We start from the raw sequence: 55,050 nt of genomic DNA on the forward strand, positions 1-55,050 counted from the left end.
CGTCGCCATCGAAAAGCCGTTCGGCACCGATCTCGCCTCGGCCAAGGCGCTCAATGCTGAAATTCTCGCCCAGATCGCGGAAAGCCAAGTCTATCGGCTCGACCATTTCCTCGGCAAGGAGACGGTGCAGAACCTGATGACTGCGCGTTTTGCCAATATGATCATCGAGTCTTTGTGGAACAGCCGCTACATCGACCATGTGCAGATCACCGCGGCCGAGATCGTCGATGTCGGCAGCCGCGGCAAATTCTACGATGCGACCGGCGCTTTGCGCGATATGGTGCCGAACCATCTCTTTCAGTTGCTGGCGATGATCGCCATGGAACCGCCGAACAGCTTCGATGCCGAAGCGATCCGCAACGAGAAGAGCAAGGTGCTGAAGGCGCTGCGGATCTATACGCCTGAGGAGGCGAAGACACATGGCGTGCGCGGCGCCTACACGGCCGGCCCGCTCAACGGCGCCGATCTTCCAGCCTATCGCGACACCAAGGATGTTTCGCCAGACAGCCGAACCGAGACCTATGTGGCGCTGAAGCTCTATGCCGATACTTGGCGCTGGGCGAGCGTGCCCTTCTACCTCAGGACCGGCAAGGCGCTGACGGCGCGCGACACCGAGATCGTCATCACCTTCCAACCGGTGCCCTTCGCGCAGTTCCGCGAGACAGAGGTCAATCGCCGCCTGCCGCCGAACCGGTTGGTGATCCAGGTGCAGCCGGACGAGGGCATGAGCATGGAAATCTCGATCAAGTCGCCGGGGCTTTCGGTCGAGACCACGCCGGTTTCACTCGACTTCCGCTATGCCGACAAGTTCGATATCGGCAAGACCACCGGCTATGAATCGCTGCTCTACGATCTCTTCATCGGCGATCAGACGCTGTTTCAGCGCGCCGACGGCATTGAGGCCGGCTGGGCGGCAGTGCAACCCTTCCTCGATATCTGGGGCAAGGATGCGAGCCTGCCCGATACCTACGCGCCAGGCAGCATGGGACCGGCCTCAGCCGACGAGCTTGTCCAGCGGGACGGGCGGCGGTGGCATGAGCTCGGTGTCGTCCTTAACCCCAAGAAGGACGGCAAATAGCGCCCTTCCCTCGTCCTGTCAGTTTCCGCGATCACGGCATGCCGGGCTGACGGAAGCGCCGCTGTTGCCGCCTTCGGTGGCAAGCGCGCCGCGGGCCTTGCGCGGCGGGCAGCGCGCCCAATCGACGCGGCCGCTCGGGGCGCCGTTGTCGACGCTGCCGGTTTCGATCGAGTCGAGCGGGATGACCAGCCCGCTTTCCGGCTCGTTGCCCGGCGAGGTGCCGAGCGGCGGCGTGCCGTCGAACCGGCCGCTGGCGTCCATGCCCATATTCGACTGGGCGAGAACCGGGGTGGAGAGGCTGAGGAGAGCGATCGAGGCTGCTGCAATAAACCTGCGCATGATGCTATTCCTTCTGATTTCAGCGATGCTGATAGAAACAGCAGATACGACCTCGTTGTTCCTTCGTTACCGTCACTGACGATCAAAGTTTGGCGATCGGCATATAGGCCTTGCACCGGCGGCGTTTCCAGCTCAATCGCGCCACCGTGACAGCAGTCTGTCGAGGCCTGTCGGATAGAGATCGATGCCGGCGTCACGCAGCATATCACGGCCGAACCAGCGCGCCGTCGCCGCGGTCTCGTCGAGTTCGGAATAGCGGATTTCGTCGCGCGCATAGAGCGATGCATCCGCCAGTTCGATATCGGCGGCGAAGATGAATTCGTGTCCGGTCTCCCCATGATGCTCATAGATATTTTCAAGGAGATGCCAGGGACCGACGATGCGGATCGCCGTCTCAAGTTCCTCCCCGAATTCGCGGTGCAGCGCTTGTTCGCGGCTTTCGCCGAATTCAATCGCGCCGCCGAGCGGGCGAACACCCTTGATGCGGCCGCTATCTTCCTCCACCTCCGCGGCGAGCAGTCGGTCTTCCCGCCAGGCGAGGCCGATCACCTTCACCCTGATCTGCTGCGACGGGCGCCAGACGGTCATGCGGCTCTCCTTCCATTCGAGGCGACGCTGCACTTCACCCCGGTTTTTCGGGGACGAGAGCAATGAGCCCCGCAACGAAGCGAGGCTCCTGTCGATCTCTGGTCTCAGACGAACTGACTGAGGCCCGGGACGGAGGCGACGACTTCGTCGACGACCTCTTCGCCGGCATATTGCTTGGCGATGGCGATGGTTTCTTTGGCGAGCGAGGTGATCTCGCCCATGCCGAGGCCTTCGCTCATCAGCTGCTGGCCGAGGCCCATGATGCCGCCGCCGCCGAGCGAACTCATCAGCCCGCCGAGCAGACCGCCGCCGCCGGCACTTGCGCCATTGTACTGGGCGACGAGATCGGCGCCGCCGGGGATTGCTTCGATCATCCGGGCGACGGGACCGTCAGCCGCCTCGCGCTGCAGGAAGCCGAGCATCATGCCGAGCGCCTTTTCGGCCAGATCAGGCGCAATGCCCACGCGATCGGCGATCTGGGTCACAATTTCATTCATCGTCAGCCTCCTGTTATTTTGACGTTAACGTCAACGTTATTCGAGATTCGAGCGCAACTCAAGCCGGGCGCGCACGGCGGCACATTGTCCAGTTTTGCTTTCGATGCAAACAGTTGTCCGCATCCGCCTGCCTGCTTATAACAGGGAAACGATGGTTCGATGAAGGCGGCGGGAGCCAAGCCTTCTCAACAAAGAACGGCAGAGCCGAAGGGAGCATTTGCGGATGATCGAGGATGGCAAGATTTTCATCGGCGCGAGCCGCAATCCCGACGACAGCATCAACAAGCCGGAATATCTCGACCTGAAGTTTGGCAACCGCCACGGCCTTGTCACCGGCGCTACCGGCACCGGCAAGACGGTGACGCTGCAGGTGCTGGCCGAGGGCTTCTCACGGGCCGGCGTGCCGGTCTTTGCCGCCGATATCAAGGGCGACCTTTCCGGCATTGCCGCCAAGGGCGAGCCCAAGGATTTCCTCACCAAGCGGGCCGAGCAGATCGGGTTCACCGACTATGAATTCGATCAGTTTCCGGTGATTTTCTGGGATCTGTTCGGTGAGAAGGGCCACCGGGTGCGCACCACGATCGCCGAGATGGGGCCGCTGCTGCTCGCCCGGCTGATGGATGCCTCCGAACCGCAGGAAGGCGTCATCAACATCGCCTTCAAGATCGCCGACCAGGGCGGGCTGCCGCTGCTCGACCTCAAGGATTTCACCTCGCTGCTGAATTATATGGGCGAGAATGCCACCGAGCTTTCCAACCAGTATGGGCTGATCTCCAAGGCCTCGGTCGGCTCGATCCAGCGGGCGCTGCTCGTTCTCGAACAGCAGGGCGCCGAGCACTTCTTCGGCGAACCGGCGCTGAAGATTTCCGACATCATGCGCACCAGCAATAACGGCTACGGCCAGATCTCGGTGCTGGCCGCCGACAAGCTGATGATGAACCCGCGGCTCTACGCCACCTTCCTGCTGTGGCTGCTGTCGGAGCTGTTCGAGGAACTGCCTGAAGTGGGCGACCCGGACAAGCCGAAGCTGGTGTTCTTTTTCGACGAAGCGCATCTACTCTTCAACGACGCGCCGAAGGTGCTGACCGAACGGGTCGAGCAGGTGGTGCGGCTGATCCGCTCCAAGGGCGTCGGCGTTTATTTCGTCACGCAGAACCCGCTCGACGTGCCGGAAACGGTGCTCGCCCAGCTTGGCAACCGCGCCCAGCATGCATTGCGCGCCTATTCGCCGCGCGAGCAGAAGGCGGTGAGGACGGCGGCCGATACGTTCCGCCCGAACCCGGCCTTCGATTGCGCCACCGTCATCACCAATCTCGGCACCGGCGAGGCGCTGGTCTCGACGCTGGAGGCCAAGGGCGCGCCGTCGATCGTCGAGCGCACGCTGATCCGCCCGCCATCCGGCCGCGTCGGGCCGGTGACGGATGCCGAGCGCCAGCAGATCATGGACAGGAGCCCGGTCCTCGGCGTCTACGACGAGGACATCGACCGCGAATCCGCCTTCGAACTGCTGGCCACGCGCGCAAAGAAGGCAGCCGATGCCGATGCCGCCAAGCGGGCGCAGGACGAAGCAGCCCACGAGCAGCCGGGCACCACCACCTCCGGCTGGAGCTTGCCGGGCTTCGGCGGCAGCAATGACGACGACAAGGACCGCGGCCAATCGCGCGGCAGAGCCTCCGGCTACCAACGCGAAACGGTGGTGGAAGCGGCGATGAAGAGCGTCGCCCGCACGGTGGCGACGCAGGTCGGCCGGGCGCTGGTGCGCGGGATCTTAGGGAGCTTGAAGCGGTAGGGTTTTCACCGGTGGCGCGCCCCTCATCCGCCTGCCGGCACCTTCTCCCCGTAACCGGGGCGGAGGGGATATGCAGCAACCTCTCCGTCCCTCGCTAAGGTCTCGCAGGGCACGTCCCCTCGCCCCGTTTACGGGGAGAGGGTTAGGGTGAGGGGCGGCTTTCTGGAAGAAAGCGTGATCGTTCTCCGGCTTGAACCGAAAGCCTTTATTCCCTAAATTACCTGCCATCGACCATTTCAACAGGATGTGTGCCGCAATGGATTTCAACCCGATCGCAATGCCAGTTCGCCTTGCCAACGGGGAAATCCATATCCATGCCTGCATCCATCACTCTCTCCAAAATTTCATGGGCCACGCCTGACGGGCAGCCGCTTTTTCCGGTCTCGATCTGAGTTTCGGGGCGGAGCGCATCGGTCTCGTCGGGCGCAACGGCGTCGGCAAGACGACGCTGCTGAAGCTCGTCTCCGGTGAGATCAAACCGCACTCTGGAACAGTATCGGTCGGCGGCAGCCTCGGCATCCTGTGCCAAAGCGTGCAGGTGGCCGCCGATGAATCCATAGCCGATCTCTTCGGCGTGACGGATGCGCTTGGCGTTCTCCAGCGCGCCGAAGCCGGTGAGGCAACGGCCGACGAGCTTGTATCGGCGGACTGGACGCTCCCAGCGCGCATTGCCGCAGCACTCAATCGCACCGGGCTCGACGCAGAGCCGCAGACGTTGCTTGCCTCGCTTTCCGGCGGGCAGCGCACGCGGGCCGGGCTTGCCGCGCTGGTTTTCACCGAACCGGATTTTCTGCTGCTCGACGAGCCGACAAACAATCTCGACCGCGATGGCCGCGAGGCGGTGATCGCGCTGATTTCGAGCTGGCGGGCCGGCGCGATCATCGTCAGCCATGACCGAGAACTGCTCGAAAGCGTCGATGCGATCGTCGAATTGACGTCGCTCAGTGCCACGCGCTACGGCGGCAATTGGAGCCATTATCGCCAGCGCAAGGCGCTTGAGTTTGCGGCGGCAGAGCATGATCTCGCCGATGCCGAAAAACGCATGACCGAGGTCGCGAAGAAGGCGCAAGCAACGGTGGAGCGTCAGGCGCATCGAGACAGCGCCGGGCGGAAGATGGCCGCAAAGGGCGGTATCCCGCGCATCATGCTCGGCGGCATGAAGGAGCGCAGCGAAACGACGGGCGGCGACAACGCCCGTCTCGCCGATCGCCGTCGCGCCCAGGCGCTGGAAGAGGCAACCACCGCGCGCGAAAAAATCGAGATCCTGCAGCCCTTGTCGGTGAGCCTGCCGCCGACCGGACTGGCGGCCGGCAAGATCGTGCTGAGGGTGGATCGTGTGACATCCGGCTATCGGCCGGGCGACCCCGTCATCCGCGATCTCTCTTTCGACGTGACGGGGCCGGAACGGATCGCCGTCACCGGCCGCAACGGCTCGGGCAAGACAACGCTGCTTTCGCTTATCACCGGCGAACTCAAGCCCTGGGCCGGTACGGTCGCCGTCATGACCAGATTTGCGATACTCGATCAGAAGGTCAGCCTTCTCGATCCCTCAGTCTCGATCCGCGACAATTTCCGCCGGATCAATCCGCTTTCCGATGAGAACACCTGCCGGGCAGCCCTTGCCCGCTTCATGTTCCGGGCCGATGCAGCGCTGCAGCCCGTCTCGACGCTGAGCGGCGGGCAATTGCTGCGCGCCGGCCTTGCTTGTGTTCTCGGCTCCGCACCGCCGCTGCTGCTGATCCTCGACGAGCCGACCAACCATCTCGACATCGGCTCGATATCAGCGGTCGAGGCGGGCCTTAGCGCCTATGACGGCGCGCTGCTGGTCGTCAGCCACGACGAGACGTTTCTGGAAAACATCGGGATAGAGCGGCGGCTGGAATTGGTCGCAGGCTCGGCCGGATAATTGCCGACTCGGGTCGCAGCTGCCATCCATCTCCGGGATGTAGAGTGGCGGCCGCATATCAAAAGCTTGTAGCCAGTCATACCGCTGCCTGTTATCGCCATCGCGGCTATTTCGTAAGAACGACTTCGGCCCAGGCTGCGAATTCCTCCAGACGTTCGAGGGCGCGTAATGCGTCATCGCGCGTCTTCGCTCTCGAACCGTACTGCACCTCGTCCTTTTGCTCCAGAAGGGCCTTGAGATTCGCCTCCTGTCTATTCGGCAGTTCGTTGCCCAATGCCCCGCGAAGGAGCTTGACGACCGTCTGATGATCTCCTTGGTTGATCTCGCCCTTTGTCTTGGCGGTGATCGCGTCGGCATAAGCGATCGCACAGTTGATCACGGTGGATATCGAGGGGTTACCAATGTCCCCCGGATCGGCAACTGCATTGCTGTTACGAGCATCCTTGAGAAAACCACGGGCGACGGCGAGCCGTCCAGTAACGTAGGTGCCGTCCTTTTTCTTCGTGGATCCCGTCCTAACCATCCCCGCGCTCCCTGACCTGCGCCGCAATATCCTCCGGGCGTCGTCCCTGCAGGACGATGGCGTCCGCGAGCATCGAGTTCCACCAGGGATCCCTATCGCGGTCGAGGCGACTGACGTCATCGAGATCCAAGCCGACGACCGAAGGGGTAAAGCCTAACGACCTTGACGATTCCCGCAGATTCTCCCTGACCTTTTCAACGATTCCCGCAAGGGTCTCCTTGCCGGCGACAAGGCCGATGTCCAGGTCGCTGCCGAGGCGATCCTCACCCCTTGCGACACTTCCGTAGACAAAGAGGCTCGAAAGATCCGGCGTCCGTTCACCTGCGCTGAGACGTACGGCGTCCAGCACCGTCTCGAACCTCACGGATTCGGCGGCAAACAGCGCCTCGATCTGCGGCGCCAGATAATAATCCCGATTGAACCTGTGCAAGCGGCTGTAACCCGAGCCTTCTGTGACGATAGCGCCACATTCTTCGAGGGATATCAGACCCTGTCGTGTGCCGGTCTTCGAGAGCGTCGCTCGCCGTGCGATGTCCGAACTGGAGAGCGGCCCACCATGGGTGACGAGAACGCGCAAGACGCGAATGTTGGAATCGACGCCAAACACGGTGTCGAGCGGCACCCGCATTGCACTTAAAGGTGCCGACCTTGCCACATCATTCTCCGGACGGATATAAAGCCAATCGATCCGATATGCGATCAATATGATTTATATCGAACAAATCGATCCGATATTAAATCAAATCGACACAGATGGCAATGTGGTTGCCATGGGGCGTCGATAGATGCGGATCGCCTGAGATCGACCAGCAGCGGCCCTCCTGCGGTTCTCTTGCCTCTTTTTGCGCGCAGTGTTATTTCAATCCTGCAACCCTTTAGAGAAAGGAGGATCACGTAATGCAATATTATTTCCGGTTTCATCGCCAGCGTGGTCCCGTCAACGCCCTGCAAATGCGTTTGCAGGGCTGACCAGAGACCGTTTCCCGACATCTCCTCGTGGTCTGCCCTTCGTGGCCAATGCGGCGCCGTATCCTAAGGTTCGAGCGCGCATTCCTGTAATTTCCCGGGCCAATTACCCGCAATTCCGTGATGGCTGAACGCCCCGGATCGCGCCCCCCGGTCAAGACCAGAGAATAATCATGACCCTCATCAATATCCGCAATCTCGGCGTGACGCTGGGCAATCCGTTGTTTTCCAAACTCAATCTCGTCGTCAACTCAGGCGACCGCATCGGCCTTGTCGCCGCCAATGGGCGGGGAAAGTCGACGCTGCTTGCCTGTATCACCGGCGCGCTCGAACCAAGCGAGGGCGAGATCACCAAAGCGCGAGGGCTGACCATCGGCCATGTCGCGCAGAATGTGCCGCCTGCACTGTTCGACACGCCGTTTTACGACGCGGTGCTGCAGGCACTGCCGGCCGATCAGGCCGAAAGCGAAAGCTGGCGTGTCGACGTGGTGCTGGAATCGCTCGAGGTGCCGGAGGTGATGCGCCGGCCGCCGCTGAAGCAGTTGAGCGGCGGCTGGCAGCGGCTCGCCATGCTTGCCCGCAGCTGGGTCAGCGAACCCGACGTCCTGCTGCTCGACGAGCCGACCAACCATCTCGACCTCGAAAAGATCGCGCAGCTGGAGGGTTGGCTGAATGCACTGCCGCGCGACGTGCCGGTTATCCTCTCCAGTCACGACCGCGCCTTCCTCGATGCGACGACCAACCGGACGCTGTTCCTGCGGCCGGAGCAATCGCAGGTCTTCGCCCTGCCCTATACCCGGGCGCGCGCCGCCCTCGACGAGGCCGACGCCTCCGAAGCCCGGCGCTATGAGCGGGACATCAAGGTGGCGGAGCAATTGCGCAAGCAGGCGGCCAAGCTCAACAATATCGGCATCAACTCCGGCAGCGATCTGCTCGTCGTCAAGACCAAGCAGCTGAAACAGCGGGCGGAGAAACTGGAGGATGCGGCAAAACCGGCGCATCTCGAGCGCTCGGCCGGCGCCATCCGGCTTACCAACCGCGGCACGCATGCCAAGGTGCTGGTGACGCTGGAGGATGCGGCGGTGACGACGCCGGATGGAACGCTGCTGTTCAAGACCGGCCGGCAATTCATCTGCCAGGGCGACCGGATCGTGCTGCTCGGCCTCAACGGCGCCGGCAAGTCGCGGCTGGTCTTGATGCTGAAGCAGGCGATCGAAAGGCCGGAGACCTCGCGGGATAGCATCAAGGCGACGCCGTCGCTGGTTCTCGGCTATGGCGACCAGGCGCTTGCCGATCTCGCCGACACCGACACGCCGATCGGCACGATTATCCGCCGCTTCGATGTCGGCGATCAGCGGGCACGCGCGCTGCTTGCCGGTGCCGGCATGACGATCGACATGCAGGCAAAACCGGTCGGCCAGCTTTCCGGCGGCCAGAAGGCGCGGCTCGGCATGCTGGTGTTGAGGCTGACCGAGCCGAATTTTTATCTGCTGGACGAGCCTACCAACCACCTCGACATCGAGGGACAGGAAGCGCTGGAGAGCGAGCTCATGACGCAGGAAGCCAGCTGCCTGCTGGTCTCGCACGACCGCAGCTTCGTGCGGGCGGTGGGAAACCGGTTCTGGCTGATCGAGAGGAAACGGCTGGTGGAGGTGGAGAGCCCGGATGGGTTTTTTGCTGCGGTTACGGGATGATGGATGGTGAGGGTGTGCCGTGTAACCAGCAAGGTGTCAGGCGCTGCCCCTCATCCGTGGAACGGAGAGGTTGCAGCATGTCCCTTCTCCCCGTCAGAACGGGGAGAAGGTGGAGGGCCGGCCACACGACGCGGCGAAAAACCTACCGCTTCGGTGCGACCAGACAGAAGAAGGCGCCTTGCGGGTCCATGGCCTGGATGATCCAGCTGCCGCCGGGGACTTCCATCGGGCCGTGGACGATCTTGCCGCCGCCGGAGGTGACGCGTTCAATCGCGGCATCGAGGGTCGGCACGATGAAATAATAGCTCCAGAACGACATCGGGATGTTTTCCGGCTTGGTCATCATGCCGCCGATCTGCTTGCCGTTGTGGGAGAAGAGGTAGTAGACGCCCATTGGACCCATGTCCATTTCGCTGTCCTTCGTCCAGCCGAACAGCTTGGAATAGAAGGAGACAGCGTCTTTACCGTTGCCGGCATAGAGTTCATGCCAGCCGATATTGCCTGGAGCATCGGGGGCCAGTTCCGGAAAGGCTTTGTCCATCGGCGCGGGCGTCATGATGCAGAGCACTGCCCCATGCGGATCGGCGACGACGGCGAAGCGGCCGACACTCGGGATGTCGTCCGGCGGACGGCGGACCGAACCGCCATTGGCGGCGAAATCCCTGGCCGACTGGTCGACGTCATCAACGCCGACATAACCCGTCCAGTTCGGCGGGATGCCCTTGCCCTCGAGTTCGGCCGGAAATTCCATCAGGCCGGCGACGCCGATGCCGTTCGCCTCGAAGATCGTATAGGGCGGCATGCCCTCCACTTTCATTTCGGAAGTGGTCCAGCCGACGACCGAGCTGTAGAATTTCGCGGCAGCCGATGTGTCGGGGGTCATCAACTCGCACCAGATGAACTTTCCATGCGTCGCAGACATCATACTCTCCCTTTTTAGGCTTGAGCGCCGTGATTGTCAGATCTTGCGGGTGTAATGCGCTTCCATGAACTGTTTCCAGGCGCCATCCGGCTGCCTGACGCTGGAGATGAAGGTGCGGTGATCGGCGTCGACGAAGGCAATCTGCTCGCGGTAATCGGCAAGCCCTTCGCTGTTGAAGTCGGGCCCTGTGGTATAGAGATCCAGCACGTTGCCCACGGTGTCGAGTTCACCCTCGTAGACCCACATATAGTCCATCATGCTGCCGATCCAGCTGCCGACATATTTGCCTTTGGCGGCGTTATAGCCGAGCGTCAGGATGCTGGTGCCTTGCTTGCCATCCGGCATGCGGCCGGTGCCTTCGGCAACCCACCAGATGCCATGCAGCGAGCGGACGGTTTCCGTCCACGGCTCGTCGCCCGACATTTCCGGTGCGGTGACGGTCCATTCGCCGATCAGCCTTTCCAGAAAGGAATGTTCCTTCAGCACTTCAGCGGTCTTCATCATCCTTCTCTCCCTTGCGTGATGTTGGCCCTATCTCAGTGACAGCAGGATGGCGTCTCGGCAGCCTCCTCATATTCGTCGTGGCGGCGCACGAAATTCATCGTGCTGTCCTCGTTGCGGCCCTTCGACGCCCGGTCGAGGATCATCAGGGTGCCGATCAATTCCTCCGGGCCGCGGGCATAACTCGAATAGGTATGGAAGATCTCGCCTTTGTCGTTGCGGTAGAAGGCGCTGAGACCCGGCAGTTCGTCATTGGCATCAGCCGGCTGCATGGGAGTGAAATTGTAAAAGATCTTGTCCTTGGCAAGATCCTCCGGGCTGAAAGAGACGTGATAATCGAAATTGAAATCGCTGCCGAAGGACGAGACCCAGGGGAATTTCCAGCCCATGCGGCTTTTGTAGGCAGCGATCTTGTCAAGCGACGCGCGTGAGACGGCGACCCAGGTGACATCGTGATGGTTCAGATGCGGCAGGGCGCCGTCGACATGATCCGACAGGAAGGAGCAGCCGGGGCAGCCGGCATCCCAATTCGGGCCGAGCATGAAATGGTAGATCAGCAACTGGCTGCGGCCGTCGAAGAGATCGGCTAGCGACTGCCTGCCCTCAGGCGTTTCGAAGACATAATCCTTGTCGACCTTCACCCAGGGCAGCGCCAGGCGCGCGGCGTTGACGCTGTCGCGCAGCCTTGTCGCCTCTTTTTCTTTTGCCAGCAGGGCACGACGGGCTTCGAGCCATTGCTCGCGGGAAACAACCTCATTCTGCATGAAATGCGCCCTCCTCCGGCGCCTGCCGGTGAAGCCGGCTCATCTCCTTCTCCTTGACTAATTACATTGATATCAATAGAAATGAAGCATGTCAAATTCGATCGAGATTCCCTTTTCCACGACGCTGCTGGTGCGCGACACCTGCCTCTGCCTGCATGTGCAGCGGGCGGCGCGGGCGCTTGCCCGGCTGTTCGACGATGCACTGAGGCCGGCCGGGCTGACCAACGGGCAGTTTTCATTGCTAATGTCGCTGAACCGGCCGGAGCCGCCGCCGATGGGACCGGTCGCCGCGCTGCTTGCCATGGACCAAACGACGCTGACGGCGGCGCTGAAGCCGCTGCAGCGCAAGGGCTGGGTGACGGTGGTGGAGAATCCGAGGGACAGACGTGGCCGGCTGCTGGTCCTCACCGGTGACGGCAAGGCGGTGCTGGCAAAGGCGCTGCCGATCTGGCAAGCGACACACGCGGCGATGGACGCTAAACTGCCGAAAGGAAGCTCGGCACAGCTGCGACAGGACCTGCAGACGGTGTCAGGGATGACGGGTGAGACGGTGAAAGCCTCCCCTCGCCGGCCGCGTCGCAGCGGGCGGGCGATGGCCGGGTAGAGCGGACCGAACTCGCCTTGGATTCTCAAGAAATCGCGTCGTTTCCGTCACGCAACCACAGTTGCCAGGCGTGGGTGCTCGGGTCAAGCCCGAGCACGACGGAGATTGAGGGGTTCGCTTGGCTAGAGGCGAGAGGTCACCCCTTGCTCCGTCGTGCTCGGGCTTGCCCCGAGGACCCATGTGACGAGCACGACGTTCGCGTCAGCAGCAAGAAAAGCGACGGCCGACCGAAACCGGAAGCCGTCACCCGCATTTTTAATGGTAGCGCTTAAATCAGACAACCGTGACCGGAACTTCGGTCGACGTGCGCATGGCGTGGCTGTAGGGGCAGACGATGTGGGCGGCGGCGGCGAGCTTTTCGGCGGTTTCGCGGTCGAGACCGGGGATATTGACCGTCAGCGCCACTTCGATGCCGAAGCCGGTTCCATCTTCACGCGGGCCGATGCCGACCTTGGCGGAGACCGTCGTGTCTTCCGGAATCTTGACCTTCTGCTGTCCCGCGACAAATTTCAAAGCACCGAGGAAGCAGGCGGAGTAGCCGGCAGCGAAGAGCTGCTCGGGATTGGTGCCGGTCGCGCCATCGCCGCCGAGTTCTTTCGGAACGGTCAGCGTCACGTCCAGAACACCGTTTTCGGAAACGGCGCGGCCTGCGCGGCCGCCGGTGGCAGAGGCTTTGGTCGTATAGAGAATAGGCATGACGATCTCCTTTGATTGGCCCTTCGTTGGGGTTGGACTTTTAATATTGCGCAATTAAATTGTACGCAAGTGAATTTTGCAAATTGCATTTCGAATTCGAAAAGAGGAAAATCGGACCACTAGCGCATCGAGCTTTCCGAAAGTCGAAATCGATTTTCGGAAAGCTCGATGCGTAGATTCAAAGTGTTACAGCGTCCTCCGCGCGCCTGAAAAGACGCGCGGCGCTGTAGGGATGATGGATATGAAAGCGCACACGATAAAGACGATGGAGATACCGGAGGAGGAAAAGCGGCTGGAAAAGCAGTTGTGCTTTGCGGTCTACGCGACGGCGCATGCTTTCACCCGCGCCTACAAGCCGATTCTCGACAGGGTCGGCCTGACCTATCCGCAATATCTGGTGATGCTGGTGCTGTGGGAACGCGGCGAGTTGCCGGTGAAGACGATCGGCGAGCAGTTGGATCTCGATTCCGGCACGCTGTCGCCACTGTTGAAACGGCTGGAACAGAACGGGCTGATCAAGCGTAACCGCGACCTGCGCGACGAGCGGCAGGTGATTGTGTCGCTGACCTCGAAAGGCGAGTCAATGAAAGGGGAGATCGATACGATCATGACGGCGATCGGACAAGCCGCCGGCTGCACGCTCGAGGAAATGGCCGCGATGCGCGACATGCTGCATCGGCTGCGAGGCAATCTCGGCCGAGCCGGCGCAGGCGGCGGCTGACCGCATCCACCCGGTTCGTCTAAGAGGCGTAGCCTAACGGATCTGCGGCCGAGGATCAGGGCCGCTTCACAGCCGCCTTGGCCGGCGACCGGCGCTTCTTTGCAGGCGCTGCTTCAGGTCCGGCCTCAGCCTCCTGCTGCAGACGCAGGGCTTTCAACTTTTCCGTCTTCTTGTCACGGGCCGAAGCCTCGGCCGCGATAATGGCGCGCGCCGTGTGATCGGTCGCCTCAGCCTTGTCGCGAGACGAAAGCTTGGCGGGATTGAAGAATTCTCCCTTGGTGGCTGTCATGTGCCCCTTTCTCAGGTGATGACGGCAGATTTAGGCGCGATTCACGGCTGAACCATGGTTCCACGGTTGGCCGCAATTCTGCGGCCGGGCCGTGATTCGCCAGTCAGTCGTGATTCCGCACCAGCCGGCGATTCCGCGGACGGACCGTGCTTTCACGTTGGCCGATTCCACGGCCGGGCCGTGATTCCACATTGGCCGCGGTGCCGCGTCCGGGCCGTGATTCCACGGCCGGGTTAGCGGGCGCGGAGAACCTTCTTCGGTGCCGGCAGCAGGCCTTCGCGCTGCAGCTTCTTGCGGGCAAGCTTGCGCTGGCGGCGAATGGCCTCGGCCTTTTCGCGGGCGCGCTTCTCGGACGGCTTTTCAAAAGCGCTGCGCGCCTTCATTTCCCGAAAAAGGCCTTCCCGCTGCATCTTCTTCTTGAGCACGCGGAGCGCCTGATCGACGTTGTTATCCCTGACGAGTACCTGCAAAGTGATATCCTTCCTGTCACGGCGGCGAGGCCGCACTGTCAATAATGAAACGGCGAAACTACTTGCCCGTTCTGATGCTCGAAAACTTCAGCCAGGGCTCGGCGCCGTCGGACTTGGCCGCTATCTCCAGGGGAGCCCTGGATGGGGATTCCCCGGTATCGATATCGGCCTCAGTAATGCGGCGTTCGAAATTTTCCGCGTCGAAACGGACGCGATATTGCACATGCCCGTGATCGTTGGGCAGAATGCTGGCGATCCGGCAGCGCTTGTCGGCCTTCGCCGTGCGGGTAAGACCGGATTTCAGCACGATCATATCGCCGATCTTATAGTTTGGTCTGCCCATTTCAGCGTCCCTTCGACTTTCGGCTGCTCACTGGTCAATCAAAACGAGGTCGTTCAAGAACGACCGGGGTCATTCGAAAAGCCCAGCGGTCAAAGCAAAAAGGCCGGGTTGGCACCCGACCTCTTCCAGTCACTCAGCCATTTCGCTGCCAGCATCTGGTCAGCACAGGCGAATGACAAATCATGCGGCCTGAAGGTTGTCAGCCGAATTCTTGCCGGACTTCTTGTCGCGGACGAGATCGTAGCGGATCTTCTGACCTTCAACGAGTTCGCGCATACCGGCGCGTTCGACCGCTGAAATATGGACAAAAACGTCCGTAGAACCATCATCAGGCTGAATAAAGCCAAAACCCTTGGTGCCATTGAACCACTTGACGACGCCTGAATTCATAACGATCTCCTTTTCAACCGTTGGTGTTTCGCCTGCGGAATGCCCGACAAGCCGTATCGATGTTGAGAGGATATCTGACGGAGCGCTTCAGCGCGTGGACAAAGGTCGCAAGCAATTCGATACGCACCATGTAGGATATTTAGCGAATTAAGCAATGGTTTTTTGAAAAATAAATCCCCCGCGGGCGCAAAATGGGCCGTTTCACCGGGGAAAACGGAGCAATCCGAGGCGGCCGATTGACGGCCGCCTCGGTGACATTACTGCAAGACGACGATCGGCGCTTTCGTCGGAGCGCGATCGTAGAGATCGATAATATCCTGGTTCAGCAGCCGCACGCAGCCCGATGAGACGGCCTTGCCGATCGAGCGCCAGTCGGGATTGCCGTGCAGGCGATAGAGCGTGTCTTCCCCGTTCGAGAAGATGTAGAGCGCGCGGGCGCCGAGCGGGTTCTTCAGGCCCGGCTCCATGCCGCCGTTCTCGATCGAATATTTGACGAGTTCCGGCTGGCGGGCGACCATCTCGTTCGGCGGCTTCCAGCGCGGCCATCTCTGACGCCACTGGATGACACCTGAGCCCTGCCAGGCGAAACCCTCGCGACCGATGCCGACGCCATAACGCATCGCCATGCCGTCACCCTGGACGAGATAGAGGAAGCGCGACGGCGTATCGACGACGATGGTGCCGGGGGGCTGGCCGGTGGGATCGAGGACGCGCTGGCGATAATAGCGCGGATCGATCTGCTCGTAGGGAACGGCGGGAATGAGAAAGCCGCCGTCCTCGACGGGGCCATACATGACTGCAAGCTCGGCCCCGCTCGGCGCGCTCGACGCTTCCGGGGACTGGAACAGGCGCATGGGCGAACGGTAGGTGATTGTCGTATCGCCCGATGTTACCGTATTGGCCGAAGAGGCGCAGCCGGTGAGAGCGGATGCTGCTGTCAATGCCGAAAAGGAAAGAAAGCTGCGGCGGGAAAGATGTCTATCGAAGCTCATGACGCGGGACTGATTTCCTCTGATGCTGGAATCCGAGATAACAACATCAAAAGATCTATCGGCTTGCGCCAAATAAACCATAGCTTCACGCAGACGTGTCCGGCCTTGAGCAGACGATATCGGCGGCGCTGTTGCAGCGCTACATCACAACGATCTCCGCCTTGGCGGGAAGGCGGTCATAGAGATCGACGACGTCCTGGTTCAGCATGCGCACGCAGCCCGACGAGGTGGCCTTGCCGATCGACTGCCAGTCGGGCGTGCCGTGGATGCGATAGAGCGTATCCTGCCCGTCCTTGAAGATATACATGGCGCGGGCGCCGAGCGGGTTCTGCAGCCCCGGGTTCATGCCGCCGTTTTCGGCTGAAAAGGGGCGAACCTCGGGCTGGCGCGAGACCATTTCGACCGGCGGTGTCCAGCGCGGCCATTTCTGTTTCCACTGGATGACGCCGCGGCCCGACCAGGCGTAACCATCGCGGCCGAGGCCGACGCCGTAACGCATCGCCTTGCCATTCGCTTCGACGAAATAAAGATAACGCGCCTGGGTATCGACGATGACAGTCCCGGGGCGCTCGGTCGTCTGGTAATCGACCTCCTGGCGCAGGAACTGCGGCTGCACGCGGCTGACCGGAATGGCCGGCAGGGTAAAATCCTCGTCGCGAAGCGCACCATACATCGCCATGTGCACCGGATTGCTGACCGGCAGGCCGTAGGTCTGATGGAACTGGGTCTTGTAGAGTTCGCGCGTCTGCGGCACCGGCTGATCAGGGATCGGCCGCACCCGCCGCGGATCGACACCTGGCGGCTGATAGAAGACCGGCGAGGTTTCCTGGACGAAGCGGGCGGGCGAATCGGCGGCGACATCGGGAATGAGGATGTTGCAGCCGCTCAGCGACGCAACGACCACCACCAGCCCGGCAATCGGGAAGACCCGGCGCAGAAAATTCATGAAACCACCCTTATCAACGATCGGCAAGACAGCGACATCTGCCGGGACGATGGCATTCGCGGCTGGCGCGAGGCTGGTGTAGGAGTGGAAATCAAGAGACCAGCAGAACTCCGTTGCCGTAGGCGGCAGCCAGATCGCGGATCAAGCGCATCTCCCGCGCAGCCAGCCGGCCGGTATCGACGAAACGCCAATTGCGTTCATACAGCGCGAAAGCCTCGCAGGCAGGCATCGCGCGCGGGATCGCGATTCCAGACGAGCGATTTCAGCTCGGGGAAGTCGTTCGGCACGATCATGGTCTCTGCGTCCGTCGTCATACCCGGAATATAGGCCTAACGGGCCTGTATTTGAAGCGGCGGCAAAAAATCAAGCCGCAACCCCATGGAAGAAGCGGATGCTCTGTTCGATCTCGGCCGGCAGCGCCGAGGTGTGATTGCCGGCGACGGTTTCGGTTTCGATATGCACGCCGGCGGCGCGGGCGCGGCGGGCCAGCAGATCGGCGCGGTCGTTGAAATGCGGCTCCTCCGTGCCGTGGACGACACGGACCGGACATTTGAAGCTGTGGGCGTAACAGAGCGCCGAACGCACCTCGAATTCATGCGTATTGCTGTCGTCGAAGCGGATATCCTGGGGATAGCGGTTGAAGAAGCGGAAGGCGTCGGGATTGCCCGATATCGGCGCGGCGGCGCGGAATTTCTGGGTGCTCATCGCCGTCAGCATGGTCAGGGTGCCGCCGATGCTGTGGCCGGCGATGAACAGGCGTTGGGCGTCGACACCCGGCAGATGCGCCAGCCGCTCGGCGGCGGCGAGAACGTCGTCGACCTCGTCGTAGAAGCCGGAAAAATTGCCCATCTGGCCGTTTTCTCCGCGCAACGACGGCATCATCACGACATAACCGGCATCCATATAGGGTTTCATCAGCTGCCAGTGGCCGGTGCCCATGGCGTTGCCGCCGTGCAGGAAGAGCACGGCCGGCTTGGCGGTGCGCTCGCGTTTATATTTCGAGACCCAGGCGGCCAGTTCCAGCTCGCCGTAGCCGGAGCGATAGAAGATCTTGTCGGCGTCGGCAGGTGCGCTCAGCAGTTCGTATTTGTCGGGCGCCGGGCCCTTCTGCAAAAGCTTGGTGCGGAAATGGTGGCGGACCTTGGCATAATCGCGCTTGGCAAGGCGCGGTTCATCCGGAACATCGAACGCCGCCGCCATTTGCGGCAGGACGAGTGCGCCGGCAAGGCCGGCCAGCACGGCACGGCGTTGGAGGAAAAAGGAATTCCGTTCATTCGAGCTCATAACGCAGCACCCAAATCATTTCCCCGGCACAGAAGATTTGCACCGGAAGATCGTTGCCGCCAATACACATCGTGTTGAAAATATCGCCCTGCGGCATTGTTGCACAGGAAATTGACACTCACCCCGGCTTGGCGTCGATCATGGCGATCAGCGTGCGCAGCCGGTCGGCCTCGTAGGTGGGTTTGTCGGGGCGAAGGCGGGCGATGCGGGGGAAGCGCATGGCGACACCCGATTTATGCCGGGTCGAGCGATTGATGCCTTCGAAAGCCACTTCGACGACGAAACCGAAATCCTTGTCGGCGCGCACCGCTCGCACCGGGCCGAAACGTTCGGTGGTATTGTTGCGCACGAACTTGTCGAGCACTTCGAGTTCGGCATCGGTGAAACCGAAATAGGCTTTGCCGACGGGCACTAGCTGTTCGCCGTCCTCGTCATCGGCCCAAACGCCGAAGGTGAAATCGGAATAGTAGCTGGAGCGCTTGCCGTGGCCACGCTGGGCATACATCAGCACCGCATCGACATTATAGGGATTGCGCTTCCACTTGAACCAGGGCCCTTTCATGCGGCCGGCCTGGTAGACGCTGTCGCGGCGCTTGATCATCACGCCCTCGATGACCGGATCGGGCGGGTCGGCACGGAGACGGTCAAGCTCGTCCCACGACGAAAACGGCACGAGCGGCGACAGGTCGAAACGGTCGTGGGGGGCGCGGTCGATGATCTCGGTCAACCGGTCGCGACGATCGATATAGGGGCGGCCGCGCACATCCTCCTCATCATCGAAGAGCAGGTCATAGGTGCGGATGAAGGCCGGGTAGTCGGCAAGCATCTTTGCCGTCACCGTCTTGCGGTTCAGCCGCTGCTGCAGGTCGGAAAAGGTTCGGGTCGGGCTGTTGGAGCGCGCGGTGCCGCCGACCAGCAACTCGCCATCGACGACGCCGGAAAAGCTGATGGCGCCGAGAATATCGGGAAAGGCACCGGATATGTCGTCGCCGGAGCGGGAATAGATCTTGCGCCGATCGCCGGAGCGGGAGAGCTGGACACGGATGCCGTCCCATTTCCATTCGGCGGCATAACTCGCCGGATCGAGACCGGTGAGATCCCCCTCCTCCACCGGATTGGCAAGCATGACCGAATGGAAGATCGCCGGTGTGGCCAGCACCGGCTTTCCGCCGCCAGCCGCCAGCCATGCGAACAGCGTCTCATAGGGCGGCTGCAGGCCGTGCCAGAGGGTTTCGATCTCGGTCACGTCCCTATCGCCGAGGTCGGCCAGCGCCTGCTTGGCAAGCCGGGCGGAAACGCCAATGCGCATGGCGCCGGTCGCCAACTTGATGAAGGCGAAGCGGCCGGACGGATCCAGCCGGTCGAGCAGATCGCGGACGAAGCCGCGCACTTCGGTGCGGCCGAGCGCGTTCATGCCGGCGACGACTTCGCCGAGACGCGGCTGCGAAAAGGCCGAGCGGTCGATATCCCGCTCATCGTCCCAGACGAGCGAGATGGTTTCGGCGAGATCGCCGACATAATCATAGGAATAGCGGAACAGCACCTCGTCGATGCGCTCCAGCACCAGCTCGCGCAGCATGGCGGGCTTGACGTTGCGCACCTCCAAGGTGCCCGCGATGGCGGCGAGACCATAGCCGCGGTCCGGGTCCGGCGTGTCGCGGAAATAATCGGTCAGCAGCTTCAGCTTGCCGTTGCGGCTGGGGGTGAGGACGAGGCGGTCGAGGAGGTCGGCGAAGGCCTTCATCTCGGCCTCCGCGTTTGGGAAGAAGACCCCTCCCCAACCCCTCCCCACAAGGGGGAGAGACTAACTCGTGGCGCTGCCCTGCCCTCTTTCGACCGCAGCGTTTTCGGCAGTGATTTTGTGGTGGGACGGCGCGATACGTTAAGCCCCTCCCCCTTGTGGGGAGGGGTTGGGGAGGGGTTTTGGTCCAGCACACAGCTCATCTCAATCCGCCTCATCTTCATAACCCACAAGATGCAGCGGTTTGGCCTTGATGCCCTGCAGCTGGCACCAGCGCACCAGCGCCTCCTCGCGGCCATGGGTTACCCAGACCTCGGAGGGGTGCAGTTCCCGGATGGTTTCCGTCAGTTCTGGCCAGTCGCAATGATCGGAGATGACGAGCGGCAGTTCGACGCCATGCTGTTTGGCGCGCTGGCGCACCATCATCCAGCCGGAGGCGAAGGCCGGCAGCGGCTCGTTGAAGCGGCGGGCCCAACGATCGGCGAAGGCTGATGACGGACCGATAACGACGGCGCCCTTGAAAGCGGATTTGTCACGGCTTTCGACCGTGGCCGGCAGCAGCTCGCCGAGGTCGATCCCTTGTTCAACGTAATAGTCGCAGAGTTTTTCCATGGCGCCGTGGATATAGATTGGTTCGCCATAACCGGCATCGCGCAGCAGCCGGATGACGCGCTGCGCCTTGCCCAGCGCATAGGCGCCGACGAGATGGGTGCGTTCAGGAAATTGCCTGAGCGAGGCCAGCAGTTTGCCGATCTCATCCATCGGATCAGGATGATGAAAGACCGGCAGGCCGAAGGTCGCCTCGGTGATGAAGACATCGCAAGGGACCGGCTCGTAGGCGGCACAGGTCGGGTCGGGGCGGCGCTTGTAATCGCCGGAGACGACGATGCGGGTGCCGTTCTTCTCGATGGCGATCTGGGCCGAGCCGAGCACATGGCCGGCGGGATGGAAGCTCACCTTGACGCCGTTGACCAGCAGCTGCTGGCCGAAGGCGGCAGCCTGTTCGCTGGCGCAGAAGCCCTCGCCGTAACGCAGGCGCATGATGTCGAGCGTCTGGCGGGTGGCAAGCACGTTCACATGGCCCGGCCGGGCATGGTCGGAATGGCCATGGGTGACGAGCGCCTGCTCAACGGGCCGCACCGGATCGACATAAAAGCCGCCTTCCGGACAATAGAGCCCTTCGGGGGCGGGATAGAGCAGCGCATCAGGTCTCATGAAACGAGAGATAGCGGGAAATGGACGCGAGGCCAGAGGGCGGAAACAGGGATTGTCGAATGCGCCGGAAACGAGCAATGCACAAGCTCGTGTCGATCGGACGCTGGCGACATAATTCGGACAGTAACAAGGATGGCCGCCTTTCCTCAAGACGGCCATGATGATCTCTTTGGCGGCGACGCAAGCCGGTTGCTCAGACGACAGGCGTCATCAGCAGGCTCGTTCTGTCGTGGCCAACCAGCATGTCGAGCGACGTCCCGGCACGGACGTCCACCGGTTGCGGGAAGGTGTGAAGAACCTGGAGCCAGCCGCCATCATGATAGTCGTCGGGGTGATTGCTAAAAACCACGCCCTCGATCAGATCGACTTTCATCCACTGGACGACCCCGACCGCGGTGCCGTTTGCCTGAACCGGCACCGATATCTTACGCAACGCAGCAGCATGTTTGCGAGCGGTGAGATCCACTGCGGCGATCTCGAAATCGTCCGAAAGCCGGGTCCACTCGGTCATCGTGCCGTGAACCGGCATACGCAGCGGGGCGAGCGCATTGAACTGCGACATGTCGAAGCCGGAGACCTCGCCGACATGGGCGTAGTTCGAGAGCGTTTCACTAGCAACCAGGCAGCCCATGGCGGCGGCAGCGCGTGGGATGACGATAGCGTCCTCGCGGACCAAGCGGGCGTGGGCATCCTCGAAGGTTTTCAGCACGTCTTCGGCCAGGAGATCGCTCGAAAGGATTTCCGAAATCAGGATGTCGGCGCGAGCTTTCATCTCCCTGCCGACCAAAAGTTCGGTCGAGGGCTTTTCGAAGATGTCGATCTGTTCGCGATAACCATTGGCGGCGATGATTCTCTCCGCGGTCTGCGCGATGACAGCCACACTCTCGCAGGTCGCAATGTTGGTGGCCCCGGCACGCGCCGCCATCATCGACAGCAGGCCGCTGCCCGCGCCGATGTCGAGGATCTGCGCATCGGCTCCGCGCAGCTCTATGGCACGGCGGATCGCCGCTTCGAAAGCGTCGTTGCGTCTGGTGTCGTTCATCATGGCGATGTGCCAGAAGGGTACGATCGATGAGGAGATGCGCCTTATCTGATGCCAGGCGTTGATATTGTCCGGCTGCAGCCGCAGAACATGACGAAACTCGGCAAGCGCCTCCGGCTGGCGGCCGGAATCGGCGAGCGCCACGGCGAGGTTGTTGCGCACGAGAGGATTTTCCGGCGACAGGCCACGCGCCATCTCATAACAGCCGACCGCTTCCGCCGACCGGCCGAGACGGCGCAGCAGCGCACCCTTTTCCATGAGGGCGACGAGATGGCCGGGATTGAGGCCGAGCGGTTTATTCCAGTAGTAGAGAGCGGTTTCATCATCGCCTCTCTTTGCGACGACACCCGCCAGGAGCGGTAGAATATCTATCGTGCGATAGTCCTTGTGCAGGACTCTGACATAGGCTTTCTCGGCGCTTTCGAGATCGCCCGACGCCTGAAAACCCATGGCATCGCTCAGCGATTTTTGCGCGATCGAAATTCTTTCTTCCGTATTAATGCTGATCATTCCGGCTCCCTGGCCTTCTCAAGTCAAGCGGGGGAGCCGCGGATCGAGCACCGGCCATCGAGAAGCACAATCCGCTCATGCATCGGAAGTCGCATGAGTGGTGCGGCGGCTCGAAGGTTTCCGTGAACGAACGACAAACGAATCCTTCCCAGAGGACACTACGTTTGCCGTTCGAAAAAAGTTACTGAATTCTTAAGAAATTCCGCTGCCGCGGCTCAACGCCGCAAGCCTTGATTTTTTCGTGAGTCGATGCCGTCAAGGAAGGCGAGCACCGCGGCATTGAATTCCGCCGGCCGCTGCAGCGGCGCAAAATGGCTGACGCCCGTGAGATAGATCATCTCAGCGTCAGGAATGGCGCGGGCCAAATGTTCGGCATGATCCGGCTTGATGAATTCGTCATGCTCGCCGAGCACGATGACCACCGGCACCCGGATCAGGTTGAGATCGGCAGCTTGATAATCCGGCTCCGTCCGCATCATCAGGCTGACCGCCTCGACGAAGGGATTGAAATCGTCGGGTGTTGCGGAGAGTTCGGCATAATCCCTGGCATGCCGGCTGAAACAGCGGTCGATGACCGGCGTCGGAACGAATTCCAGCGTACCACTCGGATCCATGTTGCAGGCGAAGAAGAACACGCCCTCGACACGCGCCGGTGCCGTCATGGCGAGGATCAAGGCGATGCAGGCGCCGTCGCTCCAGCCGACGAAGGCCGCCTTTTCAAGAGAAAGTTCGTCCATGACGGCAAGAACATCCGCCGCCATCAGCTCATAGGTATAGGGACGGGAATCGCGGGTGCTTCTTCCATGGCCGCGGCTGTCGATCAGCACGACGCGGCGGCCGGCACGCAGCAGCGCCGGGGCCTGGTAGCCCCAATTGCCGCTATGGCCGAGGCCGCCATGCAGCAGGATGACCGGCGGGCCGGCGCCATAGGTCGCATACCAGATGCGGGCGCCGTTTCGCCCGACATGACCTTCGACGGCGGCCGGCGGCAAGAGGGCCGCGCCATGCGCTTCGAAATGGATGAGCTCGTCGTCCTGTTGATCCATGGCGATGACAATCCTTTACGGCATATAAGCCACTGGCATAGAAAAGCCGGAAAAGAGCCCAAGAACAACCAGAATCGCTTTCTAGCTGTCGAATCCTCAGATGCAATCAGGAGGGGCAACATTGGGCAGGAAGCTTTTCTATTGCGCCGGCGCGATCGCGCTGGCCGCGGCCGGCATCTACCTCAACAATACCAGCCTTCTGGCGGAGCACCGGCGGGGAAAGCCTGAACTGCTCGCCCATCGCGGCATCGCCCAGCGGTTCGACGAGACCGATCTGAAGAACGATACCTGCACGGCGAGCCGCATGCTGCCGCCGAAACATGATTACCTGGAGAATACCATCCGGTCGATGCAGGCAGGCTTTGCGGCCGGCGCCGATATCGTCGAGATCGACGTGCATCCGACGACGGACGGCGCATTCGCCGTCTTTCACGAGTGGACGCTCGACTGCCGTACCGACGGGCACGGCATCACCCGCGAGCATACGATGGCGGAGATGCGAAAGCTCGACATCGGCTACGGCTATACTGCCGATGGCGGCAAGACGTTTCCCTTTCGCGGCCGCGGCATCGGCATGATGCCGACGCTTGCCGAGGTGTTTTCGACCTTTCCGGATCGGCGCTTCCCCATCAACGTCAAGAGCCGTGACCCGTCCGAGGGTGAAAAGCTCGCAGCCGTGCTGAACGGGCTTTCCAGGGAGCGACGGGCTCAGATCATCGTCTACGGCGGCGACGAGCCGATCGATGTCCTGCGCCGGCTCGTGCCTGATCTCAAGACCGCCTCGCGCAAGAGCCTGAAGTCCTGCCTCACCGGCTACATCGGCTATGGCTGGACCGGCGTGCTGCCGGATGCCTGCAAACACGCAATGATGCTGGTGCCGATCAATATTGCGCCATGGCTCTGGGGCTGGCCGGACCGTTTTCTCAACCGGATGCGGGATGCCGGAACTGAGGTCTTCGTGCTCGGCCCCTATCGCGGCAGCGATTTTTCCACCGGCATCGACGACCCGGCGCTGCTGGCGCGGCTGCCGCCGAACTATGCGGCAGGCATCTGGACAAACGAGATCGAGGCGGTCGGCAGGCTGGAAAAATAAGCGTCAGAGGTCCCGCGCCCGCAGCAATGGGGGGATTTCTTCCGGCGAAACCGGCCTGGAGAAGCGATAGCCTTGCGCCTCCTCGCAGTGCGCGTGACGCAGGAACTCCATCTGGGCGTCGGTCTCGACGCCTTCGGCGAGAACCGAAAGCTTCAGCGTCTGCGCCAGCGAAATCACCGCCGAGGCGATGGCGACGGCTGTCTTGTCTCCCGGCAGGGCTTCGACCAGCGACCGGTCCATCTTCAGGCGGTCGAAAGGGAAGGTCTTCAGTGCTGCCAGGCTGGAATAGCCGGAACCGAAATCGTCGATCGACAGGCGCACGCCAAGCGCCCGCAGCGATTCCATCATGGCGAGCGCGCGGTCGGCATCCTGCATCACCACGCTTTCGGTGACTTCCAGCTCCAGCCAGCGCGATTGCAGGCGGTGGCGCTCCAGCGCCTCGGCGACATGAGTGGCAAAATCCGGATCGGCGAATTGTTTGGTGGAGACGTTGACGGCGATCGTCAGCGGCGTCAGGCCCATATCCTGCCATTGGCGCGCCTGGCGGCAGGCCTCGTTCAGCACCCACAGACCGAGGGGAACGATCAGACCGGTCTCTTCGGCAAGCGGGATGAAATTGACCGGCGGCACCCTGCCCTTGGCCGGATGGTTCCAGCGCACCAGCGCCTCGATCCCGGTAATGCGGCCGGTGGCGACATCGACCTGCGGCTGGTATTGCAGGAAAAGCTGGTCGCCGGTGATCGCCTGGTGCAATTCCTCCTGCTCGCCGAGCGGCATTCCCACAGGCGTACTGCCGCTGTCGTAATGCTGCAAGGTGTTGCGGCCGAGTTCCTTGGCGCGATACATGGCGCGGTCGGCATTGGCGAGAAGCTCTTCTGAGGTCGCGCCGTCAAAGGGAAAGGCGGCGACGCCGATGCTCGAGGTGACGGTGATCTCGCAGCCGTCGCTGCTGATCGGCCGGTTGATCGCCTTCTGCAACTCGCGCAGGCGGCGGGTGATGCCGGCATCGTGGCTCGACTGATGGACGAGCACGACAAGGAATTCATCGCCGCCGAGGCGCACCACCATATCGGATGCCCTGACGCTGTTGGCCATGCGGGCGGCGGTTTCCTTCAACACCTCGTCGCCGGCGGCGTGGCCGCGGCCGTCATTGATGTCCTTGAAATTGTCGAGATCGATATAGGCGACGGTGACCTTGCGGTTGTTGCGCCGAGCCTGGTCGAGAATATTCGCCAGCCGTTCCTTGAGGAAGGCACGGTTCGGCAGGCCGGTGAGATCGTCATGATGGGCCATGAAGTGGATGCGGTCATCGACACGCTTGCGCTCGATGGCAATGCCGGCAATGTGGGTGGCGAGCGCCACCAGCTTCATCTCGTGCTCTGTGGGACGGCGGACTTGTCTGGAATAGAGCGCGAAAGTGCCGAGCACGTTATTCTGCGCGGTGGCGATCGGCGTCGACCAGCAGGAGCGGAAGCCGAACGGGGCAATCAACGCGCGGAAATCCTCCCACAGCGGATCGCTCATCACGTCCTCGACGATCACGGTCTGGCCGCGCCAGGCGGCGGTGCCGCAGGAGCCGACCTTGGGACCGATGGTGACACCATCGATGAGCCGGCTGTAGCCGCCGGGCAGGTTGGGCGCCGCGCCGTGGTAAAGCCTGGTGCCCTCGCTGTCGAGCAGCAGCACCGAGCCGTCGATATCCGTCAGCTGTTCCTCGATCATCAGCACGAGCGCCTCAAGGATCATCGGCAACGGCTCGTTGCGGGCGATCATTTCGAGCAGCTTCGCCTGGCCGCGATGGAGCTCCTCCTGAAGCTTGCGTTCGGTAATATCGCGGGAGACGCCGATCAGCCCGACGATCTCGCCGCGATCGTTGCGCAGCGGTATCTTCGAGGTCAGCCGGCATATCGGCCTTTTGCCGCCGGGCAGGACGTAGCTTTCCTCCATGTCGATAGAGGCTTGCCCCGTCGCCATGATCAGCTGCTCGATATCGAAATGACGGCGAGCCGTCTCGAAATCGAACAGGTCGAAATCACGCTTGCCGGTGAGCAGATCAGCGCTCTCAAGGCCGAGGCTGCTGGCGGTGACGGCATTGGCGAAGACGAAGCGGCTGTCACGATCCTTGACATAGAGGAAATCCGGAAGTTCGTGGACGATTGTCTTGAGGCGCAGGTTCTCGATGCCTTCGGAGAGGTGATGGGCGGTCGAGGCCATCATCGCCTCCGTCGCGTCGACGATCCGCCGCGTTTCGGCCGACAGGGCATCGGTCGATTCCCATCGCCTGGCACTCGGTTCCTGCATGCCGCCATTCTCCCCGGCGGGCCGAAGGTCCGCACGCCGCATAATCACCCCGTAAAATTCCCTTCAAAGTAGTCCCCATTCCCTTCGGCTTGCTTAAATGAAAGGGTGAACAAGACGACAAAATCCGCGGCGATATTCTGCCGTTACCGATGGCCATAACCGCAAATCCGGCAGCCTGTCCCAGAAAGAAACGCGCCCCCTGGCACATTTCCTGCTATGGGCATGAATGAACACGCCATGATCAGAAAGCCCTTGATGCCTTCACGCCGTGACATGCTGCTCTTTTTCGCCGCTTCGGCGGTTGCGGGCGGGGCATCGCGTGCGCTGGCCTCGCCGCGAACGGCGGCCGCCGAGCCCGATCTGCGCGGGGCGATCGACGCGGCGGAATATCGCGCTATTCCCGAAAGCGGCGACCGCAAAACCCGCAACCTTGAGCAGATGATCAAACAGGCGGCGCGCGAAAACGTGCCGGTCTTCCTGCCGCCCGGCACCTACCGGATCTCCAATCTGACCCTGCCCGACAATACGCGCATATCGGGTGTGCCCGGCGCCTCCCGGATCGTCTATACCGGCGAAGGCCAGCTGTTTTCGGCCGAGAACGTGCGCCGCATCGAGCTTTCCAATCTCGTCATCGACGGCGGCAATCGCTCGCTCGCCGACCACGCCGGAGGTTTGTTGCAGTTTACCGGCGTCGACGAGGTGCTGATCGACAATTGCGAGATCGGCGGCAGCCGCAAACATGGGCTGCAGCTGGAGCGCTGCGGCGGGCGCATCGAGCGCAGCCGTATTTCTGGTGCGGCGCAATCCGGGCTTTATGCGGTCGATTCCGCCAATCTTTCGGTCACCGGCAACACGATCGCCGATTGCGGCAATGGCGGCATTCTGGTGCATCGCTGGAAGAAGGGGGAGGATGGCACAGTCGTTTCCGGCAACCGCATCTCCGCCATCCGCGCCAATGACGGCGGCACCGGCGAAAACGGCAACGGCATCAATATCTTCCGTGCCGATGGGGTGATGGTGGTGAATAACCACATCTCCGACTGCGCCTTCACGGCTATCCGCGCCAATTCGGCCTCGGACATCCAGATCAGCAGCAACCAGTGCCGGCGGTCCGGCGAGACGGCGATCTATGTCGAATTCGCTTTCGAGGGCGCCGTCGTTTCCGCCAACATGATCGACGGGGCGGCAAACGGCATCTCGATCGCCAATTTCGACGAAGGCGGCCGACTGGCGAGCGTCACCGGCAACGTCGTGCGCAACCTCACTCTGAAAGGCCCATACAAGCACGAGGTCGGCTTCGGCATCGGTATCGCGGCGGAGGCCGATACACTGATCTCAGGCAATGTGATCGAAGGCGCGCCGCGCTGGGGAATGCAGATCGGCTGGGGTCCTTATCTCCGCAACGTCGTCGTCAGCGGCAATGTGGTGCGCAAGGCGCCGGTGGGATGCGCCGTCTCGGTCGCCGACGGCGCCGGCACCGCCGTCATCACCGACAACATCTTCCAGGAAACCACCGAGGGCGCGGTTTTAGGCTTCGAATGGGAGAAGAAAGTGTCGGCCGAGATGGCCGGCGGCGGATCGCCCTACAAGCAGCTGACCGTCGAGCGGAATCGGGTCTCCTGAGGAGAGCATTTGCTTTCCCGAGAGACGGAAATGCGCTATCTCCTTGTTTTTGCGTCATCAAGCCAGTTTATGCCGAGGGCTGGCATTGCTTGGTTTGGCTCGCGGATAGCGTTGCTAACACGGGCGTTTGCGCCGCGCGTGGTTCCTTCGCCCGCCCCTTGCTCCGTCATGCTCCGCCTTGTGCCGAGCATCTGCACCGTATCGATCAATCGCCACGGGCATAGATCCTCGGCACAAGGCCGAGGATGACGGAGGGCGGGGGCGCGTTTCCGCCAAACTCGCACCGGCCTACAGAAGCCCCCCGACTGGGTGCTTTCAGGCACTCACCTCTCCTCCGGCCTGTGAAAACCGCCGCGCGGTTTGTACAACTGAGCACGTTTTTACCGGAATTGCTTGGCGCATCAAAAGCTTTCATCATCCCATAAGCGCCAGGGACTTCTCGCAGCCCGATCCGGCATTTACGGTCTTTGGACATATCGAGGGGATACGGCCATGCTGACAATCTACGGAGTTTATCGATCGCGCGCCTCGCGTGTCTACTGGATGGCGGAGGAGCTCGGGCTGGAATTCCGGTCGGTTCCAGTGCTGCAGGCCAGGCGGCTCGCAGACCCGCTGGCATCCGAGGCGCCACTCAACACGCACTCATCTGATTTCGCTGCGGTCAATCCGATGTCGCAGATCCCCAGTATCAGGGATGGCGAGCTCGTCATGCACGAGTCGCTGGCGATCAATCTCTACCTTGCCCGCAAACATGGCGGACCGCTTTCCGGACAAACCGTCGAAGAAGACGGATTACTGACGATGTGGTCGATCTGGGCGGCCTCGCAGGTCGAACCGGAGACGGTAAAAATCGTCCTGACCTATGATAACGGCCTGGAAAACAGCGACGATGGCAAGCAGGTGATCGCCGCCGCCTGCCGCGCGCTGCGCCGCCCGTTCGCGGCTCTCGAAAGCCACCTCGCCGGCCGGCAGTGGATCGTCGGCGACCGCTTCACTGTTGCCGATCTCAATATCGCCGAGGTGCTGCGCTACGCCCAGAGCGAGGAAGCGGTCTTCAACGCGCATCCCAATATCAAGGCGTGGATCGAGCACTGCCAGTCTCGCCCGGCCTATAAGGCGATGCAGGCGGGCCGCAGCCGGGAGCCGACCGAGGTCTGAGTTTACCGGAACAGCGCCAGGGTGCCGGTCATTTCCTCGCGGATCCAGGCTTTGAAATCCGTCACCTTTTTCGGCTCGCGCGTGCCTTCGGCGGTGACGAAATAATGGCCGAAGCCGGTGCGGGCGCGAATGCCGAAGGGGGCAGCGAGCCGGCCTTCGGCGAGCGCAAAGGCGGCAAGGGTCTGCCAGGCGAGCATGACGCCCTGCCCGGCGATCGCCGCATCGAGGCACAGCGAGGCATCGTTGAAGACGTGGCGCGTCGCGGGTGTCGCGCCTGACAGCCCCGCCTCGCGCATCCAGACCTCCCAGGTGAACATGGCGCGGCCGTCGACGACGGCAGGCAGCGCCAGGATATCGGCTGGCTCTTGCAATCTCGCCGCCATCTCAGGCGAACAGACGGGAAAGACCTCCTGCTCCAGCAGCAGTTCGGCCTTCACAGCGGGCCATTTGCCGGTGCCGACGCGAATGCCGATATCGACATCGCAAAGCGCCGGGTTGACGAGAGCGGTCGTTGCATCCAGCCGCAGCTTGATATTGGGGTGACGCTCGGCAAAACGATCGAGCCGGTAGACGAGCCAGCGGGCGGCGAAAACCGGTGCCACCGAGATGGTCAGGATCGTATCGTCCTTGCGGCTTGCGATCGATACCGCCGCCGAAAGACGAGCAAAACCCTCGTCGAGCGCGAGCAGCACCGGCCGACCGGCTTCGGTGGCGATCATTCCCCTGGCTGTGCGCTCGAACATCACCAGGCCGAGCTGCGCCTCGGCCTTGATCACCTGCTGGCTGACGGCGCCGACGGAGACGCCAAGCTCATCGGCAGCGGCCTGCAGCGAGCCGAGACGACCGACAGCCTCCAGCGCCCTGAGGCCATTGAGATGGACTGTGTTGAGGTTCTTCATATAGTTTTTCTATAGCAACGCCGCCTTAATCTCAATTGAAAATCCGTTTGGGAAAGCCGACATTACCGCCTGCGGCCATGATGCCGCACTGTTGAAGAAAGCGAGGCATGCCATGTCGTTGCTGAAGTTTTTCTTGAAGCCCGCCCTTGCCATGGGCGGCGCAGACACTGCCCAGGCATGGAAAGACGATCCGCTGCGCCACCCCGAGGTCGAGCGCATGTCGATGCGCGAGATTGCCGATCTGCCGCTCGGATCAGAGACCGGCTTTCCCGCCGAGGCCAAACCGCCGTTGGCGAAATGCGCATGACGGTGCGCGCCGCTCAGACAATCGAGCCATCCAACAAGCGTTTCAGCCGGCCCTAAAACGCATCGCATCACTTCCGACGATTTCGTCCTCCTTCACGATCATCCAGGCCGACGATGTAAACTCGGCGCCGATCTTGGTCGCGATCCTGGGCAGCATCTTCTGAACCTCCGGAGGGGCGATCACGCTATCGGGAACCAGACTCGTATCTCAGGGTGCGGCGCCATTCAGCAAGTTCGGCGATCATATTTTTTCTCGGAGTTCGGGACGTGCATCGGCTTTGGCGGATGAGGGTATTTGCGGGTCGGTCGTAGAAAAACCGTACTTGGCACCTGCATTCGCGCAACGCCACGTCAACCCGGCGTTGCGAACCTACCCATTTGAGCAAAGAGATTTTCAGTGTCAGCAATTCGAAAGATCCTATTCGGACTTATCGCAATTTTAGCGGTCGTGATTGTCGCCGGTGCCGGCTGGCTCTGGCAGGTCGCGGGTGCTTACGGTTTCAACACTGTATTGCGGCGCGGCGGGACCTATTGGATCGATGTAAAACCTGACGACGAGCGCCTTTCCGCCTCCATGCGATTGGCCTTGAACAGGGTGATCCCAGCGGTTCAGGCCGGGCCGCTGAGCTGGCAGGAGCCGGAGGCGGGTTTCGAGGTGGCGGAATTGCCGGTTCTTGCCGATGGCCGCGAAGTCGACCGCATTTTTCTCAGCAGGATTGACCCGGCCCGCTTTCGATTCGTCACCCACAATGCCGCTGCCGGCGATACCGGCATCGACGAATGGGAAAAGGCTTTGCCCAACGCGGTGCTCATCGTCAACGGCAGCTATTACGACAAGCATGGCAGGCCCGACACGCCATTCATCAGCGAGGGCGTTGCGATGGGGCCCCAACAATATGATGCCAAGGCCGGCGCCTTTATTGCCGATCAAGACGCTGCCGATATCCGTGATCTCACGCGTCAAGATTGGCAGGCCGCCTTTGCTGGCGCGTCGAACGCCATGGTCTCCTATCCCCTGCTCATCGGCGATGACGGGCAGACCCATGTGAACGTGAAAAGCCGCTGGCTCGCCAACCGTACATTTGTCGCCAAGGACGAGCTGGGGCGTATCGTCATCGGCACAACAAAGGAAGCATTCTTTTCCCTCGACCGACTGGCAGAGTTTCTGAAGACCTCGCCGCTGAACCTCAAGGTCGCGCTCAATCTCGACGGCGGTCCTATCGCCTGCCGGAGTGTTCGGCTGAATGGTTATCGGCAAAAATTCTACGCAAGATGGGAAGCCCAGGTGGACGACGACAGCGTAAACCTGCTCCGCTGGCCGGTTTCCGAGGCCAACTGGGCCATGCCGATGGTGCTGACGGTCGAGCGGAAGTGAGCGGGCTTCACGATCGCGCCGGCGGCGATGAGGCCGGCGCGGCGACTTTGCTCGGCAATCCGGAGAAAGCGGCGAGCACCAGGAACGCGACGGACAGGATCGTGACGGCCGGAGCGGTTCCCGCCAGCGATGCCGGCCGGTCTCTGATCGAGCGCGGCGAAGAGCCGACCGACCTCCACGTCTTCTGGTCGCGGCACGGCAACTGACGAAACAAAGCCTGCCGCATTCGCGTTCGATGCGGGTGCTTAAAGGGCAACAGCCTGCCAGCAGATCACCAGACCATCTTCCGGATCGATGCGCTCCTTGGTTCGGATAAATCCGTTGCGCTCGAGGACGCGCTGCGAGGCGATGTTTTCCACGCCCGTATCGGCCGAAACGAGCGTCACACGCGGGTCTTTCCGCGCCCATTCGAGCAATTGCGCGATGGCGCGGGTGACGTATCCACGCCGCTCGCGGCTCGGCGCTACCCCGTAGCCGATGTGGATTTCGCCGTTCTCAGGCATTCGGATGATGGAGCATAGTCCGACGATCTCGCCGTCCTCGACAATTATCCAGGCGCAGGGGGTGAATTCGGCGCCGACCGCGATTGCAATCTTGGCCAGCATCTCCAGCACCTCAGGCGGCGCGATGGCGCTATCTGAAACCAGGCGCGTATCTGCGGGCGCGGTGCCATTCAGCAACGCGGCGAAATCATGAGCAGTGAGTTCGATGATCATATTCTTCTCGACATTGGACGTGCGCCGGCTTTGGCGCGTCAAGGCCGAGCAGCGAGACTAAAACATTTTTTGCGCAATTCCGAAGGCAAAACTTCTGCGGACTTGCTGCAATTGCCTGGCTAGTTGAAGCCGTGTCTGTCTCGCCCGCTCCGGCCGGTGCGTTCTGACTGTTGTGCGACGGCAAACAAAGGCATTCTCCTGTTAAATATATGGTTCCGGAACCAGCCGGTGCGGGTGGATACTGAAGCGGACCTGGGTGATTGTCCAGACTGTGCAGATCGGCTGATGTGGCATTCGCGATTGCAATGGCTTGAGGGACCTGGCGATGATCGCAAGACTTGCCGAACTGAATCCAATCTGGCCCCGCGAGGATTGTCGCGAGCATCGATGTCGGAATCGCGTTTCGCCGGCCGTCTTCAAGCTGCTGCATAATTCCTTAAATCGGCATCGATCTAAGGATAAATCATATGGAGGAAGCGATGACGATCACCATTACCGCCTTTGAACGCTCGCCCGATCGCGGCCGGGGTCTGGCGCGCGACATGCGCGTTCGCTGGGTGCTCGAGGAGGCGGGTCAACCTTACCAGGTTCGTCTTGTTTCGTTCAAGGTGATGAAGGAGCCCGCGCATCTGGCACTTCATCCTTTCGGGCAGATTCCGACCTATGAAGACGGCGATCTCGCTCTGTTCGAGTCCGGGGCAATCGTGTTCCATATCGCCGAGCATCATGCGGGCCTGCTACCGGCGGATGCGAATGCCCGGGCGCGCGCGATCGCGTGGATGTTTGCCGCGCTCAACACGGTGGAGCCACCGATCTTCGAGCGCAGCCTCGCCACCATCCTCGAGCGCGACGAACCCTGGTACGAGCAGCGCCTGCGGAGCCTCGATGACAGCATCCGTAAACGGCTGGAGAGCCTTTCCGCTCGCCTTGGCGACGCCGACTGGCTCGATGGTGCGTTCAGCGCCGGTGACTTGCTGATGGTGACGGTGCTGCGCAGGGCACAAGGCGCGGGGCTATTGGAGGAATATCCGAACCTTGCCGCCTATGTCGCCCGTGGCGAAGCCCGGCCGGCCTACAAACGTGCTTTCGCCGCGCAACTGGCGGTGTTCACCGCCGCATCGGGTGGCTGACAAAAGTCGGGCTTCTGTCCGAAGTTTCATGTTTCGGATCAATATGAGTGGAAGGCAATGGCCGGCGACGTCGATGCAATATTTGAGCGCCTCAAGCGGCTGGCTGCGGAAGCAGGCTTGCTCGATGTCGAGGAAAGCACCTCTTATGGCAACCCGGCCCTGAAGGTCGCCGGAAGGAGCTTCGTCGCGGTGAAGGACGCCGAGACGATCGTGATCTCGATAGGTCTGGACGACAAGGATCATCTGCTCGAAATGGCGCCCGACATCTATTTCCAGACCGCGCATTATATCGGCTGGCCGCATCTGCCGGTGCGCGCCGCCGTGATCGGCGACGAGGAATTACGGTTGCGGCTCATCGGCGCCTGGCTGTTCCGGGCGCCGAGTAAACTTGCTGCGCGTTTCGGATATCAGCCCCGATCGTAGGCCAGCGCCCGCTGAACGGCCGGGCGCTGCAGCATGCGGGCGTGATGGTCGCTCACCTTTACGAAGCGGGCGGGATCGACGCCGTCGGACGGCAGCCAGCCTGTCATGACGAAGAGATAGGGATCGGCGAGCGAATAGGTCTCGCCCATCACCCAGGGGCCCTTGAACATCGTCTCTTCGATCAGGGTGAAACAATCGGCCATATTCTCAGGCACCTTGGCCTTCATCGCCTCGAGTGCCGCTTGATCGTCGGTCCAGCGCGAGCCGCGCGGGCGATGGGCATGGTTCACATGAACGGTCGAGCAGAGATAGCTGTTGAACGCCTGCAGCCGCGCCATGTCGAAGGCATCGCCGAGCGGCGCCAGCTTGGCGGCCGGCGCGCTTTCGGCGATAAAGCCCAGAATTGCCGGCGTTTCCGTCAGCACACCGCGCTCGGTGACAAGTGCGGGCACGCGGCCCTTCGGGTTGATTTTCAGGTAATCCGGCGAGCGCTGTTCGCCACTGGCGAAGCTGAGCTTTCTCGTTTCGAAGGCCAAGCCCGATTCTTCCAGAGCAATAAGGCTTGCGAGCGCGCAGGTTCCCGGCGCGTAATACAAAGTCAGCATGGTCATCCGCTCCCTTTCGGCACGTGATATAGCGCAGCGATGGATGCGCCGGAACTGGGGAGATTGGATTTTGTCTCTGTGCCTCGGCAGCTCTACATCGATCCGCGGTGCCGTGCCGGCCGCCCCTCATCCGCCTGCCGGCACCATCTCCCCGTTTACGGGGGTCCGAGGGACGGGCTAGGGTGAGGGGCGATCCAGGGCGCTGTCTTTGCTCAGCCGCAGCCCGGCACATCTTCCAGCCGGTGCCAGACCGGGATGCCGCGCTCCCTGGCGATGCGCACGTCGTTATCCGCCCCCTTGGAGTCGCCCGGCAGCCGCAGCACCCCCTCGCAGAGCTGCAGCAGCCGGCCGGCGACCGGGTGGAAGATCTCTTCGTAGAGCGCGTCGCCGACCGATTTGCCGCCGGCGGCGTGCCAGATCGGCAGGGCCACCCATTCGCCGATCATCGGCACATGGCCGGCGGCAAACAGCGCGTGCGAGGGCTCCTCCAGCCGCTTCAGGTTAGCAGCCATCTTTTCCGGGTCGTCGCCCGTTCCCGACCGGTAAGGGCCGGCAATCAATATCAACATCATCCACTCCATCGCTCCGCTTCTGGGCGAGCACTCCCGGCTTCATGCACGGGATCTCGTGAAAATGCACGATATTTCTTGAATGTCGAGTCTATTCGTGTAATATCGGGCGATTATGTTTAATTTCGTGCAGAGAACCCATGCTGACATCGCAACGCAAAACCCTCATCCTCGATATATTGCGCCGTGACGGCCAGGTGATCGCCAAGCGCGTCGCCGAGGATTTTTCTCTCTCTGAAGACACGATCCGCCGGGATCTCCGGGAAATGGCGGCGGAGGGGCTGTTGAAACGAGTGCATGGCGGCGCGATGCCGCTTTCGCCCGAACTGCCGGATTTCACCGCGCGGGCCAGCGTCTCCTCAGAGATCAAGGCGCGGTTGGGGGCCGCTGCGGCGGCGATGGTCAGGCCGGGACAGATGATCTTTCTCGACGGCGGCACAACGACGGCCGAGATTGCACGCCACTTGCCGCGCGACATGCCGCTGACGGTTGCGACCCACAGCCCGACGATCGCTGCCGAACTCGAGCACCACCCGACGGCAGAGGTGATCCTGACCGGCGGCCGGCTCTACAAACATTCGATGGTGGCGACGGGAGCAGCGGCGGCGGCGGCGATCTCGCAGTTGCGCCCCGACCTGTTCTTCCTTGGCGTCACCGCGGCGCACCCGGTGCACGGGCTTTCCACCGGCGATTTCGAGGAGGCGGCAATCAAACGGCATATCGCCCGCTGCTCGGCCGAAGCGCATGTGCTGCTGACGGAGGAGAAATTCGATCTCGTCTCGCCCTGTCCGGTACTTGGAATTTCCGAGGTGGCGGGATTGATCGTGCCGGCGGAGATGACCGCCGAGCGGCTGAAACCCTATCGCGACCTCAACAGCGTGATCGCCGTGGCCTGATTACTCGGCTAGGACCGACGTGCCCCTGATATCGCCGACATGGATGCCGTTCCAGTTGCGCATCGACGTTGTGGCATGGGCCACCAAGGCGGCATGCACCTCGTCTTCGGTCTCGAAAAAGCGGGCGAGTGTCGCCGCCACCATGGCTTCGGCGGCGCGGGTGGCGCCATCCTCGCATTTCAGCGCGATGGCGATGCCCTTTTCCGGGATGGCGGCGCAGAAAACGCCCTCGGCGCCGGTTTTGACGAAGATCCGGCCGGAGGCGATCTGCATCAGCGTGGTGCAGGCGCGGCCGGAGCCTGCGACATAGAAGGGCTCGGCCATGCAGGCCTCGATCAGGCGGCGGGATGCCTTGGCGCGGAGCGGTTCTAGGCCGGTGCCGGTCGCCATTTTGGCAAAGCCGTGGGCAAGGCTCTTGAGCGGCACGGCATAGGTCGGGATCGAGCAGCCGTCGGTGCCGCAGCTCTCAGTGCTAAGCACAGCGCCGGTCAGGCTTTCCATCGTTGCGCGGATTTCGACCTGCAGCGGGTGCTCGTAGCCGACATAGCCTTTCGGATCGATATCCTGGTGGCAGCAGGCGCAGATGAAGCCGGCATGTTTTCCCGAGCAATTGTTGTGCAGCGCGGTCGGCGCAGCGAGCGTGCGGGCTTGATGGATCAGGGTCTTCTGATGAAACGACCAATGGGCGCCGCATTCCAGCGCTTCGCCATCTCGGCCGGCGCGCGACAGCATCGACGCGGCAAGCGCCACATGCTCGTCCTCGCCGTTATGCGAGGCGCAGGCCAGCGCCAATTCCTTATCGCCGAAACCATAGGCGTCGGCTGCACCGCTCTCGACCAGCGGCAGCGCCTGCATCGCCTTGCAAGCCGAACGCGGGAAAACTGCGGCGTCGATATCGCCCAGCGAGAAGACAAGCTTGCCATCGCCATCGACAACAGCCACCGCGCCACGATGGCGACTTTCAACGAGCAGGCCGCGGGTAACTTCGACGGTGACGGGACTGGTCATGGGCTCTCATCCGGATGCTGGCGGGATGCGGCAGGCATAACGTGTCGGGGCGCGAAAGCCAACGGGGTTTAACCCACCCTCCGTCATGCTCGGCCTTGAGCCGAGCATCCACACCGCATCCACCAGCGGTGGCAGCATGGATCGTCGCTCAAGCCCGAAGAGGACGGAGCGTGGGGAGCAGTCCTACCTTATTCTCTTTCAACCACGATTTTTCGCAGGACACCGCCGCTGTCAGGAACCTGGACCTCGATGGCTTTGCTCCTGCCTCCGGAGTTCACCTTGTCACACACTGCGATCGCAGCCCTCATGAGGCCTCGGTCGGTCATGCGTTCTCTGTCAGTCGGTATGACTGGCTTAAAAGTTTCTGTGGCTTCTCTTGCCGATTCCCATGTCATCTGGAAACCACATCCGTTCATCACAAGATTCCGAAAGAAGTATTGAGTGATCGGCCGACCGTCAGGGGCGGTGTGCGTGCAACCTGCGACAGCGAAAGAAAGCGCGACAGCGCCGATAATGCGAAATTTCATTGTCCCCATCCAATTAAATCAACCCCGGCGGGCACTAAGAGTAGAACATCGGCTGAGTCAATCGGCCAGAGCACGGCGTTTTATCGGAAGGCGGCGAGTGTCGCCCAATTGGCCCCATCCTCCGTGGGCCTTGGGCCTGGACCCATGCCTGCTGCGGTCGGAGGCGATCTGGGTCCTCGGGTCAAGCCCGAGGAAGACAGAGCGTGGAGTGGGCATTTGGAGCAAGAACAGCGAAGCGGCGGCGCGTAGGAGTTGCGCCTCCTTGCTGGTCGAGTCCTCCCTGCCCTCCGTCAGGTGGTTGCGCCTGCTGCCGGTAGTCGCCAGTCTCCGTCATCCCAGGCCTTGATGAGCCTGGGATCCACGGTCGCAGTTGATGGAGACGGTGTGGATCCTCGGGTCAAGCCCGAGGAGGACGGAGGGTGGGGTGGGCCTTTGGAGCAAGAGCAGCGGTAGCAGCGGTGCGGTCGGGGTGGTGCCTCCTTGCCGGTCAAGCCCTCCTCGCCCTGCGTCAGGGTGGTTGCGCTTCCTGCCGGTCGAGCGCCCACTCTCCGTCATCCCAGGCCTCGAGCCTGGGATCCAGCCCAGCCCAATCCAACAAGTGCCAATCCTTCGAACAGCCATTGGAGATATCCATCACAGAAATTGACCGCGACGATCGAAAACTATCGTTTTCCTGATGTGTCCGTTCCCGCTAAAGGTGGTGCATCAGGAACCGCCTTCATGTCATCCACCTTTTCCTTGATCCTGCGCGATAACCGGATCCGCATTCCGGCCGTGACGCTCGTCGCGCTCGCCTTTACCTACGCTTCGACCGCGCCCTATCAGTCGATCATCGGGATCAACGAACTGGGCTTGAGCAACGGCACCTATTCGGCGCTGATCTTCTTCTCGGCGATCGTCAACGTCACCACAAGCCTGGCGCTCGGCATCTGGTCGGACAGGCTGAAAGAGCGGCGGCCACTGGTGCTGGGGCTTTCCGTCGCCGGCATGCTCGGCTTCGGGTCGATCGCGATCTTTCACAGCCCTGCCGTCTTCATCGTCTCGACGCTGTTGCTGGTGCCGATGAGCAACTCCACCTATTCGCTGCTGTTTGCCAGCCTGCGCGCCAGAACCAACCAGATGGATCGCGGCCAGGCGGCGGACATCACCGCAACGGTGCGGGCGCTGTTTTCCGGCTCGTGGGCGCTGGCGCCGGGGATGATCGGCCTCTATCTCGTCAATTCGCCGTCGATGACGCCGGCCTACGGGATCGCCGCCTTCGCAAGCCTTACCTGTTTCTGCCTGTATTTCTTCTTCGCGCCCGGAAACGGCACTGCCGGTCCCGCCCCCGATCAACCGAGGTTCCTGGCATCGCTGAAGCGGATCTTCATGCCCTCTGTGCTTTCACGCGTCATCGTCATGGCGCTGCTCTTCGGGCTGCAGCGGTTAAACAGCATGCTGCTGCCGCTGATCATCACCCATGCGGCAGATGGAAGCGTGGTCGATGTCGGCTTCATCGCCGGGCTGACGGCCTTTCTCGAAATGCCGTTCATGATGATGTGGGGCATGGCGCAGCGGCCGTTCCGCACCGTGCATGTGCTCGCCTTCGGCGCGCTGATCTACTGCACCTATCTGCTGCTGCTCGGATTTGCCTCGGCACCCTGGCACATCTACGCGCTGCTCCTCCTCAACGCCTGCGGGGCGGCGGCAATCCTCAGCGTGCCGATCACCTATCTGCAGGACCTGATCGCAGACCGGCCGGGGCTCGGCACCTCACTGATCTCGCTCAACACCTTCATCGGCACCGGCATTGCCGCCGGGCTCTTCGCCTTCGGCACCGCGATCACCGATTATTCCGGCACCGCCTTCGTCGGCGCTGCCGCCGGTCTCGCGTCGATCGGGGTCTTGCTCTATCTCGAAAGCGCCAGGCGCCAGGCGCGGCAGCCGGCCTGACGACCGGTTGCGAGCGGCATCTCCAATGTCCTTCAATTCAGTTCGACTATTGCTTGACGCCGTGAAAAGTAACAAACACTTCTTTGTCAAATCGCTCGAACTGGTTCTTCAACAATCCGTATCTTTCAGCCAATGTTGTGAACATTTCTTTGCCCGAGCGCTTGATCGCTATATGCATTCTGCAGTTTGCAAAAGCATCAATCACTCTCTTATCGTCGAGAACGATTGGCTCCGCGACCGTTGGCGCGTGATACTCAACTTCGATATAAAGTTTTCCCCCTCGCTTCAGAACGCGTTGCATTTCCGAGGCAACCCGTTCGAAATCATCCACGTGATCGAGTGCGTTGACTGAAATTGCTACATCAAAATATTCATCAGGATATGGAAGACGTTCACCGCCGGTTGAAATGAATTTCGCGTCATATGCAAACAGCGGCCAACCTGCTTCCAAATACATGTTGACGAGTGGATCGATACAATGACGCTCGCAGTTCTCGAATTGCAGCAATGGCGCGAGAGGGCCGCTTCCAATTTCCAGTACTCGCTTGCCAACAAATTCATCTTTCGCAAGGCGCAATTCTTCGTGGTAGCTTGGCCGTACGGAATGCATCGTCATGACGGCATTCACTTCCCAGAGATCGGAATTTTTTAACTTTTGTTGCTCGTTTGGTGGCTTAATACCCCACCAGTCTACAGAGCTGTCGCGAAACCATTGAGACAAGCGAAGCAACTCGTCTTTCCAGTGCGCGATCTCAGCTTGGTGTTTTCTCTTCACGCGGTAAGATGGGCTGACCTTGCGCAAAAAGCGGTCGGCATGAAGCTTGACATCTACCATTTTCTATCTCCCCAAAGAGGCACTATAAAAAGTGTTTCTGGAATAACCAGCCCCACGAAAGCGGTAACCAACACTGGCGAAGGGCTGTGACGAGGGGTTAAGAGCATCCACGGATGGCTTAGATAAAATGGTTCCGGCGCCGGGCGCGGCAGCCCGCTTGAAGCGTGAGTTGCTTGCGTGTGCTCCGCCTCAACGCGGCGTGATGCGATAGGCGCAGCGGCGGGCGCCGAGCAGGATGTGTTCGCTGCGCTCGACGTCGGCGCCAAGGGCGGCGCGGAAGGTTTCGAGTTCGGAGCGGCAGAAGCCGGCGCAGGCGGTGGCCGCCGCGCAGATCGGGCAGTGGTTTTCGACCAGCGTGAACGAGCCGTCCGCCTCGCCCCAACTGTCGGCCATATAGCCCTCGCGGGTGCGGATAGCGGCCAGGCCTGCGATACGCGCGGCAAGGTCGCCGGCATTTTCCAGTTCCTGCCGATAGCGCTGCAGCGTCTCGGCCTCGCGGGCGGAGATGACGGTGTCGAGGGCTGCGGGGCCAAGCTGTTCGACCAGCGTGCCGAGCAGGCCTGCGGTCAATTCGGCATGGCCGTCGGGGAATTGACGGTTGCCCGCAGCGGTCAAGTGCCAGAGCTGACGCGGCCGGCCCCTGCCCGTGGCGCCGACGGTGACCGGTTCGACCAGCCCCTGCTCCGCCAGCTTGGCGAGCTGCTGGCGGGCGGCCTCGCCCGAAATGCCGAGCGCATCGCCGATCGCGGCGCCAAGCTGCGGGCCCTCGGTCTTTATCAGGATCAGGATGCGGTTGGCGGGGGACTGGCGCATATTTTTCCAAGTTGCATCTTGTTTTAATCCAGATAGCATGTAATTTCCAATTTATAACTTGGAAAATAATCCTTCGCCAGCAAAAACTCGGGATCGTCCCATGTCCGATATCGACCAGACTACAGCCGCCCCCAATGCCAGCTCCCTCCTCCGCCTTTTCCTGGCCGAGCACCTGCCGGCAACATTGATGCTTGCCGGCGGCGTGGCGCTTTATGCGGTGGAGAGCTACATCATGGCGACGATCGCACCTTCGATCGTGCGCGACATCGGCGGGCTGGCGCTGTTTTCCTGGGTCACCAGCCTGTTCGTCGCCGCAGCCGTGCTCGGCTCGATCTTCGTCGCCATGCGGCCGCGGGGGATCGGGCTTCGCGCCATCTATGTGATCGCCGCGCTGGTCTTCGGCGTCGGCAGCCTGATTGCTTCAGCCGCACCGTCGATGCCGGTGGTGCTGGTCGGACGCGCGGTGCAGGGTCTCGGCACCGGGGCGTTGGCAGCGCTTGGTTATGCCTTCATCCGCTTCGTCTATCCCCAGCCGCTATGGACGAAGGCGACGACGCTTTATGCGGCGATCTGGGGGGTGGCGACCGTCATCGGGCCGACGCTTGGCGGCTTGTTCTCCGCCGGCAGCAGCTGGCGCTACGCCTTCATCGTGCTGGTGCCGCTCGGCCTCACGATGGCAGTGCTGGCGCCGCGGCTGTTGCCCGAAGTCGAAGACGACCGTGAGCAGGCCAAGACGCCAATTGCCCAGATCGGGCTGCTGCTCGGCGCCGTGCTGATGGTCAGCACCGCCGGCACGATCGAGACGACGGCTGCGAAAATCGCTTTGATCGCCGCCTCGATCGCCGCGGTCGGCGCCATGCTTGTCATCGAAGGGAGAAGCCCGAACCGGTTGCTGCCTTCAGGCGCCGCCAGTCTTTCCAGGCCGATTGCACGCGTTTACCTGACGATGCTCGCCATGACGGTCGTGCTCGTCAGCGACGTCTTCATTCCCTATTTCCTGCAGGTCCTGCACGGGGTGACGCCGCTTGTCTCCGGTTATCTCGTGGCGCTCGTCGCCCTCGGCTGGACGTTTTCGGCCTTCCTCAGCGGCTCGCTGACCGGCCGGCAGGCGCGTGCGGCGATCGTTGCCGGTGCACTCATCGAGGCGGCGGCGACCATTTCGCTGGCGGTTTTTCTCGCGCGCGACAATCCGCAAGCCCACATGCTCTTCATCCTACCGGCGGCGGCGGCCATGTTCATGATGGGATTCGGCGTCGGGCTCGGCTGGGCGCATCTCGTCGCCATGGTCCTGGCGCTCGTCGCCGACAACGAACAGGACAAGGCGTCCTCGGCGATCCCGACGATGAGTTCGCTCGGCGGCGCTTTCGGTGCCGCCTTTGCCGGCGTCATCGCCAATGGCGCCGGCCTCGTCGATCCGGGCGGCATATCAGGGGCGCTGTCGGCGGCGCACTGGCTCTATCTGCTGATGGCGCTGCCCGGCGTTCTCGCCATCGGCGCGTCGCTGACCTTGATGCACGTCGCCCGGAACGCCGAGAAAAACCTCAGCCGAGGCGCAGCATGATCTTGCCGATATGGCTGCCATCCTCCATCAGCCGGTGCGCCTCGACGACCTCTTCAAAGGCAAAGACCTTATGGATGAGGGGGGCGACGGTGCCGGCTGCCAAAAGCGGCCAGACCTCGGAGAGCAGGTCGTCGCGGATGGCGCGTTTTTCCTCAGCCGTGCGCGGGCGCATGGTGGAGCCGGTGACCGTCAGCCGCTTGACCATGATCGGCTGGAGATTGACCTTTTCGGCAACGGCGCCGCCGAGAAAGGCGATGATCGAAAGGCAGCCGTCCTTGGCCAGCGAAGCGAGGTTGCGCTCGAAATAGGTAGCACCGATCATGTCGAGGATGATATCGACGCCGTGGCCGGTCTCGGCCTTGATCACCTCGGCGAAATCCTCACGTCTGTAATTGATCGCCCGTTTGGCGCCGAGCTTCTCGCAGGCCTCGCATTTCTCGCTTGAACCCGCCGTCGCATAGACCTTAGCGCCGAAGGCACGGGCGAGCTGGATCGCCGTCGTGCCGATGCCGCTGGAACCGCCATGGATCAACACGGTCTCGCCTTCCGTCAGCCCGGCCATCTGGAAGAGATTGGCCCAAACGGTGAAGAAGGTTTCGGGAAGGGCGGCAGCCTTGACCGCGTCATAACCCTTGGGAAAGGGCAGGATCTGGCCGGCCGGCAGCAGGCAATATTCGGCATAGGCACCGCCATTGGCCAGACCGCAGACCTTGTCGCCGACGCGATAGCCGCTGACGCCGGCGCCGATCGCGACGATTTCGCCCGAAAGTTCGAGGCCGAGGATCGGGCTTGCGCCCTTCGGCGCAGGATAGCTGCCCTGGCGCTGCGCGACGTCGGGGCGGTTGACGCCGATTGCCTCGGCGCGCACCAGAACCTCGCCCTCACCCGGCACCGGCAGCGAGCGTTTGCCGATCGTCATCACCTCCGGCCCGCCGAAAGACGGTAGATCGACGAAACGCATTTCCCGAGGCAGTGACATCCCGCAGCCCTCCTGATCCCAAACCTTGGAAATAAGTCAGCCCTGCAGGCTTGGGAAGGCTTGATGTGGCAAAGGCGTCAATTCGCCTCGGCTGCGGGATACGTGCGACAGCGTTCTTCACGCTCTAACGAGACGCGCTCCGCTGCAGGAGATGGAAGACCAGACCTTCTTCACTCTCCTTGGCGGCCGACTTGATGACGGCGATCTCGGCGCTGACGCGGTTGATATCGTCGATGACGAGGCCTTCCGGCAGTTCGATGACGCCAATCGAGCAGCGCATCAGCGGAAACAGCGCTTCGGCGCCGGCGCGGTCGTGACCGAGGATAAGGCCGGCGGCGCGGTGCTCGTCGGAATAGAGGTCGAGCACATCGTCGTGGAAATCACCGATCAGCCGGTCGAGGATTTCCATCAGTTCCTCCTTGGCCCAGCCGACGACGCCGATGAAGAAATCGTCGCCGCCGACATGGCCGAGGAAATGGCGCTCGGCGAAAAAGTAGCGGCGCATCAGTGCGGCAAACAGCGAAATCGCGTGATCGCCGAGATGGAAACCGTAGGCATCATTGAACGGCTTGAAATTGTCGAAGTCGCAGTAGCAGAAGTGGCGGACCTCATCGCCGTCGCGGCCGGACTGGCGCATGAAATCGCGGATGGCGCGATTGCCCGGCAGGCCGGTCAGCGGGTTCTGGTCCTGGGCGGTTTTCAGCTGCTTCTCGTTGATGACCTTGATCAGCGAGGCGGCGGAGACGACGCCGGCATAACGCATATTGTCGGTCAGGATCAGGCAGTTGCTGCCTTCCATATTGGCGAAGATCGCCATCAGCTGCTCGGCGTCGCTGTCGAGGCCGACGATCGGCGCCATCTCGACGAAATGCGAGATGCTGCGCTCGTACATCTTGTTCTTCAGGAGATCGCGGCCGAAGGGCTGGTAGATATATTCCTTGAGGTGCTGCTCGTGGATGATGCCGCGCGGCTCGCTATTGGCGTTGAGCACGGGAAAGAAGGCCTGGCGCGGATTGCGGCGGAAGAGTTCGAAGACGCTGTCGATGCTGTCGTTCTCGTAGACCGCCGGCAAGAGTTCGATCTGCTTGCGGATGAGGATTTCGTCGAGCGACTGGCTGCCGCGCTTGGTTTTTCCGAGCTCCTGCAGATGCGGGAAGGACGGCGCCAGTTCCGACATATGCGTCGTCGGGCGGGAGATGAACCAGCCCTGGACGAGGTCGACGCCATATTCGCGGCAGGTGATGAATTCGGCCTCGGTCTCGATGCCTTCGGCGATGACGCGGGTGCCGAGCACATGGGCGATGTTGACGATGCTCTTCAAAAGATGGCGCTTGCGGGGGCTGCGGTCGATCTCGGCGACGAAGTGGCGGTCGATCTTCAGATAATCGACGGCATAATCGCACAGCAGCTTCATCTCGCCGTGACCGACGCCGAAATCGTCGATCGCCAGCTTGAAACCGGCCTTGCGCAGCTTGGAAACCAGGGCGGAAAATTCCGGCACACTGGTATTATCGAAACGTTCGGAGAATTCGAAGCAGACGGAGGACGGCGGAATATTGGCCTTCCGCAGGTGCTGCAGCAGGCTCTCGACCAGGCGTTCGCCATGCGGGATCAGCCGGACGTCGAGATTGAGGAACAGCGTCGAGGTGGAGAAATTCGACAGGGTGGCGAATTTGGCGAGCGCCCGGCTCGCCAGCATCTGCTCGAGCTGCAGCAGCTGGCCTGCCTGATGAGCCTCGTCGAGAATGTCGACCGGCGTGTCGAAGCCGATGCGCTCCTGGCCGCGCATCAGGGATTCGTAACCGAACACCGTGCCGGTGCCGGCCTCGACGATCGGCTGAAAGGCGTTCTCGACCACGAGCTTGGCAAGTGTGACGATCTGGTCGCTGGCATAGCGGCGCAGGACGCCGGGCTCGACGGTGGCAGCCAGGGAAGTCCCGCTCTTCATTTGGCTGATCTCCACTGTGACTTGTTCTTCTTGGTCAGGAAGATGCCCCGGAAGGATCAATGAACCCTTTCGCCAATATGAAAGTTTTGTGAAAGACGCAGGACGCGCCCACGCGTTCCGCGTTTACTTTGAATTCCAAAATACAATCAGGCGCTTAATCAGGCGGAGCGGCGGCGCTCGGCCTCGTGATCGGCGAACATGTCGGCGACACATCTGCCGCCTGATGGAGCGCCCTCGTCGTCGAGGACATCGTCGCGGAATTCGTTGAGCTTGCGGGCGGTATCCCAGAGGCGGAGCGCCTCGCGGACGACCTCGCTGCTCGAGGCATAACCGCCCGTGTCGACGGCGGCGCGGATGCCCGCTGCCTGTTGCGGAGAGATGGAAACGGTGACCATCGGCATGAACTTCCTCCCTTTTTTATTCAGGCAGAACCCTGCCTTTGGGGGACGCATGACCATTTGCGGCGATCGTACACAGGACCACCCGCTTTTGGCGAGCGGTCCCTACCCCTTAAGTCTAATCCCCTGTCATGCCCTTGTCAAAATAGGCGTGTCAAAAAGGCTTCAGCCGCGGATGCCGAGGCCGAAGGCGATCATCGTCGAGCCCTGGATGATGAGGTCGGCGGCCAGGAACAGGCCGAGGACCCAGAGGCTGTTGACCGGCCAGCCGAGCGCGATGACGAAGCCGGCAAGAGCGGTGACGACGCCGCTGGCGACGATCCAGCCCCAGCCCTTGGCCGGCTTCATGCGCCTGCCGACCCAGGTGCGGAAGACGCCGGCAATGACGAGCGCCAGCGACAGAAACAGCGTCAGCGCTGCCGAGGTCAGGATGGGATTGACGAAGGCTGAGACGCCGGCCAGCACGTAGAGCAGGCCGCTCAGCGCCCAGAACAGCACATGGTCCCAGCCGCGCACCTGGAAGGAATGGACGAGATAGATGACGCCGCCAAACAGCATGAGCATGCCGATATAATAGACCGAGACGACGGTGGCGAGCATCAGATTGCCGAGCGCGATCAGGCCGCAGACGAAGAGCAGCACCCCGAGACCGACGAACCAGAGCCATTTCGACTGCAGTGAGGATGTGGACATTCCGTTGAAGACATCGCTCATAACGCACCTCCCGGGTGATGTTGAATATGTTGCAGCAATGCTTCGGGAAAAGATCCGAACCGGCGTTGGTCGAGAAAGATTTTTGTTGATTGATCAGTCAATCAAAAATACTCTGGTCGAAACCAAGGGAGTTGGCGCTTTGCCGAAAGTCGGAATGGAGCCGGTGCGCCGCAAGGCGCTCGTGGATGCGGCGCTGCGGGTGATCGGCGACCACGGCTCGCTTGCCGTCACCATGTCCGACATCGCCCGCCAGGCCGGCGTTTCCCCCGCGCTTGCGCATCATTATTTCGGCAGCAAGGAACATCTGCTGATCGAGACGATCCGCTCGCTTCTGAGGCAATTGCGCAGCGATACGGTGGCGGCGCTGAAGGCAGCGCAGACGCCGCGTGCCCGGCTTTCGGCCATCATCCGCGTCAATTTCCATGCCGACCAGTTCGCGCCGGACACGATCGCCGCCTGGCTTGCTTTTTACGCCGAAGCGCAGCGCTCGGAGGAGACGCGGCGTTTCCTGGTAATCTATGCCCGCCGGCTGCGCTCCAATCTGCTCGCCGACCTCAAGGCGCTGCTGCCCACCGACGCCGCAGAACGCATCGCCGAAGGCGCTGCGGCGATGATCGACGGGCTCTATATCAGGCAAAGTCTGAAATCCGCGCCGATCGGCATCGAAGCCTCGATCGCGCTGACCGAGGATTATCTGAACGCGCTTCTGGCCACCACCTCCTCTTCTCCCGAGGGGGTGAAGGCCGAGACTGCCGCCCCCTCATCCGGCCCTGCGGGCCACCTTCTCCCCCAGGGGAGAAGGGACGACCACATCGAACCATCTAGGGACCAATGACATGAAAGCCCAGCCGAAAGCCTCGCACTTCATCGACGGCGAATATGTCGAGGATACCGACGGCACCGTCATCGAGAGCCTCTATCCGGCCACCGGCGAAGTGATCGCCCGGCTGCATGCGGCAACGCCTGCAATCGTCGAGAAGGCGATTGCGGCCGCCAAACGCGCTCAGCCGGAATGGGCGGCGATGAGCCCGATGGCGCGCGGGCGCATCCTCAAACGGGCCGCCGACATCATGCGCGAGAGAAACCGAGCGCTGTCGGAGCTCGAAACGCTCGATACCGGCAAGCCGATCCAGGAGACCATCGTCGCCGACCCGACCTCGGGTGCCGATGCCTTCGAATTCTTCGGCGGCGTTGCACCTGCCGGCCTCAACGGCGCCCATATCCCGCTCGGCCAGGATTTCGCCTATACCAAGCGCGTGGCGCTCGGCGTCTGCGTCGGCATCGGCGCCTGGAACTACCCGCAGCAGATCGCCTGCTGGAAAGCGGCGCCGGCGCTGATCTGCGGCAATGCCATGGTGTTCAAGCCCTCGGAAAACACCCCGCTCGGGGCCTTGAAGATCGCCGAGATCCTGCATGAGGCGGGGCTGCCGAAGGGGCTCTTCAACGTCATCCAGGGGGACCGCGATACCGGGCCGCTGCTCGTCAACCATCCCGATGTCGCCAAGGTGTCGCTGACCGGATCGGTGCCGACCGGACGCAGGGTGGCGGCAGCAGCAGCCGGCAACCTCAAGCACGTGACGATGGAACTCGGCGGCAAGTCGCCGCTGATCGTTTTCGACGATGCCGATCTCGATTCGGCGGTCGGCGGAGCGATGCTCGGCAATTTCTATTCCACAGGCCAGGTCTGCTCGAACGGCACCCGCGTCTTCGTGCAGAAGGCTGTTAAAGCCGAATTCCTGAAGCGGCTGAAGGCGCGCACCGAGGCGATGATGATCGGCGATCCGATGGATGAGGCGACGCAGGTCGGGCCGATGGTTTCCTGGGCGCAGCGCGAGAAAGTGATTTCCTACATCGAGAAGGGCAAGGCCGAGGGGGCGACACTGATTGCAGGCGGCGGCATTCCGAACAACGTCTCCGGCGAAGGCTATTACGTGCAGCCGACGGTGTTTGCCGATGTCACCGACGCGATGAGCATTGCCCGCGAGGAGATCTTCGGCCCCGTGATGTCGGTGCTCGATTTCGACGACGAGGACGAGGTGATCGCCCGCGCCAATGCCAGCGAATTCGGCCTCTCCGGCGGCGTCTTCACCGCCGACCTCACCCGCGCCCACCGCGTCGTCGACCGGCTGGAGGCCGGCACGCTGTGGATCAACACCTACAATCTCTGCCCGGTGGAAATCCCCTTCGGTGGCTCGAAACAATCCGGCTTCGGCCGCGAGAATTCGCTGGCGGCGCTGGAGCATTATTCCGAGCTGAAGACAGTTTACGTCGGCATGGGGCCGGTGCAGGCGCCTTATTGAACGCAGCGCAAGCAGCCCCCTCATCCGCCCTCCGGGCACCTTCTCCCAATGGGTAGAAGGGGGGATCGAGAGGCCGCGGCACGTCTCTTCTCCCCTCGGGGAGAAGGTGGCGGCAGCCGGATGAGGGGCGACGCGGCGCAACGCCTGAACCAAAGTGCGAGAGAAAAACCATGCAAGCAGATTTCGTCATCATCGGCTCCGGTTCGGCCGGCTCCGCCCTCGCCTACCGCCTCTCAGAAGACGGCAAGAACAGCGTCCTTGTCATCGAGGCGGGCGGCAGCGATTTCGGGCCGTTCATCCAGATGCCGGCAGCCCTTGCCTGGCCGATGAGCATGAAGCGCTACAATTGGGGCTATTTGTCCGAACCGGAGCCGAACCTCAACAACCGGCGCATCACCGCACCGCGCGGCAAGGTGATCGGCGGCTCCTCCTCGATCAACGGCATGGTCTATGTGCGCGGCCATGCCGAGGATTTCAACCGCTGGGATGAGCTCGGCGCCAGCGGCTGGGCCTATGCCGACGTTCTTCCCTATTTCAAGCGGATGGAACATTCGCATGGCGGCGAGGAAGGCTGGCGCGGCAGCGACGGGCCGCTGCACGTCCAGCGCGGCGGCTTCACCAATCCGCTGTTTCACGCCTTCATCGAGTCCGGCAAACAGGCGGGCTTCGAAACGACGGAGGATTATAACGGCAGCAAGCAAGAGGGCTTCGGGCTGATGGAGCAAACCATCTTTTCCGGCCGCCGCTGGTCTGCCGCCAACGCCTATCTGAGACCGGCGCTGAAGCGGAAGAATGTCGAGATCGTCTACGGCTTCGCGCGCAAGGTGATGATCGAGAACGGCCGGGCGACCGGCGTCGAGATCGAGCGCAACGGCAAAATAGAGGTGGTTAAGGCCAACCGCGAGGTGATCGTCTCGGCCTCCTCGTTCAATTCGCCGAAGCTCTTGATGCTGTCGGGCATCGGTCCGGCTGAGCATTTGAAGGAGATGGGCATTGAGGTGAAGGCCGACCGGCCGGGCGTCGGCGCCAACCTGCAGGACCATATGGAATTCTACTTCCAGCAGGTGAGCACCAAACCGGTATCGCTCTATTCCTGGCTGCCCTGGTTCTGGCAGGGGGTGGCGGGTGCGCAATGGCTGCTGTCGAAGGGCGGGCTCGGCGCCTCCAACCAGTTCGAGGCGTGCGCCTTCCTGCGCTCGGCGCCCGGGCTGAAGCAGCCCGACATCCAGTACCATTTCCTGCCGGTGGCGATCAGCTATGACGGCAAGGCGGCGGCCAAAAGCCACGGCTTCCAGGTGCATGTCGGCTACAACCTGTCGAAATCGCGCGGCAGCGTGGCGCTGCGCTCGGCCGATCCGAAGGCCGACCCGGTGCTGCGCTTCAACTATATGAGCCATGCCGAAGACTGGGAGAAATTCCGCCACTGCGTGCGCCTGACCCGCGAGCTCTTCGGGCAAGCGGCCTTCGACAATTATCGGGGGGCGGAGATCCAGCCCGGCGAAAATGTGCGAAGCGACGAGGAGATCGACGCCTTCCTGCGCGAGCATCTGGAAAGCGCCTATCACCCCTGCGGCACCTGCAAGATGGGCGCCAAGGACGATCCGATGGCCGTGGTCGATCCGCAGACCCGGGTGATCGGCGTCGAGGCCTTGCGCGTCGCCGACAGCTCGATCTTCCCGCATGTCACCTACGGCAACCTCAACGGCCCGTCGATCATGACCGGCGAAAAGGCCGCCGACCATATCCTCGGCAAACAGCCGCTGGCGCGCTCGAACCAGGAGCCCTGGGTCAATCCGCGGGCTGCGGTGAGCGATCGGTGATGGCTGGAGAGGGCTATCGTCGCCTGTCGGCGAAGTTCGTCGGCGGCGAATTTCGAAGAAAGAGATGGTTCTTTCCTCGCAAACCGGTTTAGGAAGGGGCTCTGTTCAACATCCGTTCCGGCATGCCCGTGTTGTATCGCAAGTCCAGACTTCTTCGCCGATCCCGTGTTCTCTGGGGTTCCCTTGCGCTCTGGCGCCCGCGGCTGATCTTCTGGTGCGGCGCCTTCGCGATCGGCGTCATCAGCGTCGGTTTTGCCAGGCTGGCGGATCTGGCGCAACGCGCCTTTGCCGGCGTGACAGCTTCCGGCGAATGGAGCTTTCTGCTGCCGCTCGCCATCACGCCGCTCGGTTTCATGCTGTCGGCCTATCTTGCCGCCACCTTTTTCCCGAACGCGCAGGGCAGCGGCATTCCGCAGGCGATCGCCGCGCGGCATCTGCGCGACCCTGAAGACCGCACCCGCCTGCTGTCGCTGCGGCTGGTGTTCGGCAAGATCGTGCTGACGGTGCTCGGGCTTTTCTGCGGCGCATCGATCGGCCGCGAAGGACCGACCGTGCAGGTGGGCGCATCGATCATGCTGGCGGTCGCCCGCTTCGGCGGCATGGCGCAGGCCCGCGGGCTGATCCTTGCCGGTTCGGCGGCCGGCATCGCCGCCGCCTTCAACACGCCGCTCGCCGGCATCGTCTTTGCCATCGAGGAGATGAGCCGGACCTATGAATCGCGCGCCAACGGCCTGGTTCTGACCGCTGTCATCCTATCCGGCCTTGCCGCCCTCGGGCTTGCCGGCAGCTACAACTATTTCGGCTCTACCGCGGTGGCGCCGGCATCGCTGCGCGATTGGGAACTGGTGTTCGTCTGCGGCATCGGTGGCGGCGCGCTCGGTGCGGCCTTCAGCGGGCTTGCGCTCCATATCGGCCAGCATGTCCGCCGCTTTGCACAGCCGCAGCCGCTGCGGCGGATGGTCGTGCTGGCAACGGTCTGCGGCCTCGCTGTCGCCGCCGTCGGCATCCTGTCTGGCGGTGCGACCTTCGGAACCGGCTACGACCAGGCGAAAGGTGCGGTCGAGGGCAATCCCCTGCCCCTGCTGTTCTTTCTGGAAAAGCTTGTTGCCGGCTTCCTGTCGATGATTTCAGGAATTCCGGGCGGCATCTTCGCGCCCTCGCTCGCCATCGGCGCCGGCTTCGGCAGCACGGTCGGCCAGCTGATGGGCAGCGGCATCGCACTTGCAGCGATCCTCGGCATGGCCGGATATTTCTCCGGCGTGGTGCAGGCGCCGATGACGGCCTTCGTCATCATTCTGGAAATGACCGGCGATCACCAGGCGGTCATCCCGATCATGGCGGTATCGATGATCGGCTACGTCACGTCGCGCCTGCTGTCGCGCGAGCCGCTCTATCACGGCCTGTCGCGCGTGTTCATTGCCGCGGCGATCAGGGCCCGGCGGGCCGAAGCAGGATGAATTCGGGGAAGCGGCCGCTCAGGCGAGCAGCCGGGTGACTTCGGCGGTGCGGGCCGGCTGGGCGGCGTCGGCGATGGTCGTCGAAAACAGCACCTTACGGGTGGCGTCGGCGACCTTGGCGAAGACATGGCGGATCTGGCAGTTCTGCTCGCCGTCGCAATCGTCGCACTTTCGATAGGCGGTGATCGACAGGCAGGGAAGCGGCGCGAGCGGCCCGTCGACGATGCGCAGGATCTCGCCGAAAGTGATGGTATGGGCGGGCTTCAAGAGGAGATAGCCACCCTGCTTGCCGCGGCGGCTGACGACGATGCCGTGATGTTTCAGGTCGAGCAGGATCTGTTCGAGGAACTTCTTCGGGATCTTCTGCTGCGCGGCGATATCGGAAATCATCACCGGTTCGTCAGCATCGGCATCCGCCAGAACCGTCAGCGCCCGCAGCGCATATTTCGCCTTTTGCGTAATCATCTCAGACCATCGACACACACAGGCGGCGCGAATCTCCGCGCCGCTACGGAACTACTTTCGCCTCTATGGCATAGTCAGCATGAACGGAATTTGAACGCGCCGTGGAAAGCCTTGAGGATCAAGCGTTTTGGCCTTGTTCTTTGTTCTTGGCCAAGCGGCTGCAATCTACGCCAAAACCGCCCGCTCCGCACCTTTTTCGGCATCACTTCGGATTTCGGATTGACAGGCTGCGTGTAACTCTACTATTTTTATAGACATACCAGTTGTTCGCGGGGATTTTTATCCTCGGGCGGCTGTTTTTTTGCATTGCGGCAGCTTCGGAGAGATATTTGCTCCTCCGGCCGCAGCTTTCGAAATCCCTTTTTCTGTCCGATCCAGGATTGAGCTGCGATACTCCCGTCAACAAAGGACAGGATTCCCATGACTGTTAACAATACGATTGCGGAAGAAGGGCCGATTGCTGAAGCCAAGGCGCTGAACGACACGCTGGCGGGTCTCGACCTTGCAGGACGTCTGTCGCTGGTCTCCGGCCTTGGCGGCCGCGTGGTGTTCACCACGTCGCTCGGCATCGAGGACCAGGTGATCACTGCCGAGATCGGCACGCATCGCCTGCCGATCGATATTGCGACGCTGCAGACCGGCCGGCTGTTTGCCGAGACGCTGTCGCTGATCGAAGAGACGGAAAACCAGTACGACATCCGGATTCAGCGCTTCGAGCCCGAAAAGGCCGATCTCGACGCCTATGCGGCGCAATACGGCCTCAACGGTTTCTACGAGAGCGTCGAAGCCCGGCATGCCTGTTGCGGCGTGCGCAAGCTGAAGCCGCTGGCCCGTGCGCTGGAAGGTGCGGCGATCTGGATCACCGGCCTGCGCCGCGGCCAATCGGCCAACCGCGCCGAAACGCCGTTTGCCGAATATGACGCCGAACGCCACCTCTTGAAGGTCAATCCGCTCGCCGATTGGGACCTGGAGGCGATCAAGGCCTTCGTGTCCGACAACGGGGTGCCGGTCAATCCGCTGCATGCCCGCGGCTATCCCTCGATCGGCTGCGAGCCCTGCACCCGGGCGATCAAGCCCGGTGAGCCGGAACGCGCCGGCCGCTGGTGGTGGGAGCAGGACGAGACGCGCGAATGCGGCCTGCATGTCGCCGAAGAGGCCGCGGTGATCGCCGCACAATAATCAACTTCACGGCTTACCGAACCCGGGCGCGGCCACCGCCGCAGCCCTTGGGAAGCCAGCATCAGGAACTGCTTTGCGGCAAACCGCAAAGGATCGACAGTCTGGAGTAAAACATGCCCGATAGCCGTCCGGATACGGAACTCAGCAATCCTCAGAGCGCCAAG

At 62.1% G+C, this 55,050-nt stretch carries 56 protein-coding genes and 3 pseudogenes (2 of these 59 running past the window's edge); 23 read left to right on the forward strand and 36 right to left on the reverse strand.

Translation table 11 applies throughout. The features are described from left to right. Nucleotides 1-1,078 carry the 3' portion of a glucose-6-phosphate dehydrogenase gene (zwf, locus tag GR197_RS14405; RefSeq protein WP_164010631.1) on the forward strand. 437 nt of this gene lie to the left of the window's left edge, so 1,078 of the gene's 1,515 nt are visible here — the last part of the coding sequence; its start codon lies off the left edge, out of view; its stop codon occupies nt 1,076-1,078. An 18-nt stretch (nt 1,079-1,096) separates the two neighbouring features. Here the strand turns inward: zwf and GR197_RS14410 are convergent, their stop codons facing one another. From GR197_RS14410 to GR197_RS14420, 3 genes are all read right to left on the reverse strand, one after another. Further along, complete coding sequence (locus GR197_RS14410) at nt 1,097-1,417, reverse strand: hypothetical protein (RefSeq protein ID WP_164010634.1); 321 nt, start codon at nt 1,415-1,417, stop codon at nt 1,097-1,099. A gap of 132 nt (nt 1,418-1,549) precedes the next feature. Beyond that, nucleotides 1,550-2,005, reverse strand: a complete 456-nt coding sequence (locus tag GR197_RS14415) for an NUDIX hydrolase (RefSeq protein ID WP_003587820.1) — start codon at nt 2,003-2,005, stop codon at nt 1,550-1,552. Nucleotides 2,006-2,109: 104 nt separating this feature from the next. Then, nucleotides 2,110-2,502 (reverse strand): hypothetical protein, encoded by a 393-nt coding sequence (locus tag GR197_RS14420; RefSeq protein ID WP_003587821.1) that lies wholly within the window; start codon nt 2,500-2,502, stop codon nt 2,110-2,112. A 223-nt stretch (nt 2,503-2,725) separates the two neighbouring features. Here GR197_RS14420 and GR197_RS14425 point away from each other — a divergent pair, with 223 nt between their 5' ends. Both GR197_RS14425 and GR197_RS14430 read left to right on the forward strand, forming a co-directional pair. Continuing rightward, nucleotides 2,726-4,291: a helicase HerA-like C-terminal domain-containing protein gene (locus GR197_RS14425; RefSeq protein ID WP_164010636.1), complete on the forward strand. Its 1,566-nt coding sequence runs from the start codon at nt 2,726-2,728 to the stop codon at nt 4,289-4,291. Between the two features lie 314 nt (nt 4,292-4,605). Then, a pseudogene (locus GR197_RS14430) lies at nt 4,606-6,197 on the forward strand (ABC-F family ATP-binding cassette domain-containing protein). A 106-nt stretch (nt 6,198-6,303) separates the two neighbouring features. Here GR197_RS14430 and GR197_RS14435 read toward each other — a convergent pair. Further along, nucleotides 6,304-6,720 carry a hypothetical protein gene (locus tag GR197_RS14435; RefSeq protein WP_164010638.1) on the reverse strand — a complete coding sequence of 139 codons (417 nt, stop codon included), beginning with the start codon at nt 6,718-6,720 and terminating at the stop codon, nt 6,304-6,306. Next, a complete protein-coding gene (locus tag GR197_RS14440; protein ID WP_348643279.1) occupies nt 6,713-7,375 on the reverse strand; it encodes a helix-turn-helix domain-containing protein in 663 nt (220 codons plus the stop codon). The genes GR197_RS14435 and GR197_RS14440 overlap by 8 nt, the downstream gene beginning before the upstream one ends. 484 nt (nt 7,376-7,859) lie before the next feature. Here GR197_RS14440 and GR197_RS14445 point away from each other — a divergent pair, with 484 nt between their 5' ends. Further along, entirely contained in the window at nt 7,860-9,380 is a 1,521-nt protein-coding gene (locus tag GR197_RS14445; protein ID WP_164010640.1) for an ABC-F family ATP-binding cassette domain-containing protein, read from the forward strand. A gap of 142 nt (nt 9,381-9,522) precedes the next feature. On the opposite strand, the gene GR197_RS14450 is transcribed toward GR197_RS14445, so the two are convergent. The 3 genes from GR197_RS14450 to GR197_RS14460 are packed head-to-tail and all read right to left on the reverse strand — an operon-like array spanning nt 9,523 to nt 11,567. Next, on the reverse strand, nt 9,523-10,302 hold the full coding sequence (locus GR197_RS14450; RefSeq protein ID WP_164010642.1) for a VOC family protein: 780 nt from the start codon (nt 10,300-10,302) through the stop codon (nt 9,523-9,525). A gap of 36 nt (nt 10,303-10,338) precedes the next feature. Beyond that, nucleotides 10,339-10,806, reverse strand: a complete 468-nt coding sequence (locus GR197_RS14455; protein ID WP_164010644.1) for a DUF1579 domain-containing protein — start codon at nt 10,804-10,806, stop codon at nt 10,339-10,341. Between the two features lie 32 nt (nt 10,807-10,838). Continuing rightward, nucleotides 10,839-11,567 carry a DUF899 domain-containing protein gene (locus GR197_RS14460; RefSeq protein ID WP_164010647.1) on the reverse strand — a complete coding sequence of 243 codons (729 nt, stop codon included), beginning with the start codon at nt 11,565-11,567 and terminating at the stop codon, nt 10,839-10,841. Nucleotides 11,568-11,655: 88 nt separating this feature from the next. Here GR197_RS14460 and GR197_RS14465 point away from each other — a divergent pair, with 88 nt between their 5' ends. After that, a complete protein-coding gene (locus tag GR197_RS14465; RefSeq protein ID WP_164010649.1) occupies nt 11,656-12,171 on the forward strand; it encodes a MarR family winged helix-turn-helix transcriptional regulator in 516 nt (171 codons plus the stop codon). A gap of 273 nt (nt 12,172-12,444) precedes the next feature. Here GR197_RS14465 and GR197_RS14470 read toward each other — a convergent pair whose 3' ends face one another. Then, nucleotides 12,445-12,867: an organic hydroperoxide resistance protein gene (locus GR197_RS14470; protein ID WP_164010651.1), complete on the reverse strand. Its 423-nt coding sequence runs from the start codon at nt 12,865-12,867 to the stop codon at nt 12,445-12,447. A 232-nt stretch (nt 12,868-13,099) separates the two neighbouring features. Here GR197_RS14470 and GR197_RS14475 point away from each other — a divergent pair, with 232 nt between their 5' ends. Next, a complete protein-coding gene (locus tag GR197_RS14475) occupies nt 13,100-13,588 on the forward strand; it encodes a MarR family winged helix-turn-helix transcriptional regulator (RefSeq protein WP_164010653.1) in 489 nt (162 codons plus the stop codon). A 55-nt stretch (nt 13,589-13,643) separates the two neighbouring features. Here GR197_RS14475 and GR197_RS14480 read toward each other — a convergent pair whose 3' ends face one another. The 12 genes and pseudogenes from GR197_RS14480 to GR197_RS14535 form a co-directional block, all read right to left on the reverse strand. Next, nucleotides 13,644-13,877 carry a hypothetical protein gene (locus GR197_RS14480; protein ID WP_164010655.1) on the reverse strand — a complete coding sequence of 78 codons (234 nt, stop codon included), beginning with the start codon at nt 13,875-13,877 and terminating at the stop codon, nt 13,644-13,646. 233 nt (nt 13,878-14,110) lie between these two features. Next, complete coding sequence (gene rpsU / locus GR197_RS14485; RefSeq protein ID WP_003569533.1) at nt 14,111-14,347, reverse strand: 30S ribosomal protein S21; 237 nt, start codon at nt 14,345-14,347, stop codon at nt 14,111-14,113. Nucleotides 14,348-14,405: 58 nt separating this feature from the next. Next, complete coding sequence (locus tag GR197_RS14490) at nt 14,406-14,690, reverse strand: cold-shock protein (protein WP_164010656.1); 285 nt, start codon at nt 14,688-14,690, stop codon at nt 14,406-14,408. Between the two features lie 180 nt (nt 14,691-14,870). Beyond that, nucleotides 14,871-15,080, reverse strand: a complete 210-nt coding sequence (locus GR197_RS14495; protein ID WP_003546468.1) for a cold-shock protein — start codon at nt 15,078-15,080, stop codon at nt 14,871-14,873. Nucleotides 15,081-15,337: 257 nt separating this feature from the next. After that, nucleotides 15,338-16,072 (reverse strand): L,D-transpeptidase family protein, encoded by a 735-nt coding sequence (locus GR197_RS14500; protein ID WP_007626925.1) that lies wholly within the window; start codon nt 16,070-16,072, stop codon nt 15,338-15,340. 139 nt (nt 16,073-16,211) lie between these two features. After that, nucleotides 16,212-17,018, reverse strand: a complete 807-nt coding sequence (locus GR197_RS14505; protein WP_164010658.1) for a L,D-transpeptidase — start codon at nt 17,016-17,018, stop codon at nt 16,212-16,214. A 91-nt stretch (nt 17,019-17,109) separates the two neighbouring features. Continuing rightward, a pseudogene (locus GR197_RS32310) lies at nt 17,110-17,311 on the reverse strand (hypothetical protein). A 70-nt stretch (nt 17,312-17,381) separates the two neighbouring features. After that, nucleotides 17,382-18,302, reverse strand: a complete 921-nt coding sequence (locus GR197_RS14515; RefSeq protein WP_164010660.1) for an alpha/beta hydrolase family protein — start codon at nt 18,300-18,302, stop codon at nt 17,382-17,384. A gap of 118 nt (nt 18,303-18,420) precedes the next feature. Beyond that, the gene (locus GR197_RS14520; protein ID WP_164010662.1) at nt 18,421-20,046 is read right to left on the reverse strand and encodes a cisplatin damage response ATP-dependent DNA ligase; all 1,626 of its coding nucleotides are present in this window, start codon (nt 20,044-20,046) and stop codon (nt 18,421-18,423) included. Between the two features lie 201 nt (nt 20,047-20,247). Then, nucleotides 20,248-21,258, reverse strand: coding sequence for a ligase-associated DNA damage response exonuclease (locus tag GR197_RS14525; RefSeq protein ID WP_164010664.1), 1,011 nt, complete (start codon nt 21,256-21,258; stop codon nt 20,248-20,250). 193 nt (nt 21,259-21,451) lie between these two features. After that, nucleotides 21,452-22,810, reverse strand: a complete 1,359-nt coding sequence (locus GR197_RS14530; protein WP_164010666.1) for a tetratricopeptide repeat protein — start codon at nt 22,808-22,810, stop codon at nt 21,452-21,454. Between the two features lie 215 nt (nt 22,811-23,025). Beyond that, nucleotides 23,026-23,856 carry an alpha/beta fold hydrolase gene (locus tag GR197_RS14535; RefSeq protein WP_164010668.1) on the reverse strand — a complete coding sequence of 277 codons (831 nt, stop codon included), beginning with the start codon at nt 23,854-23,856 and terminating at the stop codon, nt 23,026-23,028. Between the two features lie 121 nt (nt 23,857-23,977). Here GR197_RS14535 and GR197_RS14540 point away from each other — a divergent pair, with 121 nt between their 5' ends. Further along, complete coding sequence (locus GR197_RS14540; protein WP_164010670.1) at nt 23,978-24,949, forward strand: glycerophosphodiester phosphodiesterase family protein; 972 nt, start codon at nt 23,978-23,980, stop codon at nt 24,947-24,949. 3 nt (nt 24,950-24,952) lie between these two features. Here the strand turns inward: GR197_RS14540 and GR197_RS14545 are convergent, their stop codons facing one another. After that, nucleotides 24,953-27,250, reverse strand: coding sequence for a putative bifunctional diguanylate cyclase/phosphodiesterase (locus GR197_RS14545; RefSeq protein WP_164010672.1), 2,298 nt, complete (start codon nt 27,248-27,250; stop codon nt 24,953-24,955). 255 nt (nt 27,251-27,505) lie between these two features. Here GR197_RS14545 and GR197_RS14550 point away from each other — a divergent pair, with 255 nt between their 5' ends. Together GR197_RS14550 and GR197_RS14555 are read left to right on the forward strand one after the other, a co-directional pair. After that, on the forward strand, nt 27,506-28,873 hold the full coding sequence (locus GR197_RS14550) for a TIGR03808 family TAT-translocated repetitive protein (RefSeq protein ID WP_164010674.1): 1,368 nt from the start codon (nt 27,506-27,508) through the stop codon (nt 28,871-28,873). Between the two features lie 492 nt (nt 28,874-29,365). Then, a complete protein-coding gene (locus GR197_RS14555) occupies nt 29,366-30,031 on the forward strand; it encodes a glutathione S-transferase family protein (protein WP_164010676.1) in 666 nt (221 codons plus the stop codon). A 2-nt stretch (nt 30,032-30,033) separates the two neighbouring features. On the opposite strand, the gene GR197_RS14560 is transcribed toward GR197_RS14555, so the two are convergent. Continuing rightward, nucleotides 30,034-30,930 (reverse strand): LysR substrate-binding domain-containing protein, encoded by an 897-nt coding sequence (locus GR197_RS14560; RefSeq protein WP_164010678.1) that lies wholly within the window; start codon nt 30,928-30,930, stop codon nt 30,034-30,036. A 112-nt stretch (nt 30,931-31,042) separates the two neighbouring features. Here GR197_RS14560 and GR197_RS14565 point away from each other — a divergent pair, with 112 nt between their 5' ends. Continuing rightward, entirely contained in the window at nt 31,043-31,237 is a 195-nt protein-coding gene (locus tag GR197_RS14565) for a hypothetical protein (RefSeq protein ID WP_164010680.1), read from the forward strand. A 72-nt stretch (nt 31,238-31,309) separates the two neighbouring features. Here the strand turns inward: GR197_RS14565 and GR197_RS14570 are convergent. Continuing rightward, nucleotides 31,310-31,468 (reverse strand): annotated as a pseudogene (locus GR197_RS14570) (GNAT family N-acetyltransferase); the annotation flags it as partial. A 165-nt stretch (nt 31,469-31,633) separates the two neighbouring features. Between GR197_RS14570 and GR197_RS14575 the strand changes: the two are divergent. Beyond that, nucleotides 31,634-32,611, forward strand: a complete 978-nt coding sequence (locus tag GR197_RS14575; protein ID WP_164010682.1) for a phosphodiester glycosidase family protein — start codon at nt 31,634-31,636, stop codon at nt 32,609-32,611. Next, the gene (locus GR197_RS14580) at nt 32,608-32,817 is read left to right on the forward strand and encodes a hypothetical protein (protein WP_164010261.1); all 210 of its coding nucleotides are present in this window, start codon (nt 32,608-32,610) and stop codon (nt 32,815-32,817) included. The genes GR197_RS14575 and GR197_RS14580 overlap by 4 nt, the downstream gene beginning before the upstream one ends. Before the next feature lie 39 nt (nt 32,818-32,856). On the opposite strand, the gene GR197_RS14585 is transcribed toward GR197_RS14580, so the two are convergent. After that, the gene (locus tag GR197_RS14585) at nt 32,857-33,327 is read right to left on the reverse strand and encodes a GNAT family N-acetyltransferase (RefSeq protein WP_164010684.1); all 471 of its coding nucleotides are present in this window, start codon (nt 33,325-33,327) and stop codon (nt 32,857-32,859) included. 479 nt (nt 33,328-33,806) lie between these two features. Between GR197_RS14585 and GR197_RS14590 the strand changes: the two genes are divergently transcribed. Together GR197_RS14590 and GR197_RS14595 are read left to right on the forward strand one after the other, a co-directional pair. Next, nucleotides 33,807-34,457 (forward strand): glutathione S-transferase family protein, encoded by a 651-nt coding sequence (locus GR197_RS14590; RefSeq protein WP_164010686.1) that lies wholly within the window; start codon nt 33,807-33,809, stop codon nt 34,455-34,457. A 57-nt stretch (nt 34,458-34,514) separates the two neighbouring features. Continuing rightward, a complete protein-coding gene (locus GR197_RS14595) occupies nt 34,515-34,880 on the forward strand; it encodes an MmcQ/YjbR family DNA-binding protein (RefSeq protein ID WP_164010688.1) in 366 nt (121 codons plus the stop codon). On the opposite strand, the gene GR197_RS14600 is transcribed toward GR197_RS14595, so the two are convergent. Both GR197_RS14600 and GR197_RS14605 read right to left on the reverse strand, forming a co-directional pair. Further along, entirely contained in the window at nt 34,865-35,485 is a 621-nt protein-coding gene (locus tag GR197_RS14600) for a glutathione S-transferase family protein (RefSeq protein WP_164010690.1), read from the reverse strand. The genes GR197_RS14595 and GR197_RS14600 overlap by 16 nt on opposite strands. 212 nt (nt 35,486-35,697) lie before the next feature. Further along, on the reverse strand, nt 35,698-36,054 hold the full coding sequence (locus GR197_RS14605) for a hypothetical protein (protein WP_003587870.1): 357 nt from the start codon (nt 36,052-36,054) through the stop codon (nt 35,698-35,700). A gap of 140 nt (nt 36,055-36,194) precedes the next feature. Here GR197_RS14605 and GR197_RS14610 point away from each other — a divergent pair, with 140 nt between their 5' ends. Beyond that, nucleotides 36,195-36,950, forward strand: a complete 756-nt coding sequence (locus GR197_RS14610) for a DeoR/GlpR family DNA-binding transcription regulator (protein ID WP_164010692.1) — start codon at nt 36,195-36,197, stop codon at nt 36,948-36,950. Here GR197_RS14610 and GR197_RS14615 read toward each other — a convergent pair whose 3' ends face one another. Both GR197_RS14615 and GR197_RS14620 read right to left on the reverse strand, forming a co-directional pair. Then, on the reverse strand, nt 36,951-37,958 hold the full coding sequence (locus GR197_RS14615) for an asparaginase (protein WP_164010694.1): 1,008 nt from the start codon (nt 37,956-37,958) through the stop codon (nt 36,951-36,953). A 188-nt stretch (nt 37,959-38,146) separates the two neighbouring features. Next, entirely contained in the window at nt 38,147-38,485 is a 339-nt protein-coding gene (locus GR197_RS14620; protein ID WP_164010695.1) for a hypothetical protein, read from the reverse strand. A 720-nt stretch (nt 38,486-39,205) separates the two neighbouring features. Here GR197_RS14620 and GR197_RS14625 point away from each other — a divergent pair. Then, entirely contained in the window at nt 39,206-40,417 is a 1,212-nt protein-coding gene (locus tag GR197_RS14625) for an MFS transporter (protein ID WP_164010697.1), read from the forward strand. Between the two features lie 46 nt (nt 40,418-40,463). Here GR197_RS14625 and GR197_RS14630 read toward each other — a convergent pair whose 3' ends face one another. Together GR197_RS14630 and GR197_RS14635 are read right to left on the reverse strand one after the other, a co-directional pair. Then, entirely contained in the window at nt 40,464-41,252 is a 789-nt protein-coding gene (locus GR197_RS14630; RefSeq protein WP_164010699.1) for a class I SAM-dependent methyltransferase, read from the reverse strand. A gap of 189 nt (nt 41,253-41,441) precedes the next feature. Beyond that, nucleotides 41,442-42,065 (reverse strand): helix-turn-helix transcriptional regulator, encoded by a 624-nt coding sequence (locus GR197_RS14635; protein ID WP_164010701.1) that lies wholly within the window; start codon nt 42,063-42,065, stop codon nt 41,442-41,444. Nucleotides 42,066-42,165: 100 nt separating this feature from the next. On the opposite strand from GR197_RS14635, the gene GR197_RS14640 reads away from it, so the two are divergent. Continuing rightward, nucleotides 42,166-43,626, forward strand: coding sequence for an MFS transporter (locus tag GR197_RS14640; RefSeq protein WP_164010703.1), 1,461 nt, complete (start codon nt 42,166-42,168; stop codon nt 43,624-43,626). Here the strand turns inward: GR197_RS14640 and GR197_RS14645 are convergent. From GR197_RS14645 to GR197_RS14660, 4 genes are all read right to left on the reverse strand, one after another. Continuing rightward, entirely contained in the window at nt 43,607-44,605 is a 999-nt protein-coding gene (locus GR197_RS14645; RefSeq protein WP_164010705.1) for an NAD(P)H-quinone oxidoreductase, read from the reverse strand. The two genes, GR197_RS14640 and GR197_RS14645, sit on opposite strands and share 20 nt — an antisense overlap. Before the next feature lie 124 nt (nt 44,606-44,729). Continuing rightward, complete coding sequence (locus GR197_RS14650; protein WP_164010707.1) at nt 44,730-46,553, reverse strand: GGDEF domain-containing protein; 1,824 nt, start codon at nt 46,551-46,553, stop codon at nt 44,730-44,732. A gap of 158 nt (nt 46,554-46,711) precedes the next feature. After that, nucleotides 46,712-46,954, reverse strand: a complete 243-nt coding sequence (locus GR197_RS14655; RefSeq protein ID WP_003587881.1) for a ribbon-helix-helix domain-containing protein — start codon at nt 46,952-46,954, stop codon at nt 46,712-46,714. Between the two features lie 162 nt (nt 46,955-47,116). Next, on the reverse strand, nt 47,117-47,665 hold the full coding sequence (locus GR197_RS14660; protein ID WP_164010709.1) for an HdeD family acid-resistance protein: 549 nt from the start codon (nt 47,663-47,665) through the stop codon (nt 47,117-47,119). Between the two features lie 139 nt (nt 47,666-47,804). Between GR197_RS14660 and betI the strand changes: the two genes are divergently transcribed. From betI to GR197_RS14680, 4 genes are all read left to right on the forward strand, one after another. Continuing rightward, nucleotides 47,805-48,500, forward strand: a complete 696-nt coding sequence (betI, locus tag GR197_RS14665) for a transcriptional regulator BetI (RefSeq protein WP_164010711.1) — start codon at nt 47,805-47,807, stop codon at nt 48,498-48,500. 1 nt (nt 48,501) lies between these two features. Then, complete coding sequence (gene betB / locus GR197_RS14670) at nt 48,502-49,965, forward strand: betaine-aldehyde dehydrogenase (RefSeq protein ID WP_164010712.1); 1,464 nt, start codon at nt 48,502-48,504, stop codon at nt 49,963-49,965. 170 nt (nt 49,966-50,135) lie between these two features. After that, complete coding sequence (gene betA, locus GR197_RS14675; protein WP_164010714.1) at nt 50,136-51,785, forward strand: choline dehydrogenase; 1,650 nt, start codon at nt 50,136-50,138, stop codon at nt 51,783-51,785. A gap of 122 nt (nt 51,786-51,907) precedes the next feature. Then, complete coding sequence (locus GR197_RS14680) at nt 51,908-53,242, forward strand: chloride channel protein (protein WP_164010716.1); 1,335 nt, start codon at nt 51,908-51,910, stop codon at nt 53,240-53,242. A gap of 18 nt (nt 53,243-53,260) precedes the next feature. Here the strand turns inward: GR197_RS14680 and GR197_RS14685 are convergent, their stop codons facing one another. After that, nucleotides 53,261-53,707, reverse strand: coding sequence for an RrF2 family transcriptional regulator (locus GR197_RS14685; protein ID WP_007626992.1), 447 nt, complete (start codon nt 53,705-53,707; stop codon nt 53,261-53,263). A 420-nt stretch (nt 53,708-54,127) separates the two neighbouring features. Here GR197_RS14685 and GR197_RS14690 point away from each other — a divergent pair, with 420 nt between their 5' ends. Then, nucleotides 54,128-54,886, forward strand: a complete 759-nt coding sequence (locus tag GR197_RS14690; protein ID WP_164010719.1) for a phosphoadenylyl-sulfate reductase — start codon at nt 54,128-54,130, stop codon at nt 54,884-54,886. Between the two features lie 113 nt (nt 54,887-54,999). Then, on the forward strand, nt 55,000-55,050 hold the 5' portion of the coding sequence (gene cysD / locus GR197_RS14695) for a sulfate adenylyltransferase subunit CysD (protein WP_164010721.1). The gene runs 903 nt beyond the window's last position; only the first 51 of its 954 coding nucleotides appear in the window; it begins with the start codon at nt 55,000-55,002; the stop codon falls past the right edge of the window.

Source organism: Rhizobium phaseoli (assembly GCF_010668805.1).
GTDB lineage: Bacteria > Pseudomonadota > Alphaproteobacteria > Rhizobiales > Rhizobiaceae > Rhizobium > Rhizobium phaseoli_A.

Excerpts from the sequence above, each read along its gene's own strand:
- GR197_RS14410 (WP_164010634.1), bottom strand. The coding sequence starts at position 1,417 with ATGCGCAGGTTTATTGCAGCAGCCTCGATCGCTCTCCTCAGCCTCTCC.
- GR197_RS14415 (WP_003587820.1), bottom strand. The coding sequence starts at position 2,005 with ATGACCGTCTGGCGCCCGTCGCAGCAGATCAGGGTGAAGGTGATCGGC.
- GR197_RS14420 (WP_003587821.1), bottom strand. The coding sequence starts at position 2,502 with ATGAATGAAATTGTGACCCAGATCGCCGATCGCGTGGGCATTGCGCCT.
- GR197_RS14425 (WP_164010636.1), top strand. The coding sequence starts at position 2,726 with ATGATCGAGGATGGCAAGATTTTCATCGGCGCGAGCCGCAATCCCGAC.
- GR197_RS14435 (WP_164010638.1), bottom strand. The coding sequence starts at position 6,720 with ATGGTTAGGACGGGATCCACGAAGAAAAAGGACGGCACCTACGTTACT.
- GR197_RS14445 (WP_164010640.1), top strand. The coding sequence starts at position 7,860 with ATGACCCTCATCAATATCCGCAATCTCGGCGTGACGCTGGGCAATCCG.
- GR197_RS14450 (WP_164010642.1), bottom strand. The coding sequence starts at position 10,302 with ATGTCTGCGACGCATGGAAAGTTCATCTGGTGCGAGTTGATGACCCCC.
- GR197_RS14455 (WP_164010644.1), bottom strand. The coding sequence starts at position 10,806 with ATGATGAAGACCGCTGAAGTGCTGAAGGAACATTCCTTTCTGGAAAGG.
- GR197_RS14460 (WP_164010647.1), bottom strand. The coding sequence starts at position 11,567 with ATGCAGAATGAGGTTGTTTCCCGCGAGCAATGGCTCGAAGCCCGTCGT.
- GR197_RS14465 (WP_164010649.1), top strand. The coding sequence starts at position 11,656 with ATGTCAAATTCGATCGAGATTCCCTTTTCCACGACGCTGCTGGTGCGC.
- GR197_RS14470 (WP_164010651.1), bottom strand. The coding sequence starts at position 12,867 with ATGCCTATTCTCTATACGACCAAAGCCTCTGCCACCGGCGGCCGCGCA.
- GR197_RS14475 (WP_164010653.1), top strand. The coding sequence starts at position 13,100 with ATGATGGATATGAAAGCGCACACGATAAAGACGATGGAGATACCGGAG.
- GR197_RS14480 (WP_164010655.1), bottom strand. The coding sequence starts at position 13,877 with ATGACAGCCACCAAGGGAGAATTCTTCAATCCCGCCAAGCTTTCGTCT.
- GR197_RS14490 (WP_164010656.1), bottom strand. The coding sequence starts at position 14,690 with ATGGGCAGACCAAACTATAAGATCGGCGATATGATCGTGCTGAAATCC.
- GR197_RS14495 (WP_003546468.1), bottom strand. The coding sequence starts at position 15,080 with ATGAATTCAGGCGTCGTCAAGTGGTTCAATGGCACCAAGGGTTTTGGC.
- GR197_RS14500 (WP_007626925.1), bottom strand. The coding sequence starts at position 16,072 with ATGAGCTTCGATAGACATCTTTCCCGCCGCAGCTTTCTTTCCTTTTCG.
- GR197_RS14505 (WP_164010658.1), bottom strand. The coding sequence starts at position 17,018 with ATGAATTTTCTGCGCCGGGTCTTCCCGATTGCCGGGCTGGTGGTGGTC.
- GR197_RS14515 (WP_164010660.1), bottom strand. The coding sequence starts at position 18,302 with ATGAGCTCGAATGAACGGAATTCCTTTTTCCTCCAACGCCGTGCCGTG.
- GR197_RS14520 (WP_164010662.1), bottom strand. The coding sequence starts at position 20,046 with ATGAAGGCCTTCGCCGACCTCCTCGACCGCCTCGTCCTCACCCCCAGC.
- GR197_RS14525 (WP_164010664.1), bottom strand. The coding sequence starts at position 21,258 with ATGAGACCTGATGCGCTGCTCTATCCCGCCCCCGAAGGGCTCTATTGT.
- GR197_RS14530 (WP_164010666.1), bottom strand. The coding sequence starts at position 22,810 with ATGATCAGCATTAATACGGAAGAAAGAATTTCGATCGCGCAAAAATCG.
- GR197_RS14535 (WP_164010668.1), bottom strand. The coding sequence starts at position 23,856 with ATGGATCAACAGGACGACGAGCTCATCCATTTCGAAGCGCATGGCGCG.
- GR197_RS14545 (WP_164010672.1), bottom strand. The coding sequence starts at position 27,250 with ATGCAGGAACCGAGTGCCAGGCGATGGGAATCGACCGATGCCCTGTCG.
- GR197_RS14550 (WP_164010674.1), top strand. The coding sequence starts at position 27,506 with ATGCCTTCACGCCGTGACATGCTGCTCTTTTTCGCCGCTTCGGCGGTT.
- GR197_RS14555 (WP_164010676.1), top strand. The coding sequence starts at position 29,366 with ATGCTGACAATCTACGGAGTTTATCGATCGCGCGCCTCGCGTGTCTAC.
- GR197_RS14560 (WP_164010678.1), bottom strand. The coding sequence starts at position 30,930 with ATGAAGAACCTCAACACAGTCCATCTCAATGGCCTCAGGGCGCTGGAG.
- GR197_RS14565 (WP_164010680.1), top strand. The coding sequence starts at position 31,043 with ATGTCGTTGCTGAAGTTTTTCTTGAAGCCCGCCCTTGCCATGGGCGGC.
- GR197_RS14585 (WP_164010684.1), bottom strand. The coding sequence starts at position 33,327 with ATGATCATCGAACTCACTGCTCATGATTTCGCCGCGTTGCTGAATGGC.
- GR197_RS14590 (WP_164010686.1), top strand. The coding sequence starts at position 33,807 with ATGACGATCACCATTACCGCCTTTGAACGCTCGCCCGATCGCGGCCGG.
- GR197_RS14595 (WP_164010688.1), top strand. The coding sequence starts at position 34,515 with ATGGCCGGCGACGTCGATGCAATATTTGAGCGCCTCAAGCGGCTGGCT.
- GR197_RS14600 (WP_164010690.1), bottom strand. The coding sequence starts at position 35,485 with ATGCTGACTTTGTATTACGCGCCGGGAACCTGCGCGCTCGCAAGCCTT.
- GR197_RS14605 (WP_003587870.1), bottom strand. The coding sequence starts at position 36,054 with ATGTTGATATTGATTGCCGGCCCTTACCGGTCGGGAACGGGCGACGAC.
- GR197_RS14610 (WP_164010692.1), top strand. The coding sequence starts at position 36,195 with ATGCTGACATCGCAACGCAAAACCCTCATCCTCGATATATTGCGCCGT.
- GR197_RS14615 (WP_164010694.1), bottom strand. The coding sequence starts at position 37,958 with ATGACCAGTCCCGTCACCGTCGAAGTTACCCGCGGCCTGCTCGTTGAA.
- GR197_RS14620 (WP_164010695.1), bottom strand. The coding sequence starts at position 38,485 with ATGAAATTTCGCATTATCGGCGCTGTCGCGCTTTCTTTCGCTGTCGCA.
- GR197_RS14625 (WP_164010697.1), top strand. The coding sequence starts at position 39,206 with ATGTCATCCACCTTTTCCTTGATCCTGCGCGATAACCGGATCCGCATT.
- GR197_RS14630 (WP_164010699.1), bottom strand. The coding sequence starts at position 41,252 with ATGGTAGATGTCAAGCTTCATGCCGACCGCTTTTTGCGCAAGGTCAGC.
- GR197_RS14635 (WP_164010701.1), bottom strand. The coding sequence starts at position 42,065 with ATGCGCCAGTCCCCCGCCAACCGCATCCTGATCCTGATAAAGACCGAG.
- GR197_RS14640 (WP_164010703.1), top strand. The coding sequence starts at position 42,166 with ATGTCCGATATCGACCAGACTACAGCCGCCCCCAATGCCAGCTCCCTC.
- GR197_RS14645 (WP_164010705.1), bottom strand. The coding sequence starts at position 44,605 with ATGTCACTGCCTCGGGAAATGCGTTTCGTCGATCTACCGTCTTTCGGC.
- GR197_RS14650 (WP_164010707.1), bottom strand. The coding sequence starts at position 46,553 with ATGAAGAGCGGGACTTCCCTGGCTGCCACCGTCGAGCCCGGCGTCCTG.
- GR197_RS14655 (WP_003587881.1), bottom strand. The coding sequence starts at position 46,954 with ATGCCGATGGTCACCGTTTCCATCTCTCCGCAACAGGCAGCGGGCATC.
- GR197_RS14660 (WP_164010709.1), bottom strand. The coding sequence starts at position 47,665 with ATGAGCGATGTCTTCAACGGAATGTCCACATCCTCACTGCAGTCGAAA.
- betB (WP_164010712.1), top strand. The coding sequence starts at position 48,502 with ATGAAAGCCCAGCCGAAAGCCTCGCACTTCATCGACGGCGAATATGTC.
- betA (WP_164010714.1), top strand. The coding sequence starts at position 50,136 with ATGCAAGCAGATTTCGTCATCATCGGCTCCGGTTCGGCCGGCTCCGCC.
- GR197_RS14680 (WP_164010716.1), top strand. The coding sequence starts at position 51,908 with ATGCCCGTGTTGTATCGCAAGTCCAGACTTCTTCGCCGATCCCGTGTT.
- GR197_RS14685 (WP_007626992.1), bottom strand. The coding sequence starts at position 53,707 with ATGATTACGCAAAAGGCGAAATATGCGCTGCGGGCGCTGACGGTTCTG.
- GR197_RS14690 (WP_164010719.1), top strand. The coding sequence starts at position 54,128 with ATGACTGTTAACAATACGATTGCGGAAGAAGGGCCGATTGCTGAAGCC.